This is a genomic window from Brenneria sp. g21c3 (genome assembly GCF_040240345.1).
Classification (GTDB): domain Bacteria; phylum Pseudomonadota; class Gammaproteobacteria; order Enterobacterales; family Enterobacteriaceae; genus Brenneria.
Genome location: NZ_JBEIAB010000013.1, coordinates 57672 through 112712, shown reverse-complemented (window position 1 = coordinate 112712; position 55041 = coordinate 57672). Strand labels below are relative to the sequence as shown.

Sequence of the window (55041 nt, the reverse complement as noted above, 5' to 3'; positions counted from 1 at the left end):
GATGAAAAACAGAACTGCTCTCATCAATCAAATACGAGGGTCAGGGCTGGAATACGGTATCGCCATACCGGAAGAGCCACACAAAGTGGCATCATGCCTGCCCGATTATCGGGAAGACGCAGAAAATGAACTGACGGCAATGAGCCGGCAGTTATTTCATGAGTTGTTGCAGGAGCTCAGGTAATATCAGCGGTGATTAAAAGAACTCGATAAACGCCCTGAGCATATCGGGTCACTGAATGAGGATACAACCCGCTTACAAAGTTTACCGGGCATTGGTGTCTTGAGCGCATTCGCACTGACGATTGCACCGGGGGACCGTTCCGATTTTTAAAACGGCCGGCATTTTGCCAGCTATTTGGGACTGGTCCCGAAGGAGTACAGCCGTGGTGGAAAAGTTAAATTGTTGGGCATAACAAAACAGGGTGATGCTTACCTGCGTGGTCTTCTTATCTATGGCGCTCGCTCAGTGGTGTACCGAATCGGTAACCTTCCCGATGAACGTTGTAACGGCCTGCAACACTGGCTCAGGGGGATAATAGCCCGAAGTTGCGTGAACAAAACCGTTGTCGCTCAGGCAAACAAGAATGCCCGAATGGCCTGGGCAGTGGTCAATCAGCAAACTATTTATGTACAGACGTGATATAAATTTTTAAGTAAAGTCAAAGAGCTGATGTGATGACAGGTAGAACCGACTCTCTGTGAACCTGACAAATAATCTGGTTATAACAGACCATTGCGATAATGAGGCCAGAGAATACGGATGTTCATCAGGGCTCGTTGACGCCGAATATAGGTTTGTGACTACATTGTCAGAGAAAAGGAACGCCCACGCTTGCATTGGGTCTGTGTCCATATGAGTTATTTAGGCGTTAAATATCATGCCGACATTTCCCGGATATTATCCACCGCAAGCGTATATCCAGAGAAACGAATTGATATCAAGCGTCATGGTGAAACCGCGACTGAGTCCAGCAATAACGTTTATCCGTTTGATGTGGTGTCCGCCGTTTTCCGTCAATCGACCAAGGCGACGACACGATCCCCTGCGCCCGGCTGACATTCTGCCGCAATAGGAGACCATCCGTGGCTCACGACGACTTGCTGGCCATCGAGGCAAACCTCCAGGCGTTCGCTGCCTGGAATTTTCTCCTGAATAAAGGTTTCGACAGTTTGCGGTAAACTGATTTTCAGGCGCATGGCCTCACGATCCTCCTTGGGGTGATCGTCCAGATGTACCAATGGCACAAAAGTCGATGCCAACATCATCCAACGCGAGGGGATCTCAATGGGGTCAGGCGTATAGGGTGCCTTACGAAGCCAATCTTGCGCTCGCCCGCGTAAGTCCGCACCATCGGCAAGGTTTCCCCACGCCACAGCAAGCAACTCCATGACCCATTGGTTACAATTCTGATAGTCTAGGCCAAAGGCATAGGCGTTGGCGCTGTAGTTCGCAGCCAGCAACCGTAAGGCCAGCCGCTTGTCGAGTGCCGCTGAACGCAACTTCCGTGCGGCTACCGGAGGGATCTTGATGATCGAGATATAACCGAGAGATGCATTTTCGGTTCCCATAACGAACCCAGCCAGCCCTTGATCATAGATTCGTGGGCGTCCTTCATCGCAGGCGTAATAGAGCTGGCGAGCGGTCCAGCGACCATCCTCGCCACGCAGCGCCACAGCAGCATGTGAATAGCGGATATTAAAGCGTGACAGGTCAAGACCGGAGCGACTAATCAATACCGTATCCCCGTCGGTTGCGGCGAGTTCTTCGTTCACGACCGCAGCGAATCGCAGCAAGCGATCCTGCTGAACCGCGGAAAACTGCTGTGTACGATCACAAAAGTCTGACCCCACTGAAGTCTGGGGAGACGATGTGACAGGACGTTTCGCGCACCCGGTGGCGAGCATGAGCACGGTTAGAATCCAAGCTACCTGGCAGCGCTTCCTCATCACTGGGTAACGGCGCGCGCGGCGAGATCGTCATGCCAGTTGTCAGCAAGTACCAGGTAAAAAGCTTCCTGCGTATCGCCACGAGCGAATTCGAGACCATAGACCCTCTGCTGCGCAAGTACGATGTCGCCGGCCTCCAGGTCTTGCGTGTCGAGAACCGCCTGGGGCAGATCTAGCACGAGATGCCGCTGAGCATTATTGCCTTGCATGGTGACACGGCGAAATCCGGTGCGGTCAGGCGCGTCAGCGACATCAATGATGCGGTAGTTGCCGCCCGCCGTCTTTTCATCATCCTTTGAGCTGTCGCTCGATCCACTTAACGAATCCGATACGCTCCCACTGGATGCCGAGCCGGCACTTGAGGCGGAGGATGCGGATGAAGCGAAGATTTCAGCCTGCGCGTGGAATGAAGCAGCGGTGATTGCCATGATACAGACAAGACGAAAAATCGTTAGAGACGCCATAGTGGCTCCTTAAGTAAAGCAAACATTGACTACGTTGCTCTTGCTAAGAAAAAGTGGCGGTTCAATGCCGACACCTTTCTTTATGCTTTATGACAACCCCGCAGCAACGACTATTCCGGCTTAAGATTTGTGTCGTGCGCCATGGGTTTGTGGTCGATACGGTCAGCCCCAGAGTCTGATGCTCGAGGACGATATTGACTGTATAACGATAGATTACTAATGACCGATCGTTCATTATCAATCTAATCTACTACCGAATGATCGGACAGTAAATACCCGAAGCGACAATATCAACACATCTATTGGCGACAGACTCGGGGCCAGAGACAAAGAGATCGTATGGCCACTCCGAGTGCGAAAGGAGCAGGCAGCCCGCCCCTAGCGAGCTGCACAAACCGGGGAAGGAGACAACGCGGAGAGTAACTATTCGCCAGGGCGTAATAATAAAGTCAACAGTTTGCGATGCGTTTCTTTGATTGCTTGCAGTTCGCTCTGTGCCTTCTCCTTACCCATTACCATCTGAGCCACGGCCGAATAGACAACGGGGGCCATCACAAGGTTGAAATTCTCGGTCAATGGACTGGACTTTACGACTCCGGCCGCCACGAACCCATCAATAAGCGCTTGACGCTCCCTGCGCCCCTGCATATTCCCCGCATCCCATTTTGCGAGCAGGTGCGGCACTCGATGCCCTTCGGTGATGAGAAGTCGGGCAATCGCAATTGTGTCGTCGGTTAACCCGCCGTAGGCAAAATCGACAAGGCGCTCGACCAGCTCGTCAGCGTTCTCCACATCCCGCAACAAGCTCCAGTTGCTTTCCGAGCGGCTCATCAATTGCTCAAGGAGCGTCTCGAATATATCGTCCTTGTTGGCGAAATGAACATAGACGTTGGCTTTGGATATGCCAGCCCGGCGAGCGATCCTGGCAATGCTGGCGGCGGTAAAGCCCAATGCACTGAACTCAATCAGCGCCGCTTCGAGGATCTGCTGGCGCCGAACCTCAAGGGGCAAACGTGTTCTTTTCTTTTTGGGAGCAACCTCGGCCAAGGAGGCTGATGGATTTTTTTTCTTCATGCTGCCGTGTCATGTAAGCGCCGGATCGCAAGATCTGTGCGAAGCACCTAAACATATCCGACGAAATTAACGGGGCCAGGAGGAAAGCATTTCCCTCGCTTTGGCGTCGTTCAAGGCTGTCAACATTGAAACGAATGCAACGTCGCGCGCCATTTATCGCAGACCACTGCATCACTGACGGCGAGAAATGCGACTAAACGGGTATTGGCTAGCCGCCTCGTGGCCAACAAGCTATGGGCGCAGCCCTGGTTCGTCAGAGTGTAAAGCACGGGGGCGTCCAACGCTCTCTTTTATTGACCGCTCTCGCATACCGGGCGTTTTAAACCATCAATGAATAGCTCCCCAGCCCGGGGCAACCTATGTTTCCTCTCATCACAAAAAATCAGCAACTGAAGTTGATGAAACTTGCTGAAAAAGTTCTACTGACCGATCGTTCATTATGGTATAAGGTTTCTCACCCCCTACAGCACCGCCTGTTGCGGGAAGAACATGGCAAGCAGATGTGTTTTCCCGCTCCCTGCTGCATAGCCGGGCCACGTTGCTGAATGGGGGCGCGTCAGGCGGCCAGACTGCTTGATGATAATTCCGGCTTGACCAACGCCTTCTTCACAACAGGAAAGGAATACACTTATGAATGCATGCCGCTTCATCCTGCTTACCCTGGTTGTGCTGGTTACCAGCGCTTGCGCCGGCGATAACGTGCAGCAGAAAGCCGTCGCTTCAAGTTCCCCTACGCCGATTGTCGTTGGTCGGGCCGATGAGTCTTCAACCCCCGACTTGAAAGCCACCCGCGCAATGGGGATAGCGGGTTCCGCTAGAACTGAGACGGCTGCGGCACCAGCCGCATCTCGGTCTGCGGGAGATGCGCCAGTCGCCCGGACGATGCCCCCCCTTATGTCGGCTAACGACACTATTCCGCCCGGCCCGAAAGGCTCCACGCGGGATCCGTGGGAGGGATTCAACCGTCGGATGCACAGTGTCAACAATGGCATCGACAGATACGTGACCCGTCCCCTAGCGATCACCTATGAGAAGATCACGCCAGAGTCGGTGCAATCAAGTGTGACGCGGTTCTTCAAGAACCTGAGCGAACCGACAACGGCGGTCAATCACACCTTGCAAGGCAGGCCGGGCCAGGGCGCCCAATCATTGGGGCGCTTTGTTGTCAACTCGACCATCGGGATCGGCGGCCTGTTCGATCCGGCGTCCCACATCGGCTTATCCAGGCAATCCAGTGAGGACTTTGGGCAAACGCTTGCCACATGGGGCTGGCGCGATTCCCGTTATCTCGTGATGCCTTTACTCGGCCCTCGTACCGTCCGCGACACCGTGAGCATGGTCGGCGACCAACCTCTGTCTCCCATCGGCTACGTGGAAAACAGCGGAGTGGTATACACGCTGCAAGTCATGAAACTGGTGGATGGGCGCGCGCGCGCGTTCCCCATGGACGAAGCCCGCAAGCAGGCGGAGGACGAATATGTGCTGGTGCGTGATGCCTGGATACAGCGACGCGATAGTCAGATAGCTCAGGATCCGTGATGAACGCCAGAGGGAGGGGTAAAAACAGCCACGGCGATCGGCATCTTTCGCCAGATTAATTAGTTACGAACATAACTCGCACCACATTTAACTGTTAGGCCTTATTCCAAAATATTGAGAGGGAGCCTGGGGTTATGGCTCCCCCCGACTTTTCTCCTGTTGCGCGGATAGGATATGAGTTAGGCTGTATCCCTTAGCTCAACAGCCTCCTCAAAAATAACTGGATCGTCCCCAGTTTGAGCATGCTCAGATAGTTTCTTGCTGTTTTTTCTGAACGTATAGCGATCCGACGATTTTCTTTTAATGTTGCAAAGCAGCGTTCCACTACATTGCGTTTTTCGTACAACCGGATATTGAGTTTTCTGCGCCAGAACACAGAACCCAAAATATGCCATTCATAACATGTCTGTGTGCAAGGTAAGGTCGCCCACCTCTGGAAGAGCCTCTCTCAGGAGGCAGCATGGGGGAAATTAGAAACCATGCATCATCAGGAAAATCGTAACGAGCCAAATTAAAGGACTTTTTGTGGTTGAACCATGCTCCGTTTTGTACAAAAAATAGTTATGGGACACAGCCTGGCAGCGACACAAGTATGATTATCAGTGCAAAAATGCCAAGCTAAGTGGATAGTCAGATTAGCTGCACAGAAAATCCGCTTAAGTTTCCTTTAGCGGCCTTTTTGCTACAGTAGGCGATTTGGCAGGTTAAAGCGAAAAGTATCGCTCGATATCCTGAAGCAATTCCGGATGGGCTGGGTGCCAGTCTAGGCGTTTCCGGGTCAGCGCACTTGATGCCCGCATATCCATCTGTGCAAACATCGCCAGCCAGCCAAAATGGGCGTTAGCGGCTTCCGAGGAGAGGCTGGCCAGCGGGACATCCAGGCCCACGCTAATCGCTTCCGCGATATCACGAAGAGGAATGCCTTCTTCTGCTACCGCATGGTAACGCAGCCCGGATTGCGGTTGTTCCACCACAAGCCTGTAAAGCGTAGCCACATCAAGAAGATGAGCGGCGGCCCACTGATTGGTACCCTCACCCACATAAGCGGATACCCCTTTCTCTCTGGCAAGCGAGATAAGTGAAGTGACGAACCCTTGTTTACACTCATTATGGACCTGCGGGAGCCGGACAATCGAAACGTTGACTCCATTGTCTGCTACGCGGGCCCCGGCCAGTTCGGTTGACTTACGCGGATTCCGCGTCGCGGGATCATAAAAATCTTCGGTAGCCAGTTGACCCGGCGCGGCACAGCCCATGGCTGCAACAGAAGTAATGATCAAGGGGCGTGTAGAGCCCTGTAGCCCTCTTCCCAGCGCTTTGATGGCCTGGGTTTCTTTTTTCACCATCTCTTCCGGATGGCTAAAAGTGTTGTCATAAGCACAATGAATCACCGCATCGGCCTTTTGTGCCCCGTCAACCAGACTTTGAATATTTTCCAGCGCTCCCCGATGAGTTTCTGCTCCGACACGAGCAAGAAGTTGTTCGCCTTTATCCGAACGAGCCAGGCCCGTTACCCGATGGCCAGCCCGAATAAGTTCTGTGGTGATCGCGAGTCCAATAAAACCGGTGGCTCCCGTTAAAAATATATTCATAATTTCCCCCGGTAAGCAGTTCAGATTAACTATTTCACCCTTAAGTGTCAGTGTAAAAGAGGATGATCGGTACGGTCTCTGCTATAAATTCGTTATTCTATGCAGATCGTACGGTATTTTATGGATCCTCTTTCAGAAGTTCTGTCATTGCTCAAACTGGAGGCTTATATCTCCGGCGGTTTTCCCCTAACTGCGGGAACCGGGCTTGAATTCAGGCGACACCAGGGCATCAAATGCTACGTTGTTATCGACGGAAACTGCTGGGTCGCTGTCACCGGGAGCCAGGAGGCAATCTTTCTAAAATCGGGCGACTGTGTGTTTCTGCCTTCCGGCGCCCCCTTTTGTCTGGCGACCGCTCCCGACAGTCTACCGCAGCCTTTTATCCCGCCGGACAAGGAGACGAGCTCAGCGCTAACAATGCAAGCGCCCCGGGATGGGGCGTTTATTCTTGGTGGACGTTTTACCTTCAGCAGCGCCCATGCCGATATCCTGCTGCATTCCCTGCCCCCACTGATACCGGTCACCGAAGGTATCGGGCAAAAGGTTATGCGTAATGCCATGGAATGTCTGCGAGAAGAGATGCGCGTGCCCCAACCGGGTGGTGATTTGATCGCGCAGCAACTGGTACAAATCATGCTGGTTCAGGCGCTAAGGGTATTCCTTCAGCAGAAAGGGAATGAACACGTTGGCTGGATGTTTGCCCTTTCCGATCCGCAGCTCAAAGCCGCGATTACTTATATGCACCAAGAGCCAGCTTTCCCCTGGACTTTGCAGGAATTGGCAAAGCGGGTTGGTATGTCCCGGACCGTTTTTACCGAACATTTTAAGCGCAAGGTCGGCATCACGCCGATGAAATATCTCTCCCAATGGCGAATGTTGCTTGCAGGAGAGCGCCTCAGAAATTCCCGCGATTCAATCACTCAGATCTCGCAGTCCGCCGGGTACAATAGTGATAGCGCGTTTGGTCGGGCGTTTAAAAAAGAGTGGGGATGTTCTCCGCGTGAGCATCGCCAACAACTTCTTCGCGCCTTTACCAGCCACGAACAATGACAGACCGTCGGTATCCGTTCAGGGTCTAGATTTTGCCGGTGGTGCTGGCCTGCCGGACGACGGCATTGGTTAATGCCATGGAATATGCCTCCTTTAGGGGGAAAAGAGGTGTACCGCGTACAGGGAAGTAACTCAGCAAACTTCTAATCCCGCTCATTATATTGTCATCAGCCCCCGCTTTTCATCCAGTATTTGGGCCACCAGAATAGCGGCGTCCAGTTCGCTGATCCCTTGCTCCCGCATCAGTTGAGCCCGTTGCGCTTTTTCGTGTTTTTCCGTCATCCCCAATGCCAGAAACAGGCTGGGCGGGACCACCCGAAACAGCGCTTCCACTTTGCTGGCTAACACTACGCCTTCGGTGTATTTACCGGGGGCTTTCTGCGCGGACAACAGCAACAGGCGCTGTTCTTCGGTCAGGATTTTGAAGCGCTCAAGTTGTTCTACTTCCTCGGGCGGCATAACCAGCAGTTCCCACCATTCAATCATGTTCAGCAGCTTTTTCGCGTCATCCGGAAAGTCAGCCAGGTTTTGCGTCGCCAGCCACAGCCAGATACCGAGTTTACGCCACATTTTTGAGCCTTTGGTCAGAAAGCGCGCCAGCAGCGGGTTGACGGTGATGATATGGCTTTCATCGGTAATATTGACGATAGCGCGGGACAGGTGCTGATCGCGTTCACCGATATTGTTGATGTGATTAATCAATGAAATATAGGCGATGGCAAGCTGGGCCTCGTAGCCTTCGCGGGCGAACGTGGCCAGATCGACCAGAGTGATATCGGCATCGGGCCAGGGCTGTCCTTCCCGGTTAAACAACTCACCCTCGAAGCCGGAGCAGAACATGTTCATGGATTCCGCCATTTCATAGGCCCGGTTGCGGCGGGGTTCCGGCAGCGTGGCGTCGCGGGAGAGGTCGAACAGCGCATCGCGCACATCCTGCGTCAGCGTCTGACGCCCGACCCGGTGGCACGTCGTGGCGGCATTGATGATCGCCTGGCGGATCATGGCGCGGTCAGGGCGAGTGAGACGCGCGTCTTCCCGCGCTTCGCCACCGGTAATCATCAGTCTGGCGGTGATCTCCATCTCACCCAGGATATCGCGCTGGTCGTCATCGTCCTGTTTTTCCTCCTCGTCGCTATCCGGCAGGTCGGCGCTGATATCCTGCTCCGCCAGCCGCCATGCGTCGGCGAAGACCGGCAGGGTGAGCCCGCTGCCGGGTCTGAGGCTAATTTTGTTGACCGTCAGTCCGTGCCGTTTCGCATAGTCAGCGATCAACCCAAAACTGTTTCCCGCCTCGACGATAAACAGGCGGGGGCGGTGCAGCGCCATCAACTGGGCGATTTTGCCATTCAGGGTGGCCGATTTCCCCGCCCCGGTCGGCCCCAGCAGCAACAGATGCGCGTTTTTGGCTCGATCGGCCGGATTCAGGGGATCAAAGTCGAACGGCGCGCCGCCCCGGTTGAAATAGCTGATGCCGGGATGCCCGGTGCCGGTTTCGCGTCCGAAGACCGGCAGCAGATTGGCGATATGCTGCACGAAATTAAACCGGGTATGCAGATGACGCTTGTCGCGGCCCGGATCGAAACACATCGGCAGCCAGCGCAGGTAGCTGCTTAACGGCGCCACTTCATCACCGTCCTGTACCGGCACCAGTCCGGCGTTGAGCAATACGCTGTTCAGTTCCCGGCTTTGCCGGTTCAGTGCCGCAACGTCCGGGCCCGACAAATAGAATGCCAGCGTACTGCGATACATTTTATGGCCTGCTTTCAGCCATTGTCTGACGTCCCGGCAGTCTTTCTTTGTGTATTCCGAATCGACATTTTCACCGATGGCGCGGTCTGCCAGGCGGTTCAGGTGCGCTTCCAGCCGGTCCTGCGGATAAACCACCATCGTCAGCGCCATGATGGCGGATTCTGGCAACAGGTCGAACAGGGCATTGATGCCGTCGCCCTTGCGGTTTTCCCCGGTCAGATGGCCGATACGCGGTGGTTTGCGTAAACGATCAACCGTCACAATCTTGTGAGGCAGCCGGTCAAAGCACCAAATCCCTTGACGCGCGTCGGAAACAGGTTCGCTGAACAGCAGTGACTCGGCAAAATCAGTCATGACCGGCGGCGTTGCTTCGTCGAGGGGATCTTGTTCCGGGGCCATGCCGTAAAATGCCTGGCGGTCGTCGCACGGCGGGGCAGGATTAAACCAGCGCGTCAGCCAGCGCTGAACGTCGGCGCCGGTCTGACGTCGTGCGTGAAGTCCGGCGCCCGCCAGCGCGGATACCAGCCTGTCGCCAGCATTATTCAGCGCCAGCTCCGGCGACAGGTCGCCGGGCGGCGTTCTGGCCGGCGAATAGCGGTAAATCACCAGCCGGGTGCGGCGAATTTGCCCCCGCCACGGCGTGCGAGTCACCACATCATCAAAAAACAGACCGCCGGTGCGAGTGATGCCGTTCAGGTGCTTTTCCATTTCGCTCAGCCAGGCTTCGCTGAATGCCGACCCTTGCGCTGCCGGCGTCACATAGTCGCGTAGCTGTTGCAGATAGCCGCTGAAATCGTCCTCGTTCTGACAGAAAAACTGCACTACCCACGGACAGCTATCCAACTCCTCAAAGGTATCCTGAAGCGCGTCTTTGACGATATCCCGGATCTCGGATAAATGCTGCTGCGAGCGGCCTTCGGTGCCGACAGGGGTGATATTGTAAACAGCGCCCACCGAGCGGCCGTCGTCAAGCAGTAACGTCTGGCTGTCGTGCTGGTATTCTACCCACGGCAGCAAATCGACAAAGGAGGGGCCTTTCTGATACGCGGCGTTCGCCGCCTGTTGCGTGAGTTTCCCGGTACGGGGTTGTGCGGTCTGCATAATTACAGCGCCTCCGTGCGTTCGCCGGGCATGGCGTACTGCACCCGCGTGTAGAAAGGAAATACGGTGGAATAGCCCGGCACCGGCGTGGGTTCGCCGTCCGTCAGGTGTGGGTAGACATACATCAACATATCGGGGTTGGGTAGGCGTCGGAACTGCGCCCGGATTTCGTTTCCGGCGGTGCGGGTATAGGACTGCTGCTCTTGCGTCAGGGGCTGTTCCAGCGGGCGGCGCAGCAGGCTGCGCTGGTCATACAGCGTGCGGTTGTCGCCGGTTTGACGTCCCCACAGGCTCAGCATGGTGGTGTTTTCATCCACCGGCAGCAGGGTTTCCTGCGAGGTGCTGCATCCTGTAGCTGCCAGCGTCAGCAGCAGAAGAGAAAGAAAGTGGCGTTTCATCAGTCCAGTCCTCCTTTATTGCCGGTGGCCGGCGCGTATTTCACTTTGCGGCCCTGTTTTTCGTAATCAATGGCGAGTTGTTGCGTGATATGTAAGGCGACCGGGTGGCCGGGTTGGACGTAAACGGCATCGAACATCTGACCGTAGCGCTGTTTGAACCAGTCGGCGGATTCTTTCAGGCCGCCGCCCAGCGCCTGCCCCAGGACATACTGTCCGCTGTTGCCGGTGACGGCGGAGGTGATCGAACCGTCTTCCACGGTGGAGGTGGTCTGTCCGTTGGCGAACGCGCTGGCGGCTGCGGACGATCCCGACAGTAAAAATTGCGACGACAGATACTCTGCGGCGTTGGATTTACGCTCACCGGGAATACAGGGCAGGCCGTGTGGATCGGACAGCCAGCCGATCCCGCTGCCGCTGTTTTGTGAACTGTTGCCGCCACGGCCTGATTGACCGGCGGCCTGCGGAACGGTACGCACGGTGCCGTCGCGAAAGACGAAGGTGATGCTGTGAAGCGTACCGCGCACACAGGAGAGCGTCCAGTCGCCGGATGCCGTACCGGAAACGATAGCGCCTTCGACGTCGGGCAGTTCGATGCCGTTGGCGGTCAGGTTATCGCGGCCGATCAATACCTTGAAGGGATACGGATCGCTGACCGTGCCGTTAATCGGGATCCGCCCCAGCAGCGCGGTCATGGCGACCGAACCCGTCAGGGTGCTGTTTTCTGGCAGCGTGTAAATCGGCACAACCTCTTTAGCTGCACGTTTGCCTGACGTGTCCTCACCCTGAGCCTCCTTCTGCCGACCGTTCGCGCTATCTCCGGCTAAGCCGAACGGCATCGGGAACTGCACGCCGGAAACGGCGGGTTGACCGCGTTTGTCCACGGGCATGGCATCGGCAGGCTCTATCCAGCGCAGGGCGCCAGCGGGAACCCCCTGATTTTCCAGCCCCAGTCCGAGAGGAATATCGTCCGCGGCGGCGGGCTTCTGCGTCAGTTGGCTGAGTTTCTCCTGAACGCTGTCCAGCAGGGTACTCTGCTGCTTTTGTAGCGCTGAACTGAACGTCTCGCGCTCCCGGCTGATGGCGTTATTGATGCGGCTTTCCACATTCTGGTCGCGTTCACGTAGCCGCCGGTTCTCCTGAACCAGCGCGGCGCTGTTCTCACGCATTTCCGCCATTTCCTGACGGTACTGTTTCATCTGGCCGACCAGCGTGGCGACGGTATCCCGGGGCGTATCGCCGTCGATGCCCAGCGCGGTGAGCTCGTCGCCGCTTAAATCGGCCGCGGCATGTTCGTCCTGCTCGCTTTTTTCGCTGCCGGCGGGCTGGCAGGATTTCAGTCCGATAAATCCTGCGCCCAGCAGCAGGCAGGGGAGAAGCAGTTTCAACAGGTTGTTGGCCTGTAATTTCATCGTTTTGCCCCCTTGTTCCCTTTTTCGACAGCGGGCGGCTCCGGCAGTATGGCGCGATCCGCGCCGCCGTCTGTGACCAGGTACGCCACGGTGGTGTCTTGCGGCGTACCCTGTGCGCCGATCCAGTCGTGCTGAAACGTGGCGGCGACAAAGGCGCCCTGTAACGCGCGTGGATCGAGGTGAATACGGCCCGGACTGCGGTTTTGCAGCCTGATGGCCGTGACCGCGTAGCCGTCGAGTTGCCAGGCCGCCAGGGGCGTGGCGGTTACCGGCTCAGTCGGCAGCAACGTGGTGACGGTAGCGGGCAGACGCGCGGGAGCCTGGCGAATTCCTACTACCGGCTCGACGGTGCGCAACGGCGCATAGAGCATTTGCGCCGCATAACGGGTGAGCGCGACCGGCACGGGGAAAGGCGTTTCCGCGACGCTATCGGCCGGGGCCTCGGTATCCGGCCTGTCGGGGATATCGTTACGGTAAACCGCTTCGTCGTAACGCAGTTCCAGCGGCTCCAGCGCATCGCCGTCAGCGGCGCGCACATCCAGTAAAATCAGCTCGCCGCTCTCCACGTCATGGAGCTGAAGACGGGTATCGGTAAACGGTTTACTGGCCCGCAGGTAGACCGTTCCGCCGCTGCTCTGGATCCGTAGTTTGTCGCCGAGCTCGGCGGGGTAGCCGACGCGGACGTTTTTGTTGATAAGCAGCACGCGTTCATGGCCGACATGCAGTTCAACCGGCAGAGGGATGCGTTGCCATTGCACCAGCTCTGTTGCGGTAGCGAAGAAAGGGCAGAACAAAAGCAGGAGAGGCAGGATGACCTTTTTCATTTTTCCTCCGTTGCGCTCGTCGCTTCCAGTTTTTGCGGGGGGCGGGCAAAACAGTCGAGTGCGAGTCCCCAGGGATTTTTTTCAGCGTCCACGTCATAGCGCACGACGCTTAACGGGTAGCGTGCCAGCGCACGCTTGACGGGCTCCGCGCGATAATATTCATCCACGGTAAGATCGAGCGTGACCGTCCAGCGATCGCGATCCAGCACCTCCACGCGTTTGTGGTTAAAGCCGCGTCCGGGGATTTCATAAACGCCGCGCACCCGGTCGCGCAATTCTCCGGCGTCCCGGCGCTGACGGTAGTCTTGCTCCAGTTGCGCCCGGCAGGCGGGCGTCAGATAGGCGCTCAGTGCGGAAAGATTGCGCGGATAATCCCGATCGCCATCAACGGGCCAGCGGTTAATTTGCTGAAAGATGTAAAATGCGAAGGCGTAGACATTGCCCGGCGGTACCTCCCACCACGGACGGGTGCTGCCGGCGCGCAGATCGGGCGGATTATGAATGGTCAGGTGTCGTGGCGCGCTTTGCCAGCCGTACCAGAGTGCGGCGATAATCACCAGCAGCAGGCCCAGCGCCAGACGCAGGGTGATAATATGCGCATCGCGGGCGGCCAGCGCGTGTTTGAACTGGCTCATGATTTCACGCTCCTGCGGGTAGACCAGACCGCATTGCTTTGCACCAGACGGGGATCGCCGAAACCCTGACGGGCCAGCCAGGCGTCCGCTGAGCGGTATAGCCAGGTATCCGGTCGCCCCCGTTTCAGGCGCGCCAGATAGCGTCCGCCGACCAGAATGGCGAGCGCGGCGCCTGCCAGTCCGCCGGTGGGGATCAGCGCCCAGACGCCGAGTAACAGCGCGGGTGGTATTCCGCCGGTTAGTCCCGACAGGAAGCCGGCAGCCAGCGAGATAAAAAGCTCGGAAGCCGTCATCCCGCGAAACACGACCGGTTCGCGATTGAGGCGGTCCGGCAGAAAATCGATCGTCAATGTCATCACAGCACCTCGCTGGCCTGCGTCAGCAGCCAGATGGTCACGACCAGCAGGATGGCGCCGACGCCCGCCATGGCGCCCAGATCCTTCCACTGTTTTTTACCGTTTTGGATCTCCGAATAGGTGGCGATGCAACTGTTGGCGACGACCAGAAAACCTACGGCGCAGACGCCCAGCGACAGCAGGATCACGATGTCGTAGCCGTAATTTTTAAGCGTATCCATGATGCCGCTGCCCTTGCCGCGAGAGGGATCTTCCATCGTGGGTAAATCGGCATAGGTGGAAAATGAACAGGCGGACAGCAAGACGGCGAAATAAAAACGACGGATCAGGTGTTTTGTAGACATGGCACTCTCCGGATGAACGGCATTAAAGAAGACGGGGTATTAGCTGAGAACCAGCCAGAAGCAGACCAGAAGCAATAGCGTGGTGCGGGCGGCGATCCCGCCGAACTGGCGTAGCGTCAGCGCGTTGCCGGAATAAGCCTGCCAAGAGCGCAGCAGCACCCAGGCGGCCCACACGAAGAGCGCGGCGCACAATAATCCCAGCACCACCACGTTGACCTCGGCGGGCTGTGCGGAACTTCCCGCCTGAAACGCGGTGATTTGTTCAGACGTCATTGCGCGGCATCCTCAAGCCGGTAACGGCCTGAAAGTGGGATGATGTGGCGAGGCTGCGCCCGGGCCGGCATCAGATAGTGCTCAATACCGGTACGGATAGTTCCGATATCCGCGTAGGCCTGCGTGTAATCGAAAAAGAAGCGTTCAGCCGGGGCCTGGGCGGCTTGTGTCTGCGCACATTGCAGGGTGGACTCGATATGATTGAGTTGCGTTAGCATCAGGGCAAGACTGGCCTGTTCCGTCGTCGGTGCGGCATAAACCGGACCGGCCAGCAGCATGGCGGATAAACACAGTCGCGAAAGAAAAGTCATTCTGGCCTCCAGAGACAATTGAGGGGAGGCTTGCAGCGTGCCAGAGCGGTTAAACGGTTTCCGCAATCAACTGATTAGCGGAAAAAAAGAAAATTCTTGGGGAAGGCGTTTGGAGCATCAGACTCTATTGTGCTGAACGAGTAGTTCAGAATCCTGTCTCTCCTGTAAGATAACGCTGATTGATAACCATCAGGATGACGATAAATGAGTGAAACTCTTAAGGTATTAAATAACATACGCTCCCTGCGCGCTTTGGCACGCGAAACCGATTTGGCAACGCTGGAAGAGATGCTGGAGAAACTGACGGCCATTGTTGAAGATCGCCGCGAGGAAGACTCCCGAAATCAGCAGGAACAGACTGAACGGCAGGCTAAAATAGAGGCTTTACGCGCCAGATTGCTGGAAGACGGTATTGATCCTGCTGAATTGCTTGGCGATGTAAAAAACCGGCCAGCCAAAGCCAAACGCACGCCTCGTCCCGCCAGATATCAATACACGGATGAAAACGGCAACGAGCGGACATGGACCGGGCAAGGCCGAACCCCTGCCGTCATCCGTGAAGCCATTGAAAAGGACGGCAAGACACTGGAAGATTTTGCCATCTGAAGTCTGGCTCAGATGTTCCCGGGCATGAGTGACATCGATTACTGCGCCAAATACATTGTCAAATCATTCACCCGGCTACGATAATCGTAGTATCGGTAATTCTTCATAACTACGATTATCGTAGTTATGAATGCTCATCGATCGCACAGTGATATTTTCAGTAAACGTTTAAAGGATGCCCGTCAGCTTCGTGGGCTGTCCCAGAAAGGGCTGGGTATCGCCGCCGGGATTGACGAGTTCGTTGCCAGTACGCGTATCAACCGGTATGAAAAAGGCGTACACGAAGCCAATATCGTGACAGCCGGCCATCTGGCGCTGGCTTTACAAGTCCCGCTGGCGTACTTCTATGCAGACGACGATAATCTGGCTAAGATGATCCTGAAATTTGCCGAACTATCGGCAGCTCAACAAAATGCGCTGCTTGCCTCGCTGGAAAATAAATGGATCAGGTAATGCGTTCGTGTTACTTAGCCCGCTTCCCTCTGATTTTTATCTTACGGTCGATTAATCTTCCCTCAGAATCATAGTAACGACTTGGCCAGATCTCGGCAGGGTAAATGCCCAACTTCTCGGCGATTAACCATTCTCCTTTCGGCCAGGGACGTGTCAGAACATTTGCCAGCGTCGATGAACTCAATCCGGCAGAACGAGAAAGCGCGGCCATGGTCGTACTCTGTTTGCGTAAGGCGGCGATGATATCCGCCTGATGCCAGTCGTTTTTCATGTAAATCCCCTAACTTTTCGTCGTAAAAGGAACATGTACCACCTGATGCTACATTATTCGTAGTATGACGTTCAAGCAAAAAAAACTACGATTATCGTAGCCATGAAGAGCAAACCCAATTACCACGCTATTTTCTATCAGCGGCTTAAGCAGGCGCGCCAGGGGAAGGGCTATCGCAAAAACAACTCGGCATTGAGGCCGGGATCGATGAGTTTGTCGCCAGTCCCCGTATCAATCGCTATGAAAAGGGCGTGCATGAGGCCGACTCCGAGACGATTCAACGGCAAGCGGATGTGCTGGACGTGTCGTTAGCCTATTTTTATACCGCTGATGATGAACTGGCTGGCCTGAGCCTAAATAGCTGCGCGGAATAGTAGATCAATTTGTGGGAACTCCGTCCGGATTATGCGATCTGATCAATCACCAAACATCACAAATCACCAACCGGACTGAGCGATGCCGAACATTGCACCAATACCCCGTACCGAACGGCGCCTGATGCAGAAAACTATCCATAAAACACGTGATAAAACCATGCCCGCAGACTGACCGCCATGTTGATGTTACATTGGGGCGAACGTGTCAGCGACGTCGCCAGAACGCTCTGCTGTGCCCGCTCATCAGTGGGACGCTGGATTAACTGGTTTACGCTGTCGGGTATTGAAGGTCTCGTCTCTTTACCTGCGGGGCGCGGGCGTCAGTGGCCGTATGAGCATATTTGTGCGTTGCTGCGTCGACTGGTAAAACACACGCCAGGCGATTTTGGTTATCAGCGTTCCCGCTGGAGCACAGAACTGATGGCAATAAAAATCAATGAGATAACCGGGTTTTCAGGTGCATGCCGGGACACTCCGCCGCTGGTTACCCGCTATCGGACTGGTGTGGCGAAAAGCTGCTCCCACACTGTGCATCCGCGACCCGCACAAAAAAGAAAGAATGGCGGAAATTCATCAGGCGCTGGAGAAATGCAGCACAGAAAACCCGGTGTTTTACGAAGATGAGGTGGATATCCATCTCAACCCCAAAATCGGCGCGGACTGGCAGGTACGCGGCCAGCAGAAACGCATAGTGACGCCCGGTCAGAATGAAAAGTACTATCTGGCAGGGCGTTACACAGCAGCACAGGTAAAGTCAGCTATGCTGGAGGCAGCAGCAAAAGTTCAGTCTTATTTATCAGCCTGTTAAAGCATTTGAAGACAACGTACCGGCGGGCAAAAACGATCACCCTCATTGTGGACAATTATATTATCCATAAAAGCCGGGAAACGCAGCGCTGGCTGAAACAGAATCCGAAGTTCAGGGTGATTTCCCAGCCGGTTTACTCGCCGTGGGTTAACCATGTTGAGCGTCTGTGGCAGGCACTGCACGACACAATCACCCGCAACCATCAGTGCCGTTCAATGTGGCAACTGTTGAATAAAGTTCGTTATTTTATGGAAACCGTCAGCCCATTCCCGGGAGGCAGGCATGGGCTGGCAAAAATGTAGCGATATTAGGCGCTAATGAAATGGACACCTCCCCACAAAGGCCTCAGTGAGCCATGCTGTAAGTGCAAACCAACAGCAACATGAAGAGGTGTCCCATGGAACAAATTATCGGAATTGATCTGGCAACGCGAGTTTTTCAGGTGAACATCGTGTCTGCGCAGAGCAGGAAGAAAGCGAACAAAATGATCAACCGTGAAAAACTGATGGCGTTCATTGCTCAGCAGCCTCCGTCCCGTATTGTAATGGAAGCGTGCGGCAGTGCGAATTACTGGTCTCGCCAGTTCAGGCAATACGGACATGACGTCAGGCAAATCAGTCCACAGTATGTCGCTCCCTTCAGGATGGGCAGTAAAAACGATAAAAATGATGCAGCGGCAATTGTAGAAGCTGACAGTCGCCCGAGTATGCGCTATGTGCCGGAGAAATCTCTTGAACAGCAGGATATTCAGTGTCTGCACAGGGTTCGCCAGCGGCTGATGAAAAACAAAACCGCGCTGATTAACCAGATACGGGGTCTGGGCCTGGAATACGGTATCGCCATACCGGAAGGGGCCCATAAAATCATGGCGTGCCTGCCAGATTACCTGGAGGATGCGGGAAATGAGCTCACCACGCTCAGCCGTCAACTGTTCCACGAAATGTTGCAGGAACTTCAGGGCAGTCAGCAGCGAATTAAAGAACCGGACCTGCGTCTTGCGCGTATCAGTCAGCAAAATGAGGATACTCTCCGGCTGGAAAGCATACCCGGTATCGGGCCACTGGGCGCTTCAGCCCTGACGGTGGCGCTGGGTGACAGCACAGATTTTCAGAATGGCCGGCACTTTGCCAGCTATCTGGGTCTGGTTCCGAAAGAGTACAGTAGTGGTGGTAAGGTCAGACTACCCGGGATAACAAAACGTGGAGATGGTTATCTGCGTGGGTTACTTATCCACGGCGCTCGCTCAGTGGTTTACCGGATTATTAACCTCCCGGAAGAACGGTGTGGTGGTTTTCAGCGATGGCTGAAGGGTGTTATTGCCCGAAGTGGCGTGAATAAGGCTGTAGTGGCGCTTGCCAACAAAAATGCCCGAATAGCCTGGGCGCTTATAAACCAGAAGACAGCGTACATGATCAAGTAACTAACTGATTTTAATAAGTCCCAAGAGTTGATGTGCTGACAGGTAGAACCGACTCTTTGTAAACCTGGCAAATAGCCGGGCTGTAACAAGCCATGGCACTAATGAGGGCAGAGAGTGCGGATGTTCATCAGGGCTCACGAAGCCGGATATATGTGTGTGGCTACTTTGTCAGAAAAAGATCTGCCCGTACTTGTATCGGGGAGGTGTCCATATAAGCTATTTAGCATTTCAGGTTCTATCGCCGGAGGACGAAACGGAAATTTTGGCGCTAGTAAAAAGTCGAATGGGTGGTGAACTATCAGTAATTTAGCATCCTGCCGATTGCCCAGTGCTGTATCAATGGTACAGGGTATGGCGGTATTTTTCAGTTTTACTACCTCAGCGAAGGCGATAGAAGTGATCTATTCGTGGGAAGATAGAAAAGCATTGTTGAGTGGCAATTTTGTGATGAAAAACCAGTCGCTTGTTCTGCCAGCTAGGGGCGTCAGTGTCAGTCTTGTTGAAGAGAATTTTGCCTAACTATAAACAGCTGAGAGTTATGGAGCGACGAGCACTTGATTTTGCGTGTTTGGTTGATAGATGGCGCAGGTAATGACGAACCAAAACATTCTCATAAATTTCTCCGTATCGGTTAATCAATCGGAGCACAACACTGTTTTTCCCACTGACCAGTACGTCGGACTTTGAGCTGTCTGATCCTACCCACGAATAGTGGACACGCTGTTAAGCGAGTAAAATCGTTAACAAGGTGAACCATGACGCAAGCAAAATCTGTGAAGAAGACATCCCGTAATCAATATACCCCGGAATTTCGCCAGCAGGCGCTGGCGCTGGCTGAGCGCATCGGTGTGGCCAAAGCTGCCCGGGAGCTCGGCCTGCACGACTCTCAACTCTACGTCTGGCGCAGTAAACAACGTCAGCAGGGCTCCACCTCTGAGCGTGAGCAGCAACAGGCAACAGAAATCGCCCGCCTCAAGCGCCAACTGGCCGAGCGGGATGAGGAACTGGCCATCCTCCAAAAGGCGGCCACCTACTTCGCCAGACGCCTGAAGTGAAGTACGCTTTTATACACCAACATCAGGCGGCGTTCTCAGTGAAAAGCCTGGCCCGGGTGTTGCGTGTCTCGCGCAGTGGCTGAAGCGCCGGCAATCCTCCTCGCTGCGGCAGATGCGCCGCCAGCAGTGTGATGAGCGGGTGGCGCAAGCTTTTATACAGGCAAAACAGCGCTATGGCGCGCCCCGTTTGACGCAGGCGTTGCGTGAAGCCGGCCATGGCTGTAACCGTAAAACGGTGGCGGCCAGTCTGTGACGTCAGGGATTACGGGCCAGCGCGGCGCGTAAGTTCAAAGCCACGACAAACAGCCGGCATAACCTGCCGGTGGCGCCGAACCAGAAGTACGTTGGGGATATCACCTATCTGTGGACAGAGGAAGGCTGGCTGTACCTGGCGGTGGTTATCGACCTGTATTCGCGTCGGGTGGTGTGTTGGTCAATGTCGGAACGAATGACGGCGGAACTGGCGTGCAATACGCTGAAAATGGCGCTGTGGCGGCGAAAGATGCCGCGAGGCGTGATAGTTCATTCTGACAGAGGTAGCCAGTATTGTTCCCATGATTATCAGGGTGTTATAAAAGACAATGGACTGATATGCAGTATGAGCGCAAAGGGCTGTTGTTTTGATAACGCCTGTGCGGAAAGCTTCTTCCACAGCCTGAAAGTGGAGCTAATCCACGGAGAGAGGTTCAACACGCGGGAGGAGATGAAATCGGCGGTATTCGAGTATATCGAGATAGACTACAATTGGCGCCGACGGCATAGTGCCAACGGCGGGCTAAGCCCGGTGCAATTTGAGGAAAGAAACCTCGCTTAAGGCTGTGTCCACCGTTGCTGGGCAAGATCAGTCAGGAGTAACGATACGCTTAAAGACGACAAACCAGATTACGTATAACCTTAATTCCTTGCAGTTGTTATCATGTTCGACTTAGCACCGGTTATCTTTACGAATCTGTTCGATATGAATGGCAAGAAACATCACTTCTTCTATTGTTAATTCATACTGATAGTGATTCAGCAGATGCGCTTTAATCTTTTCCGCACATTCCCACGCTTGACTATAATTGATTTTGATCGCAGAGTGTAAATTGGTATCGTCATCCTGAACCGTAGAGCGGTTCAGCATCCGTTGCGCAAAGAACTTTAGATGAGTAACAAAGCGATGGTAACTTAAGTTATCCTCTTTATACTCCAAATTGAGCTGATATTTCGTGATATCCAGAACTTCATTTACTATTTGAGTAATGTGGATTACTTCTGGCATTTCATGACCGAGTTGAGCAGTGACCAGATGTAATGCAATGAAGCCCGCTTCATCCTCAGTCATTCTGACGCCAAGACGATTGTCAATGATATCAATCGCTTCAAGACCCAGTTGATATTCTTTAGGATAAAGACGTTTTATTTCCCATAACAATACGTTGCGGATATTGATGCCTTTCTTATGGCGTTCAAGCGCGGAGTAGCAGTGATCGGTAAGTGAGATATAAATATTTTCCTGCAATTCCCCCAGTTTTTGCTTTGATACGTTGATAATACGATCGCATGTCGTCATCACTTCAATAGGAATCTGGCCGAGTAGCTCGCTTAATCTGAACGTGATTTCATCATTTTTTAAAGAAAATATTTTTTCAACTTTTCTGTCATCAAGCATATCGTTGGTTTTTTTTTTAAATCCTATGCCGAGCCCCATAACGACCTGCTCTCGATGGTTTTCGTCCAAGACCACAACGATGTTGTGGTTAATGACTTTGGCAATTTTCATCATAACCTCAGAAAAAATCTGAAAGATTCAGGTTTACCTGCCAATAAAGTAACAGATATGCATGCTAAAATAGCACTTTATTTTTTTAATTCAATATGAAGCAACATCCAGTATTTTCATTCAACTAAGCCGGGAGGTTAGAATAGTCGCATAACGGAAAAATAGGAAATGAAGTGTTGAAAATAACTTCATTCCCAAGATAACGATTATTTTAGGTGAGCCGTTCCTTCCTCCAGGACGGATATTTGCAATATCGTTTGTTCATCAGAAACAAATTTTTCTTTACCACTCACGATGGACTCATAAAGCATATCATAAATACGTCCATAATCGCCTACTTCGGAAGTGACTTTCTCTTCATGATAAGTACCTTCATCATCATAATAAATGATGGTTCCATAGTCGCTGGGATTATCTACGCCAAAGTCGTCGTGATCGGGTAAGTAAAAAAGTTTTAAATGTTCTTCCTGCCGATCTTTTTTCTCTTTGATGAACATTCCGTGTTTGCCATATACGACAAAACTGGGGCGTTCTTTTACTCTGAAGAAACTGGATTTTACCGATACTTTAACAATGCCGTAATATAAGTCAAGATCAAAGTAATCATTCATTCTGCCCTCGCCAAGCAACTGGCGAACATCATAATGAATACGATCGGGATTACCAAAATAAGATAATACTTGATCTAATGTATGACATCCATGACCGTATAGGTAGCTATCGATCTGTGCATAATTTTTACATTGTTCCGGGAAGTAGGGACGATAATAGTCATAGTGCATTTCTACTTCCAGCAGATCGCCTAATTTTCCTGATTCAATGACTTTCTGGGTAGTAAGAAAATCACTGTCCAATCTTCTGTTTTGATAACATTGAATTACTCGATTTTTGTTTTTCGCCAATTCGAATAATTCTTTTGCCTGGCTGGTGGTGTGAGTGAAGGGTTTTTCCACCAGACAATGCTTATTGGCATTAAGAACTTGTTTTGCCAGTTCGTAATGGGTGACGGCGGGCGTACAGATCACAATCAGATCAATATCGGCATCATTTAACAGAACATTGATTTCGTTTGTGTATGTGACATCGGGGATCTCCACCCAGTCTTTTTTCCCTTTATTGGGGGAGTAAATCGTTTTTACATGAAATTTGTCTTTTCTCTGTAATACAAAGGGTAAATGGTATCTATTGGTACTTTTACCATTTCCGATATAACCGACGGTAAGCATCTTATTGCTTTTCATTCTTAATATCCCCCTTTATTGATTCGTGCGGAATCAATAATATCCAAGGCTTGTAAACTGACGTCCAACATAGCATGAGCGCGCTCATAATCCAAATTATCTATGATATGAGAAAATGTTTCAAACTCATAATATAGTCGGTGTTTGTTATCGTTACTATCAATTAACTCCGATTCACCCGTGTTTTTATTCAGAGTGAATGATTTAAGAACGTTCATAGAGCTTTCTATAGTAATATTACCTTCAGTTCCTTGAATCGATATCATAATCGGCGCTTTACAATCTTTTGCGCCAATGCTGGACACTTTGAATTTACCATAGTCTAAATAGAGAATCCCGCTGGTGTCGACGCCTTTCTCTACATTTGAAAAGTATTGCGATGCTTTTGGCGAACCGAATAATCCAATAATGGAATGTATGTTATAAATGTTCAAATCCATTAATGCGCCGCCATGCTTTTGCGCATCGAATGCTGGATGAATTATACCTTTCTTGAAATCTGCGTATCTTGATGAGTACTGGCTGTAATTAAATTGAGCGATTTTTATTTCACCCAATATCTTGATTTTTTCTTTCAGTAACGTAAATGCAGGAAGGTAATGAATATTCATTGCCTCAAGAATTATCAGGTTGTTAGCCTGAGCGATCTGTTGCATTTCAATAAGCTCGGATTTATAAGGAACAATCGGCTTTTCAATAATGACGTGTTTTCCTTTTTCCAGCGCTTGTTTTGCAAAGACGAAATGTAAATGATTCGGGAGAGCGATATAGATAGTGTCGACATCGCTCTGTAGCAAGCTGTTATAGTCAATAAAAACATGCTCAATTCCATAGGCATCGCTTAATTTACGACCTTCTTCAATCGTGGCTTCTGTTGCCAAAATAGCGACTAATTTGATATCCAACTCGTTGACCGTGGTCAGTAAATCATTAACGATCATTCCGGTGCCGATAATTCCAATTTTCATAGATTATCTCTGCTCTTTATTTAAAAATCTAAATGGATTTTCATTAATCTTCAGGGTCATTCCATCCCAAAACTAATGTCATGGTAAAACATAGTATGAAAGACATTACCGCCGCAGTTACCGCGTAAATTAAATTGGCATACTCGCTGCTTTTCATAAACATTAATATCGCTACCAAAGAGGGCACGCTGAATGCATATGCTTTAAGTGACACCACACCGATAAAGATACCCGTTATCCCTGACCCAATCATCGTTGCAATGAAGGGCTTGCGAAGTTTTAACGCCACGCCATAAATAACGGGTTCGGTTATGCCGGATATCGCTGCGGTGATGAATCCGGAAATCGAAATGGCTTTCAGATTGGTATTTTTAGTTTTCCAGGCGACGGCCGCACTGGCGGCGGAAAATCCGATATTTACCGCCAACATGGCCGGTAATACAATGGACTCGTGTCCGCTTGTTCCCATTGAGCTAATCATATAGGGCACCATCGCCCAATGCATGCCGGTAACGATAAAAAACGGCAATACTGCTGAAAAGATACCCAACGTCAGCCAACTGAAACTTCCCTGGCTGGCCGAAATAATTACCGACGCGATCCCCGAGCCAATAATATTTCCCAATGGCGCCAGCAGAATCAATGAAACAGGGACGCAAACTAGCAGTATCAACATGGGTTTTAAAATTGTTTTAGCCCATCCTGAAATATACTTATCGGCAATAGGTTCTATGATAGATAAAAACCATACGATAAGAAAGGCGGGAATAACTGACGAAGCATAATGCGAAGCTACCACAGGAATGGTTAAAAATGACGAATTCCCTTGTGTAAACATCGAAATAAGATCAGGATGAATAAGAATACTCACGGTGGCGACTGATAACAACGGGCTGCATTTCATCCTCACCGCAGCCGAATAGGCCACCATGATAGGCATAAAGTAAAATGCCGTATCACTGATAATGCTGAGGATCTTGATCGTGGGATATTCTGTCGATATATTGAATAAGTCCAAAAGCAGGATAACTATCTTAATCATTCCGCAGCCAATAAGCACCGGCAGCAGGGAGCTCATGGTTCCGGTAATAACATCAAGGATTGCGTTGCCAATTTGTTTGATTGACAACGATTTGCCGCGTTCTGATAGGTTTTCTTTTGGCAGGACTAACTGGTCAGCATTATCATTTACTGATATTAATTTCATTAAATCGGCGTAAAACCGAGATACATCCGTCCCAACTATTATCTGATATTGTCCGCCTCGGCGGGATATCCCCATTACGCCTGCGATATTTTTAACGCGTACATCGTCAATTGTATCGTCATTTATTAATACAAATCTTAAACGTGTCATGCAATGGGATAGTGAAACAATGTTCTCGACTCCACCTATTTCACGCAGTATGGCTGATGTTGAGTCCACCGTTTTCATAATAAAAACCCGCCTTTATTTTTAGGAAAAAAAAACCTGATTTGGCGAAATTCCTATTGAAATAGAAACTTCGCCAAATCAGGTTTTGCCCGCTATGCAGCCACAATCCGCTTTGCAGTCACAATCCACATGTATAATTTAATAAAAAACTGGTATTGACAATGTAATCAACACAATATTGTGATCAAGGTCTCATCACTAACTGAATATATGTAGATATCTGACTTACATCGATGTGGCTTCCGTGAAGGGCGTATTAAATAACTTAGTATATTGTGGTGACGACGCTAATTAATTGAATTTTATTGAAAATGAAAGATTTTAGGTTGAATGTGGAGAAGCGTATCTTGGGTCACTGTAGAGAACACATCCTGATTTTTGCAATCTGTATCAGATGAAGCCTTATCGGAATTTCGGGGGATCATGACGTAATCACAGAAACAAATCTGTGGACTTCGATTTACTGTGTTGATGGATAACAGGAATACTCGCCTCCTTCGCTCGCCGGTCAGTCTCTATAGCTGGTCGTTCATAACGATTGGAGTGCCATTCATATCGAAGGAACGACATAAATATTGCGGCTTAGTTGAATAAATCGAACTTTTAGGCAATTGGCGGATCTTATCACGAAAGTCGTTTCAACAGTGGGCTGCCATGGCAAAGCAAAAGTTTAAAATTTCCAACTGGTCTGCCTACAACAATGCGCTCAGGCAGCGTGCCTCCCTGACTGGGTGGCTCGTGCATGGACTGATTGTGCTCACCCTGAAGGTCGTGGCCGACCGTTTCACTACACCGATATGGCCATCACAACGGTTCTGATGTGTTTAACCTTTCGCTCCGGGCATTACAGGGCTTCATTGACTCTATTTTTAAATTAATGACCTGTATTATGTTGCCCGGATTACTCTCTGGTCAGCAAACGAGCAAACGAGCAAACGAGCAAACGAGCAAACGAGCAAACGAGCAAACGAGCAAAGGGCGTCAATATCAGTATAAAAATGCCTACCCGTGGCGAAATCTCCCACCTCGACATTGACGCCACCGGACTGAAAGTCTTCGGCGAAGGCGAATGGAAAGTCAGGCAGCATGGGGCTGACAGGCACAGAGTATAGTGCAAGCGTCATCTGGCCGCGGACAGTACAACGCATGATATTATCTGTGCCGATTTATCGCTCAGCGGTACGACAGATGCGCAGGCACTGCCGGGACTGATTAACCAGACCTACCGGAAAATCAGGGAAGCATTAGCTGACGGTGCTTATGACACCCGTTACTGTCATGATGGGTTGCTGAGGAAAAAAATCAGGCCACTTATTCCGCCACGAAGCGGTGCGCACTACCGGCAGACAAGTACCAAGAGTGTAACCGCGCCGTGGCGAATCAGTATCTGAGCGGCAGTAATGATACCTGGAAAAATAAAGCTGGTTATCACCGGCATTCAGTGGCAGAAACGACGATGATTCCGAATCAAAACCCTCTGGGCGGTCATCTGAGCCTGCGGGATTATGACGCGCAGGCAGGCGAAGCGATGGCAATGGTTAAAGCGCTTAACCGGATGACGTTGTTGGGGATGCAGGACAGCGTCAGGATCGCATAACGAGTGCATCGGTGGGAACCCTGCTGTTGGCTGGCTCTGAATTATTCAACAAAGCCAGATATTGCATCAATTTTCTCGGAACAGCCATCAGGTAAATCAGAGCGTTGTTTGTTACGCAGAGACATAATTGCAATACGTTTCATGAATATGTGATGTATCCAACCATAGGATAATATCTGCGGTCGGAAAACGTAGATCGAATGTTCTGCGATGATAACTACTTTCACATTTCCAGCGAGAATCTCTTATCACTCTGCTACTGAACTTACTTGCCATTAGTTTAGGCCAATTTTGCCCTCATGTCGCGATGGATCTCTGGGGACCGGCCTGTTTTCCCCTATTTGGTGCCTAATGAAGATCTTCCAATTTATGCATTTTATAAAATAACAATACGTTTTTTTGGGGGGAGCAACGTTATGAGTAGGTTAGTTGAAGAGAAAAGTCCAGAAAGGAACTTGTGTTTTCATGATGTAGTCATTCGTTGTCGCCAAATAAAAAAGGTGTATTACAAGGAGAACAATACCTGAATAATAATTTTCCTTTGGTTTTTCTTGTTGTTATTAAATTGATGATATATGGAGACATCTTTAATGTCAAATGTATTCGATGTATTTTTGTATATAACATTGTCCTTTATGAGTTTCATTACCTCATTAATTTTATCTTGTATTGAGTTGTTCTCAGTTACGTGAATTCAATGCTTAAGGTGAAAATGAGGAAAATCAATATCAGGCCTCTCTTTCCAAAACGAAGGTGGAACACTCTAGTCAGATAAAAAACCATAATGAATGAATTGCCCTCCACGTTTTAGTGCATAAGATGTGCACATAGCATCATATCCACCCACACAATCAAGTACGGCGTCAACACCATCTGATTTTTTATTTAATTAAGTTCATTATAGTAGTTCCTATTGCCAAGTATTATGATGCTGTAGACTGTGTAATTATTAATAAAACCTTTTTCAGGCCTATGTCTTATGATGGTTATTTGGTTTTTTTTCATGCAGTTGGCGATGCGAATAAGCATTCTTCCAATCGATGAATTAGCCGCATTAATTATAAGATTTACGTTATCTCTAAGTGGTAATCTTTCTGACGTGATTAATAATGCTGTCATGGAATTAATATGACCGATAGCTGCTTGTTGTTCTGATATATCATTGGGGATAGAAAAAAAACATTTCGCCTAAATATTTCTACTGGTTTGCCAGGCCCCCATGCTGCCAATAGGTAATATGAGCTATTTTATATTTAGATCCGTTGCCGATGAACCAATATTACTGATTCTACCTACCCCCTCAAAGCTAGGAGATAAGTGGGTTTATTCTCGATTTATATGCTCAGAAAATAGTGATTAAATCTGGTGAATTAATGGTGAAGAATCATTCTCACTCGTTCCATATTCGGTAATATATCTTCACAGTTACACGTTGATTCTATTTCCCGGGGTCTCTTACAATCGATCTTGTATACTCTTCTCTATACATATTAGTATCCTCCCTCATATGTTTGTTGATTTTATCATTTGCTATAGTATGGCGGAATAGTCTTTTTATAAAAATCTGGTTGTTATGAATAGTAGGATACTCATTATTATATAATTCAATCTATTGGTGGTGATTATTTCTTATAATCATGTTCTCTGATGTTGAATATTTTGTTATAACTGGTATTGTCAGTGTTTTTATATGAAATATCCACTTCTATATATAAGGTGTGTTGGATTTTTTTTCGCCAGAAAATAATGGCTCATCGCCTAATCCGGTTAATAACCAATTCAAATGTTATCATCTTTCCAGTTTCATCTGTAGGCTATGTTTATTTGTTTCGGGAAATTGTTGCCTGGAGCGGATTTCTGTTGGTGTGTGGCATTTTAATAGAAATAGATTGTAAGTTAGATGTTTCTCATGTTTGGTGCTCGCATTATATTAAATAGCTTCGCATAATAGCGCTACACATGTAGATCATAACAGGTCTCGCACGATTAGACGTGAAGCATCAAGGTGAAAGTTATTTTATTTAGATGTTCACATGTATTTCTTAAACGCCCCCACTGTAATTGAAACCGTCACCCCCAGCAGAAATGCCGCCGGCAATAAAATCACGCAGGGATTGATGGAGGACGGCAATGAAAGATAAATCATCCACGCCAGAAAAAACGTCGGGATAATGGTTCTTTTGGCGTGATGATAGATAAAGCCGGACTCGTATCCACAGCCGAAACGGCGAATATCACGACGCACCAGTCCGTCAACGATCCCAGTCAGCGCCGCGAGGATAAAGAGTAGAGAGGTTAATAGCAGAATAAATACTCTCAGTACAAAGGTCAGCGTGATATAAATCGTTGCTTTGACATAACTGTCTAACCAGTAAAACCAGTCGCTGTCTTGTTTATGGCGTAGCTGTTCCAGCCAGGGAACGAATCCGGTATCCATAAATACCCACTGCCATGTTTTACCCAGAATAATATCCAGTTGGTTCACCGGATCCGACATTAGCAAACTCCGGGTGACATTTTCCGCAAACCAGTTTAATTCCGTCTCCATCATTATACGGCTGTGTTCCGCGCCTTGTTCGGACCAAAGAAAAGCGATCCCCAGCCATTCAACAATCAGGCTGAAAAACAACGAACCGATAAGCGCTGCGCAGATCTTTCCCAGACTCGACAACAGCGTGGAAAGTACTCCTTTTGGGTGGGCAACAGGCTGGTTCGGGGTCTCACTCATCCATTCCTTCCTGTAGTGTGGACAGCAAATCTGCATGATGGGGGACGGTATCGGGGAGTGTTGCGCTATTCCACCATTGCTCCCCGGTACGATAACTAGCTTTCATATATTCCGTCAGTTGCAGGACACTGTCTGGCATAAAGGTGTCGTCAATTGCTGCGGGTAGCGGCATCCTGATTTTCCATAATTGCCCGCCTTCCAACAGAGCGAAAGCTTGTCCTTTCGGAAGCTGGATCAATGCAGCCGGGTCGATAAGCGGCACGCTGACGGCACTGACGCGATCCTGAGTATTGCTGATAAAATCCGATTCATGATCGGGATTGGAGGAATCAGTGACGCCCGAGATGACCGTATTGGTCAGCACGTCCACATTGTGTAACTGCGCGGTCATCAGCTCTGCAGTGGCGGTTTCGCGCACGCGCAGCATGATCAGATTGTTGAAGTTGCCGATAACCTGCCGGGCTTTTGCCGCATTGCCGAGACGAGCTTCAATATCACTCAGCGTTTGGGTGTAAGCGGTGACCTGGATATTTGCGCCGCCGCCTTTGTTAATCAACGGAATAAATTCATCGCCCATCAGTTCGCTGAATTCGTCGCAATGGAGATTAATCGGGACTTTTGTCTGGCTTTCATCCTCAGGCAGGCCATCATTGACGCCGAATTTATAAATATATCCGGCAACGCTGACCAGATCGGCGAACATACTGTTACCCACGGCGGCGGCTACGTCGGTATCGGATAATGCGTCCAGCCCCACGTACACAATACCGCGCTTACGGATGATCTGCTGCCAGTCGAATATCGGGCGGGGATCGTCCAGATCGCTGTACGAAGGGGCCAGTAATTGCGCCGTTTTCCCGGTAGTCAACTTTTCTAATAACGGCAGTAATGAGGCCACGATTTTATCAAAATACGTCTTATCATAACGCACCGCTGAGCGCAGACCGTCCAGAATGGGATCATAGAGCCGTGTTGCGGCCAGATACTGCTCCAGCGCCACGACATAGTTATCCCGACCCTGTAGATTACGCGGCGTATTTTTGTCGGTCACTTTCCCGGCTATCTGCGCAATAACATCCCAGGCTTTGGGTTCATGTTTTGGCAGGTAATACTGCGCATAGCGGATAAACAGATCGTCGATATTGATAACGTGCCGGGAGATTTGCAGGTAGTCCGGTCGATGACCCAGTTCAATCAGGGCGCGAGCGATAATATTTACAAATCGCCACGCAAACTCTTTAAATGCGGCGCTATCCCCCTCGCTGGAAAGCTGTCCGGCGATACGCCCGGCCACTTCAGAGATACGGCCAAATCGCCCGATGGCGTTATAGCGCGCGCTGATATCCGGCCAGCCGAGATGGAAGACGTAAAATTCATCTTCGCGACCGGCGCGTTTCGCTTCAGCGTAAGTCCGGCGCAGTAAATCCGCGTCACCTTTCGGATCAAAAATGATCACGACCTCGCCACGGCGGATATCTTGCGTAATAAACAGTTCTGCCAGCCGGGTTTTGCCCACGCGGGTGGTGCCCATGACCAGAGTATGACCGACACGCTCGCCCAGCGGCAGGGTGACGTCGGTTTCATGCAGTTCGATGCCGTGCAGCAGGGGGCTGCCGCCAACCGGGGGCAGCGGGCGTACCGGGTTCAGCCAGTGGTTGTGGGAGAGACAGCGTCGGACAATAGGAAATGGCGCATCGCAGACTTTTTCCAGTTTCCGGGCCTGTTGATACAACCAGTGAGGATGCACGTATTTGGAGACTTCCGGTCGTCGGCAGGTATGCAGGCGCTGGGTGTGTTTTTGCTCCCAGCGAAATCCGCGTCCGATAAACAGCAGGTGGCGGCTGACCGGCACCCGATCGCTGGACATTACATAACACGGCAGCCGGCGAATATTGCGTCGATAGCGCAAAATGGTCAGCCCTTGCCGTCCTCTGAATCCGGCAAACAGCAGAAAGCCCCCGGCCAGCGGATAGCTGACGGAAGGCGAGAGCATCAGTGACCACGGCGCGACCAGACAGATGGCGCCTGCCGCCAGACCCGCTGCGGCGCTGTAGAGTTCCACTGCCGGACGCAACAGGGTTTCGATGACGTGACGGTCGCTCATTGCGACAGCCCGGACGCCGTGATGAGCACCGGATACGCAGCCAGTTGCAGACGCTGCGCCAAATCGTCGCCGTTGACGGGGAGCAGCGTAAGATCGCCCGCTTTTTCACGCAGTGCGCGTAAACGTTCTGCGGACGCCACGCTGACGACCAGCCCGGTGGCGTTCAGTGATGTCAGCTTCGTTTTGTTTTTACCCAGCCATTGCACAGAAAGGGGGTCGTCGCCGATTAAAAACAGCGGTGTCATGCCCGGCAGCGACAATCGGCGCGGTGTGACGGGGCCGGGATGCAGACGTGAGGAAAGAACGGGGAAAACGGCTTCCGGTAAAGGAACAGGAAGTGCGGAAGAAGAGGCGGGTGCGTCCGGTTCAGGCGCAATGGCGCTGAATAGCGGGGCGGTGGATTCGCCGCCAAGATCGGCGATGACGATCGGTGACGCGCCAGCCTGAAATGTGGTAGCAAGCAGAACGATGGTTGGGGAAAAGGCTTTCAGCATGGCATGAATTCCTTATTTTCTGATTTCATGAGTTCATGGCGGAGATTACAGGTGACGGAAAACCTGCTGGCGATAGCGTTGCGCCGGTTTTCCGCCTGCCGGGCGGTGGTAGCGTCCGACGGCTTCGGGCCAGCTCTGCCATTTGTCGTAGTGGCGGCGCAGCAACGTAGCGGTGAGGTGCAGATTGGGATACGGCGCAAGCGCCTCACAGGGATGGGAAAAATGGTGGCCGTTCCAGCCGAGATTGATTTGTCCCAGTCCGGCATCAATGCGCTTTGGGCTGGTGGTGCGCAGGAACCGGTGCAGGGCGGCGCAGGCTTGCTGTCGGGTGGCATAGCGGTAACCTTTTCCAGCTACGTTGAGCGTCCATGGCCATGGTCTGACGTCCTGCGCCAGGCGGGCGCCGCTTTCCGTCAGCGCGACGGCGTAGAGAAGATCAGCCGGAACCTTGTTCAGCCAGGCGACCTGCCGGTAGCCATAGGGAATATCCGGCGCCGCATGGACGGACAGCGCGAACGGCAGCAAAAACAGGGATATCAGGGTGTGGTAACGGGCAGCCATGCGTCCCCCCGGCGTTCGAGTACCGCAGGCATTTTCCCCTGGCCATTTTGCATCCAGCGCCCGCCGTCATGGTTGAGGGTAATTTCCCTGCGCTTCACCCGCGTAATATCAATACGTTTGCTGATGGCCCAGCGCCGCAGGCGGGCATCATCGTTGTTGCTGTCGACCAGATAGAGGTCGAGCGGATGGTCGGATTGAAGCAGGACGCTGAGCCGGGTATCGCAGGCCGGACAGTTTTCCGACACAAAAACCGCCAGACGGCTGTCTTCATGCGCAGTCGGGAGCGAGGCTGCGGCTACCGGCAGCACATCCGGGAAGCGGCGTTTCCACGCAGCGTCGTAGGCGCGTTGAAACGCCAGCTCTTTTTCCACCCGCTGAAACTCTTTTTCGACCAGCAGGTCGGCGTATTTACGGCGCTCGGCATCGGTGGCGGCCTCCACGCCGAGTGTGGTGAGCGGATCGAGATCCGGCGACCAGATGCCGCGTTCGCCGCGTTTGAGTTGTTCGTAGCGCGTCCATTCTTCCGGCGTCAGTCCCCAGCGTTGTGCGCCTGAGAGCGTGGACAACGGTTTTTCAGCGCTGCGGGTGGTGTCCGTGGCGGTTTCGGTGGCGGCCTGCGCCAGTGGTATGGCGCAGGCGAACAACAAGGGCAGGATTTTCATGTCGCCTCCCGTCAGCTCATCAACCGGTCGGTGGGCGCGCGTTGAAAACAGACGGTGCGGGTCACTTCATCCGTGTTCATAACCCATGCCTCTCCGGCAATCACCCGGAGCGCATCGTCTATTCGCATTGGTCCCATTGAACGCTGGATATCGGGCAGGGGGCTGGCAAATAGCTGCCGCGTGTCACGGGTCACGGGCAGACACAGTCCGTAGCCGGTGCCGGAAAGCCAGGCGCGCAGCGCATCGCCTCGGGTGGCGGTCGGCCGGTTTTTCTTTGGCGCGGGAAGGGCATGGCTTGTCACCTGACGCAGTGGAAATGTCAGTGTTTCATCCGGCGTCAGACTGACCAGCGTGTATCGTGCGGTATGCACGACTTCAATGGGCGCGGGAGTGGCGGAGATGCTCTGGGTGTGGGTTTCGGAGGGCGTAACGGTGGCCGTCTTTGCTGTACAGGCTGACAGGATAAGGATTACGGTGATGGGCCATAAACGGGATTTCTTCATGATATGCTCCGGTAGTGGGAAAGGCCGGGACAGAATGAAAAAAAACGCGGGGAAAAGCGGCAAGAAACTAAAATCCTGACGTTGGACATTTTATCCTTTGAACTAAACTAATATGACTTAGTCCGTTAGTTCGTCTGGAGGTATTATGCAAACAGTGAACATTCATGAGGCGAAAACCCATTTGTCCCGGCTGGTTGATATGGCCGCGAAGGGGGAGTCCTTTATCATAGCCAAAGCCGGTAAGCCGTTGGTCAAAGTAACGGCATTGAGCGCGCCGGAGCCTCAGCAGGAAAGGCGGTTAGGGTTTATGGCGGGCAACATCAACGTGCCCGATGACTTTGACCGGATGGGCGAAGGGGAGATTGAGCAGCTTTTCGGCGGTGACAAATGAAATTTTTACTCGACACCCATGTGTTGCTGTGGGCATGCCGGAAAAACTGTCTTCATCAACAGCGAAGTTGCTGGGTTCGCCGGAAAATGAGCTTTTTTCAGCGTAGTCAGTCTTTGGGAAGTCGTCATTAAGCGCGGGCTGGGACGTGACGATTTTCAGGTCGATGTGCGATTGCTGCGCAGGGGGCTGCTGGATAATGGTTACAGCGAATTACCTATCGCCAGCGAACATGTTGTTTCGGTCGAGAGTCTGCCTGCCGTTTACAAAGATCCTTTTGATCGTCTGTTGGTGGCGCAGGCGACAATGGAGGGCATTACGCTGTTGACCACCGATGCGCTGGTTGCACGGTATCCCGGCCCAATACAGCAAATTTAGGCGACGTCTTTCACCTGTAATGGCTATGGAAACCTTTACTGAATCATTATTTTTTCATGTCATGACGCATCATAAGAATGACGTCCGTTAAGACGTAATGGGGTTACATTACGGGATATACGAATTCAGGATTGATTTTGCGCAGCGAAGTATTCAACGCATAATGGATGCGCCGGTTGCTGTTTTAAGAGAACGGGGAATTAGCTTTCCAATAATATCGTCAGGCATCCAGCTTTCAATAATCACTATGCCGGCGCAGCTGCGCAGCTGCGCAGTTGAGCATGACGTACAGCAACTTCCTCTATGCTATTGATGTTGATCGTGGTATCGCTGCCACATGATTTTTCCATCGTTGCTCCTCAGGTGTTTATGTTGTCGAAGTCATGACGGCTATTTCACTTATACCACCATGTATCAAATTGTTCGGCGAAATTTGCCGCCTGCTGGAGATCTGCACCGAAATGTTGTGTGAAATAACCTTCGGGCGTGGCGTAATTTACCCTGCAGCCATTGTTATGGCACTCCATTACGGCTGCGTTGGTCTGGTATTTTTGGGCCAAACGAATGAGATCATCAAGCTGGAAGCCATGTTGCAGCGCGGTGACCAGCATGGTCTGTACCGCCTGCATTTCAATATTGTACAGGCACTGGGTCAGGTTCTGGATGTTGGTGTCGGTCATGGGGGCTCCCGCAGGGATAATGAAAAGAGGATTTCCGGTTTGCGCTCTCTGCTTGGAGGAAATAGCAGAGATAGGGACGCTGTCAGCGACAGCAGACTGCCGGCGTAGTGAATCTATTCCGGGAACAACGCTGAATAAAAAACTCACATTCGGTTAAATAAGAAAACTGCCTGCTTTCGGCAGGCGGCTTATTATTAAAGAGATGCTGACAGATAATTACTGATCCGTGCTCCCAGCCATTTTATAACCGGAACCGGCATTGAATTGCCCAGCGCTTTATAACGCGGAGAATCTGGACAGTCCTGCGTCGTTTTCCCCCTCCAGGGAATACGCGTGTACTGATCGGGAAAGCCCTGCAAACGTTCATACTCCACAGGCATCAGGCGGCGAACCGCATATTCACTGATGACGGCATGCAGGGTATGCGACGTATTATACAGGGGGTAGCACAATTCAGCCGAGAGGCCCGTATGATGCCCGCTATTTTTTGGGGTACGATGAATAATATTGCTGGCAATACAGGTCGCCGGAAAGACAACCAGATCATGCGCATCTTTATAATCGCAGGCATTACAGGTGCTGCTGATAGGGCTGGCTTTGTATTCACCTAATCGCTGTTTGTTATAGACGATCGCGGACATGCATTTCTCGTCAGTACCTGCCGCAGAGGTTGGGGTAATCGTCGTCCGGACGCATCTGCCCGGCGCAGGATCCCTGCGCACGCTCGGTAACTCAAACAATATTTCGGCGGGATCGACGTGTTCTCCAGCACTTGCGATAACAAACAAACGCTTGCGGCGCTGGGCGAGTCCGAAATGTTGGGCATCGAGCACTCGCCATGCAATGGCCCTGTGGGCGCCATACACACAACCTGCGCGGGGCCATTTGGGAATATGCCGACGGTATTTTTTCGACCAGCGCCAGAATGCCGAAGATTTTTGCGGCGTGGGTGGGAGACCGGGTCTGAATGGTATATCCGTGCCAGCCAGTCCGGCAAGGAAATGCCCAAAGGCGTTGGTGGCGTCACTGAGGACTCCGGGAACATTTTCCCACAGGATGAGTGCGGCATGTTTATTGTTCTCCTCTCGTTTAACATCAATGGCGTCAGCCAGCCGGATATACGCCAGAGTAAGTTGTCCACGCGGATCGGCCAGACCCCGTCTCATGCCGGCCACGCTGAAAGACTGGCAGGGTGTGCCTCCAACCAGAATATCCGGGGCGGGAATATCACCACTCGCGATCCTGTCGGCGAGCAGCGTCATGTCGCCGTGATTAAGGATGCCGGGCCAGCGATAAGCTAATACTGCAGAAGGAAAAGGCGCTATTTCACTAAACCAGAGTGGTCTGAAGTGCAGGTTCTGCCATGCAACACTGACAGCTTCAATGCCACTACAGACAGATCCGTACGTTAATGTATTGTTTAATGTCACTGTTCCCCTCCGTATGGCTGGGATGCTCATGGCATTCGGTTAGGCAGCTCAGTGGCTGTGGGTGAAGTGATTGATGGTTTTACAACGCGGACACTTGATATGAAGGCTGGAGAATGGACCTGCAAAGGCCAGCAGGCGCTGACATTGCCCACACCGCAGGGGGTGTTCAGTTTTCTTTTCCGTCATGACTCCTCTCTTCGATAAGGATATGAAGTTGCATGATGAGACCATGCAGAGAAAAGAGGTACTAGAAATTCAGACTGCCGGCGCGATAAATATGGAAAGCGCCCGTTAAGGGCGCTGACAGGTGTTTGCCTGGAAATATAAGTGTAATAAATTCCCGGATATGATCTTACCAATCATACCGATCCGCATATGAGGAAGCTCACATGGAAATGATGCTGTGGTGGTCGGATTATCTGGACATCAGCCGCGAAGGATATGTCGCGCCGTATATTTTTGCGCGACAGCATAAGGCCGCGGGTACAGCCTGGCGGTTAATTCTCTGACAGGAGCAGATCCTGACGAACGGGATCTGCTTCTTTGCTTTCTGAAAGGTTTTACCTTCGTATTTTCAACGATTAATCGGGAAACGTCTAAAATTATTCCGGCAGAATATTTTTAGGTCGTTACCTATCAATACGGGAAGTTTTTTAAAGGAAAACTTATCGTCATAGCGACGATAAAAAATCTGCACCATAGGATGGTTTTCTGCCGACACGACACTGCGCCAGAACCCGATATTCCGGCTAACTGCACCAGTTGCCATCCGTCGGGAAAACGCAAGGTTGCACCAGAGACAAGAATCATCCATCGTTTCAACACCCATAAACCTGCGCCACATAACGCCCGCGCCCGTCGCCGTGGCCCAAATCCATCGCCGTCAGCGCCAGCGCCTCTTTTTCACTGAATCCCTGCGCCAGATAATGACGAATGGCATCCTGCGCCCAGGCGTAGCGCAATGAATGCGGGGAATATGCGCCGGTCAAGCCGATACGCGACGCCTGACCGTGCCAGTATTTCATCGCAGTTTTCAGGTCGGGCCTGTCAATCAGCTTGCCGTTGCGGCTCTCTGCCACAGCCAGCGCATTTTCCAGCGCTTTTCTGACTGCGCCAGCATCCAGAATTACCGTTTCGCGAGGCCGTCCGCCTTTAGTGCCGAACACCACGGTAAGCCGGGTTTCGCCGCGCTCCAGCGCCTGTTTCCACGTCCTGAGCGATTGCGCACACTGCACTGCTTCCTGAGAGCGCAATCCCATCAACCTTGAAAGCTCCAGCGCCGCTGCCATCCCGGTGTTTTTTTCACGAGCGGTTTCCAGCGCCTGCCGGTAATGCTCCGCAGTAATGGCCTGCCGGGTGCCGTTACGGGATGCGCCGGATAAGCCGAGAGATTTATTGGACAGCCGTTCACTGGTGGCTAATCGATCACGCCCGGCTTGCTTCAGCAGACAGCGGAGCGCCGCCATTTCGTTTTGCAGGCTGCGTTTCTTTATGCCCTGCTCCAGTCGTTCCCGAACGTAATTCTCAATATGTCGGGCTTTCAGTTGCTCCACCCGGCGGATCTGCACATTTTGCGCCAGTAAGCGCTCACAAAATCGCTGCGCCAGCGCCATACGGTCATGAACGGTTTTATGACTGCCACCCGCCTGCCGCGCCAGCGTTTTCATTTGCTGCTCCAGAAAACTCATGTTCTCTTCCCCCCTTTCATGATTGCCGCAACTCCAAAATCTGATACAACTTTTCCCCGGCGCGTAGGCCGATAGCCCTGAATGATGGGTCGGGCTGCGAACGATACCTGAGCGCCGGGGCGGCAGCCGTTGAGGTATTGCGGGGCTTCGGTTGTGCTCTCTGAGCAGCCGCCAGCGTTAGCTGGTTATCCCCCGGATCGTCCTGATCCCCCTCCGGTATCGGTTCAAGTTCTCCTGTGAGTGAAAGTTGGTTGAATCACGGTGTCAGAATCCCGCCGTGCGTTGGCGCAGTTGAATTGTCTGGTGCAGTAACATGGCGCTGGTGCGTCACTTTCCCGCTCGGCGCGGTTAAAGTGACGCACTGGACTGGCGCAGTGAGTGAAAATTGAAATTTTGGTGCAGGATTGCGGTCACGCGACAGCAAAGCCTACGTCAATGCAGGCCGCAGCCCGTTATAAGGGAGCTGACGCTCCGGTTCAGGGAGCGTCAGTATTTACAGTACAAATCCGTAGTGAGAACCATCCGGCAGTTCAACATCAAGGCGCAGTTTGCCGCCGGTCGCCTCAACGTAACGTTTAAGCGTGGACAGTTTCAGGTCGCGGCCCGGTTTTTCCATACCGGCAACGGTAGGCTGCCTGATGCCCAGAGCCTGCGCCATTTCAACCTGTGTTTTTTGCACTATCTCACGCAGTTCGGCAAGGTGGATGTTGAGCAGGATGTCCGCCGCCATCGCCTGAGCGTCGGCCACGACTTCCGGTTTTTCATCCGCAAGAAGCTGTTCGAGCGTTCTGCCCATCGCGTTACTCCTTATCATCTAATGTCTTCAGATAATTCGTGAATTCCCGGTCAGCAACCGGGATCATCTGGTCATAAAAACGTTTTTCATTGCCGACCTTGTTACCGCCGCAAAGCAGAATGCCGGTTCGGTAAGGATCGAAGGCGAAAAACACCCGTATCGGATCGCCCCGGCTCTGAACGCGTAGTTCTTTCATGTTGCTGTAGCGAGAGCCTTTAATCGTATCGGCATAAGGTCTGGGCAAACCCGGCCCTTTTTGCCGCAGAACGATAAGCGACGCCAGCACGTTGGTTCGATCGATGGTACTGAGTGAACTGAACCAGCCGTCAAATATGTCCGTTGTTTTAATCGTCCACACAGGACCTCCTTATTAATATAGCGTAAAGCCTATATAGGTACAAAGCGATAATGAAGAGACTGAAGTCGCCCAAGGCGAAATGCATTCCTCTTTACCGGGAAACTAAAGGCGTATTCCAGTCATCATTACATGTTGTGTAAATGCGTCGTCGCTTTGCGGCGCAGGCCTCAAAAACAGCGGGAAGGTGAAGCAGAGTAGAGAATGACCTTAACCGCAATGCGGTCCGGCATTTTCAAAGGTTGATGCCGGTAAAAAGGCGACCATCCTGATACATCAGGCGCTTCTCTCAGGTCATGAAGCATTTTGTGCCGGTGGGATATTACTGCTCAGCACAAGGTGCAGATAAGAGAAAACTGTTTTTCCCTTTTAAAGGATTATTGGTCGATTTTTGGCAATCTGATAAACAGGAAACGGCGCAGAACCCGTATCGGATCTGCGCCGGTGGAACATCAATGGTAGCGAGAAGGCCAGATTTGCTCAGGCGCGACGCCCAGCGCTTCAGCAATCAGCCTTTCCCCTTTGGGCCAGTGTTTTGTCAACGCATTCGCCAGCGTGGAAGAGGCCAACCCTGCGTTACGCGAAACCGCTGCCATCGACGTTCCGCGCTTTTTCAGCGCCGCAATAATATCGGCGGGATGCCAGTCCTGTTGGTTCATGCGGTCACCTCATCAATGCATTTCACGCCGTCAGCAGTGCGTATCCAGCGCGGAGCTTTCAATTCAGCGGCAAAGTAATCAACCAGTTCTGCCAGGAGCCAACACAATTGTTCTTCCGCTTGTGGCGGAAACATCCGGCAAAGCAGAAGCTGAGTCAGGGTAAAACAGTAATCGCAAAGCGTATCCGCATCAGGGGCAAAACGAGGAGAGTTTGTGGGCAAGGTATCAACGGTCAGACTGTCTATCAGGTGAGGCGGAATAGGATCGCGCAGGCCCGGTTTTAACAGCGCAAGCGCGGCGGCGAGCCTTCCGCACAGTGCCATTTTTAGCGCCGGATCGTAGCTTTCTGCCTGAGTCTCTGCGAGCTTTTCGCAGCGGTCTGCCAGTACGGTGAAATCCGTGGCGGCGCTGAAAGGAACGGTAAGTAACGGGTGAGTCTGGGTGAGGATTGTAGCCATATTGGCAGCCTCCTGTAACGGGTAATAAACCCACCACCGAAGAGACCAATCTTGTGGGTGGTGGACTGGACGGAGTTGGTCTTACCGGCGTTACAGGAACCGGCGCATCTTTCGATGCCCCCGCCCAGCCCACCATAATTCAATAGTTGTGCTGGATTTACGGTATAAAAAAAGACGCAAGGCGCGTCATATACCGCCTGTAACAATTCGGGAGACCAATCCCGGCACCTGATTTTGCAGATGCGCTTAAAAGATACTGCTTTCTGTTAGCAGTAGCAAGCGGGGTTTTTAGAGATAGATCGCAGAAAATAAAAACGTTATTGATGAGTCTATAACCAGCTAATAAATAACGGTTTGAGTGACGATGTAGCCTATCAAAAATATAAAAAAACGCTCATAATACCTGACGTCAGGTTCTCTGTGTTTTCTTGTTACTATGTTTTTTTTGATTGCTGCTCATGTTCATAAATGTCGATGGCTCTATATGCAAATATTCCTTACAAGAAATTAATAGTGACATTTTGAGTTTTTTTGAGGATCTCTGTGTAGCCAGAAAGACAGATTGGTGACATTATCATTCATTCAAATAAAAAGATACTTATGATTATAATAAAAATATGAAATATTAGTTCTGCAAGAGCAAATGATTAAGATTATGGTGTCCGGATTTGCGGAACAGATTGAAACATATCCCGAACTGAACGATTTCATCTCAATACAGAGCTATACAGCTTTATCTTATGCGGCACACTTAATTGTGTGCGATGGTTTTCCGCAATTTCCAGCGTTGAATAATATACTGCGCGATTATTTAAAATGATTATCCAGCGCTATTTCCGAGGAGACAATAACGCTTGTCCGTACATTAAAACATGCCGTTCTGGTTGGCACTGGTTTGCGGCACGGGCTGCACTACGTCCCAATGTTCTACAATCTTCCCGTTGTCAACGCGCAGGATATCGACAACAGCATTTCCAGTATCTTGCGGATCGTTTTTAGCGAAAACATGCAGATAGACCAGATCGCCGTCGGTCGAGGTGCGAATGATGTGGCTTTCAGCATTCGGATAACTTGCAAAATAGTCCCGGAGCGTGGTTATAAGCGCTTCCCGGCCTGTCGCGATGAACGGATTATGCTGGATGTAATCTTCGCTCAGATATTGATACGCCAGATCCACATTGTGGTTGATTAAAACGGCGGTATAAAACTCAATCACCAGCGCCCGGTTTTGTTCTTCCTGAGCCAGGTTTCTTTGACTGCTTTGCGTTAACTCCGTCGGGGCAGGTGACTGAGCTTGCCTCTGGGTACAGGCAGACAGCGACATCGTCAGGCAGAACACGCAAGCAATAACAATAAATCGTGGTTTCATCTTGTTCGCTCTCCAGTTCGACAAAAATATCGGCTTTCCTACCGGAATCATACCAGCATCGTGGCCAATTCCGTCGTATATATTTGGCGGCGTCTTCCTGTCAGGATAGAAAGCCAAGCCTGGTCAGATGGTTGACGGGGGAATGTACGTTTTCTTCATGGTGCGAAATTCGCCATGACCAGGTGTCCGAGGCCTACTTCGGTATAGATACGCCGTGGGGGCCCATAACCGGGAGGCTGGGCGGGACTCATCAATTCATCGATGGCGGCGTTGCGGCGCACACCTCGGTGTGATCTATCCTTGATTTAGCACCCATCTTGTTTTCAAATCAATTAACGAAAGCGAGGTCACTATGGCAAGACAACAATATACCCCGGATTTCAAGTGCAGCGTCGTGGCATTACTGTTCGAAAGCGGTAAATCCGTTGCGCGCATGGCACAGGAGTTCGATATCAAAGAGAACACATTCTACATCTATGGACTATCTCCGTTTTGCAAGTACTGAATCTAGTTTTGGGTTGTTGCTTACATCTATCCGGCATAAGGAAAGCCTGTGCCCAAATGGGTAATCCGCACACAATCTCCTCAACAACTGGACGGCCTCTAAGGCCAGTGTAAAAATCAGGTTCCGATTGTGCAGGTGCAACCTGTCACCATTTATCAGTACGCAGCAACTTTTCTGGCTGGGTATTAACTTCCGGCTGCTTGATATTCGGTATCATTTCTCAGCATCGACCAGATTATTCTCGCGTTCTTGTTAGCTAGTGCCACTGTCGTTTTATTAAACCCTCGCCGTTCCTTTACCCACTGATGCTGATAGCCATCATTGTTATTCTTGGCAACCCATGGCGCCATGAATAAAAAGTGTCCGTAAATGCTTGTCGTCTTTTTTAGTCATATTCATTAGCACTTGCCTGTCGCCACTTGAGTGCTGTCGAGGAACCAGACAAAGCCATGCGGCAAAGTGACGACCATTTTTAAATTCAGTTCCTTTGCCAATCGCGGCAACAACAGCCTTGGCCGTTTTAGGACCAATACCTTTAACTTTGGCAATGCGCTGACAGGCATCTGATTGCCTGAATACAGCATCGATTTCTTTATTAAAAAAGTTTATATGACGCCCAATATAGTTAAAGAGATCATAGAGTTCTGCAATTGTTCTGCGTATTCTTGTACTGAGTCCATTTTCTGCATCGTTGGATGCATCAGAGACACTGCTATGGCCCGTGTTTCATTACCGTCATTTTTTGCCCACGGATAAAGGGTTTTACATATGAAGGGTTGATGACCTTTACTTTATGCCCCAGTTTTTCAAACTCTCGCTGCCAGTAAAATGCCCCTGTGGATGCTTCAATGGCAATCAAACAGACCGGAATATTAGCCACCGTCTGGAGTAATTCTTTTCGGCCGATACGGTTTGAATAAACCGGCTTACCGACCTGGTTTAACCCGCAGAGCTGAAAGACATTTTTAGCCAGATCAATACCCGGAAATATGATATTCATGGTAACTCTCCTGCTGAACGTATTTCGTACAGTTAACCGCAATGGGGGAGGAGGTAGTCCATCCCATTGACTGGAAAAAAACGTTATCAGGATCAGAAGGATGTTGCTTTTTCTAATTCGCCCCACCTATCCGAACAGAAACGAGGAATTCGCCGTCTTATAAGCCAAAATTTCCGAACTGGAAGAGGATAAACCTATCCTGAAAAAAGTGGCGGTGTTCCTGGCGCGGGAAAGCTGCTGAGATACGCTATGGTCGCTCAGTTACCAGCTTTCCATGCCGCAACCTGTGGACGGCGGAAGGCTGGCTGTATCTGGCGGTGGTTATCGACCTGTATTCACAGCGGGTGATTGGGGAGCGATGTCGGAACTGATGAAAGCGGAACTGGTGTGTTATGTGCTGAAAATGGCGCTGTGGCTGTGGGAGATGCTGCGCGGAGTGATAGTGTACCCAGTACTGTTCCCATGACTATCAGGAAGTTATGAATGATAATGGTCTGACATGCAGCATGAGTGCTAAGGGGGGCGGCTATGACAACGCCTGTGCGGAAAGTTTTTTCCATAGTCTGAAAGTGGACGCTATCCACGGGGGAACAGTTCAACACGCGGGAGAAGATGAAATCGACGGTATTCGACTATATTAAGATTGATGACAACCGGCATCGGCGATATAGCCGCCAACGGCGTGCTAAGCCCGGTGCAATTTGAAAAGAAACCTCGCTTAAGGCGATGTCCACCGTTACTGGGCAAGATCACTGACTTGCATCCAGTATCTCGCGGGCGATCATTTCCCCTTCTCGGTCGGCGTCGGTGGCGATAACCACGGATGAGGATTTCTTCAGGAGTTTCTGGATGACGGTAAACTGTTTTTTTGCATCTGCTTTCACCGCCAGTTTCCACTGAGCCGGAATGACTGGTAAATCTTCAAGCGCCCGTTTTTTATATTTGCATCATAACGTTCGGGTGGCTCCATCTCCAGCAGATGACCAAATCCTCAGGTGACGGCAATATTTTTGCCGGTGAGGCAGCCATTACCTTTTTGCGTCGCGCCGAGGATACGGGCGATATCACGGCCCTGGGACGGTTTTTCACATAAAAACAATTTCATCGTCGCTCCTGAAAAAAAGCGGGCATCAGGGGATGATGCCCGAACGGGCGGGGAACCCATGTATTACGGGAAGGAAAGTCGTGTCAGAGTAATAACGACAGGATGTGCGCTACAGGGGAAACTCAGTTTGGGATAGAGATGAAAAATGCCGGGAACGGTCTGCGCGAGTTTAGCGTCATCAACAGGCAATGGTTCCCGGCTCTGGCAGACAAATAGATAGGGTGTTATCAATCATGTTGGAGAGATTTCTCGACAGCAGAAGGTCATAATAAGCTCAGCAAACTTCCAGCAAAGGGGGACACCCTATGAGCAATAATTTCAATCTCGGGGGATTTATCTGCTGAGGCGCGCGACAAAATTAATGTCGATCTTGCTGCGAGCGGCGTCGCATACAAAGAGCGGTTGAATTTGCCTGTCATCCCGGCACTGGTCGAAGCGGAACAACCCGAGCAATACAGAGCCAATTTGCGCGAGCGATTACTGCACTACAGGGAGATCAGCAAAACGTTGCCTAAAGGTACAGATCTCGCCTATCAGAAAATGGCGGAGACCAACAATAAAACGTAATCACTGATTTCGACGCATGTATAAAAGAGAAAAAAAGAACCCTGCCGGAATGGCAGGGTTAGTGTGAGTATCAGGCAACCAGTTGTTTAGCTAAAGCAATTTCAACCGAATCACCGTCAGCGTTGAGAATATCCAGGCCGGACTCCGGCACATCGCCCGCGGTGCTTTGCGCTACGGCGATTTTTCGTGCCATCAGGTCGAGACAGGCGATTTGCGACGTCGCGGCATAGCCGAGATAAATCACTTTTACCGCCCGTTTCTGCCCGATGCGCCATGAGCGGCGCGCCGCCTGAAGCAGGGTATAGACGTTAAATCCGGTCTGCATAAACACGATGGTGGGAAACTCCAACAGGTCGAGCCCGGTTTTTACCAGCTCCGGGTTCGATACCAGCACGTCGATGCCCTTGTCTACCTGTTCAGCGACCCAGTCCTCCCGTTGCTCCGGGCTGACGGTGGCGCGCAACACGGCGACTTTTAGCCCGGCTTGCGTCAGCAGGGCTTTCAGCCGCGAGGTGGTATCGCGGGTGCCGCTGTAGGTGGAGTACGCCAGTACCTTACGGCCTGCGGCTTTCTCCGCCAGACAAAGAGCAATCAGTGCCTGCTCTTTGGGCGTCGCCTCCGTGGCATCGAACAGCGCGGGTACGAATGCCAGCGTGTCGCGGGTACGCGGATGTTTCACTACTTCCGGGCGGAAGCAACACTCCGGCCAGGCCAGCAGCACATTGAGCACCACGCCCAGCAGGGTGGTATCCCGCTTTGCCAGCGCCTGACGCAGCATCGTCGTCAGCGAGACGGACAGTTTCGTGTAAGCATCGCTTTGCGTCTCCGTCATCGCCACTTCCCGGAATTCTTCATGATAAGGCGGCAGCACGTCGCGGCCCAAATCACTCAGTTTCAGAAAAACGGTATAGGGCAGCAGGCAACGCAGCACGCCTTTTGGGCCGAATCCCGGCGCCTTGGATACCCGGACAGCGGTTTTTTTCCCTCTGGCGGTTTTATGCGCCTCACGGTTGTTTTCGGAGAGAACCTCCTTTAACACGCCGTGATCGTGCATAAACCGCATGCCGGCGGCGGTCAGGCTGCCGTTGCGGCCGGGGCGATAGCCTTCTTCCAGCATCCTCCGGGTCAATATGCGAAACAACAGATAAAAAATGTCGTCCGCATATCCCCCCATCAGCGTGCCGGTCAGCAGCAGGATTTTTCTGACGTGACTGGCCAGAACGCCCATCGCCTGTCCCTGTGCCGAACTTGCGCCCTTGTACTCATGCCCTTCGTCCACCACCATCAGGTCGAACGTGTTTTTCGGTAAATGGCGCTTGATGTATTCACTGGCCTGGTAATTTCCTTCGCCGAAGCCGAATTCAACATTGGCCATCGCACGCTCCATACGCTGAGCCTGCCGGTCGGAAAACACCAGTTCGCCGCTGTTGTCCATCAGGTTGATGAACTCGTAGAGGTTATCGCCGAGCATGGACGCCAGAAACGCGTCGCCAAAGGCATTTTTCAGTTTTCTGGCCGTCGCATCGCCAATGGTCGGGATGCGTTTCAACGCCTTATTCACCATCTGAGACTGTAAATCATCAGGCAGGGCATTCGGGCGCATCAGCGTCCACAGCGGCGTCTGGCAGTGCGAGCATTTGCGGGGTTTTTCTTCCTGTTGCAGGTGGTTTACTGCAAGCCAGTTGCCGTCCGTATCGGTAATGCGCTGACCGCAGTCGGGGCAAACGCCTAAGGGGATGCCCTGCCGGCGCCGTACCGCGCAGGCGGGTTTCCAGTGGTAGCCCATGCGCATCCGTACCCGTCCCAGAATGAAAAACTCCGGGCCGGTAGCGGGAACGTGAAGCTGTTCGCGCAGCAACATCAGCTTGATGAGCGTATCCGGGCCGTTGAGCACCCAGATACGGGCATTTTCAATGGTCTCCAGTATTTCACGCCGCCACTTGTAAACCAGATGCGGCGGCGAGAGCACCAGTGAGCGACGGTAACCTTCGCGGTACAGCACCGCCGCCGTGGCGATAGCCAGCAGCGTCTTGCCGCAACCCATTTCGCCATTGATGATGGCGGCATGTTCGTTGCGATCGACCAGCAGTTTTACCACCGCCTGTACGGTATCGGCCTGCGCCGGAAACGGGCGGCGTTTCAGCGCGTCCATGACGGCCTGCCTTTTCAGATCGGGCGTGCCGTCATAAACGGGGGGAAGGGACTGGTTCAGCGACGCCAGCAGGCTGTCGCCGAATTCGTCGATAAACTGGTTCAGTGGAAAAACAACGGGCGAAGTCGTTGAGGGAGAGGTCTCGGTCATGGTCATGTTCCTTGAAATAAAAAACATCGGGAATGTTTTTAACGCCGCTTGCGGCGGCCCGCAGGGTGGCCTACAGGGAGGTAGGCCATAAAAAACGGGACAGACCATTCCCCGTCGGGAACGCTGTCCCGTCAGAGTGAGTGAAGTGATAAAACTCAGGGGTGAACGGAAATCACGGTCTCGCTGCGATCGGCGCAGGTATTGATGACCACCATGCGGATGCCATTAAACGGGTGGAAATAACAGGACAGCAGGCTGTTGTCATATTCCAGCGCATAGTGATTGGTCAGGCGTAATTTTCGGGGAACGTCGCCCCAGTCGCCTGACGTATGACGGCGAAGCAGCCTTTGCAGGTTTTCCGTACTCAGTGCGTTTTTATCGTCATTGAGCAGAGCGTTGCCGCAGGGAAAGACGGTTTTGTGCGTGAAAGCCGGAAGGCTCAGTAATCGATGTGTCATGATGAAGTTCCTTAAACGTATTAATGGTGGCGGGTTAACGAATGGCGATCAGTTGTCCGAACGTTTCTGATCCCGGCGTCATATCCCAGGCGGAAATAGCCGGAATGAAACGATCCGTCATCGTGATGGTCTCGGTAATCTCACCCTCGTCGTTTTCAGTGAATTCGGTTTTACGGTCTTTCACTTTGTAGGTGTCGCCGCGAACAACCAGGGTGCGGCCCGATGGCGAGGTGATCACGCCGGTGATCGCGCCCGCGGCCAGCGCCAGTGCGAGATGCCAGCGGGAAAGTTGTTTTGCCGGTGGTCGTAGTGGCTGTGGCTGGAGGCAAAGCTCGGTGGAGAACGCAGGCCATAGCCCTTTCAGTTGGCTCATTTCCTCTTCGAGTTGAACGGGTTCGAGCGTGACGCGGTAAAAATGTTTCAGTGTCTGTCGGACGGCGGGGACGCGGTAGGGTACTGACCAGGCATCGGGCAGCGCCGGTGCGGTCTCCTCACCTTGCCCGACACGCAGCAGACGTCGCTGGCGTTGCTTTACGGCATCGGTATGTTGCTGATGCTGGCGGCTCCGGCGGCCAAAAATCACCACCTGCTTAAACTGATCCGTGGCGGCGGAAAATAGCCGCACATCCGTAAAGCTGTTTGCCAGCCAGCCCGCGAATTCGCGATCGAGCGTGTAGTACGGGATTATCAGCACCAGAATGCCGCCATATTGCAGATTGCCCAGGGTGCGCTGATAAAACAGCTTTTCCAGCCGGGCGCGGCCTTTGTGGTCGGTTTCCTGTTTCCCATTGACCAGATCGCCGTAGGGTGGGTTAAGAAACAACAGCGAAAAGGCCTGTTGAGAGATAACCGTGTCCATCAGATCGCCGTGCAGTGACAGATCGGCCAGGGTGGCGCAGTGCGCGGCACGCTCTGCATCGTATTCCACGGTACAGGCCTGGACACGCTCTTCGTCCAGATGGCAGGCGATCTCCGTAATGGCGACGCCTTCGCCGGCGCAGGGATCCAGCAACCGGAGAGTACCGGTGGGACTATCCGGCGTCAGCGCGGTGAGAATACGCTCCAGCGTGGCCTCGTCGGTGGGGAAGTAGCCGTTGCGCACAAAATTGCGCGCCAGGCGGGGGAACATAAGCGCCATAGAGGGTTTCCTTGTGATAAGTGACATGTTGATAAGGAGCGTACCCGGCAGGGAAGGTACGCTCGTGGCGTCATCAGGCCGCGAGAGGCGGGGCGGATGATAAAGGCGAGTCGGATGAAGTCCGCAGTTCCCCTCGTGAAATGGCCTGACTCATCAGTTCAGTCAACAGGGGGATATCGACGGACAACCGCCAGCCGGACAGGCCGCCATAGCCGCCGGGCAGCGGGGCGAGCATCTGTGAGGTTTGCAGGATGTCCAGCACGATAGTCTGCCAGTGGTCCAGGAGCGGCACTGAGCAGGTTTCCCGAAGCAGCGCCCAGGCGCGCTGGCGCCACAGAGGATCGTCTTTGGCGGTCAATAAAATGGCCTGATGGTTAGCTCTGTCGGGGATCCGGCAGCGTTTATCGAATAACCAGAGATGCACCAGCGTGCCGAAGCGTGTCTGGCCGTGTCGTGACGTCCGCTTGTCCAGATTATCGGTATTGCCGGGAAACAGCGTATGTTCATGAAGGGCGACATCGGTCAGCGTCAACTGCGTCAACGCCTCTTCATTTTTGAGCGTCATCCGCGCCAGCAGTTCCTGAATCGCGGTATCGCGTCCCCAGACGGACAGGAACGCCAGTGAACGCCGTTCGTCGCAGACGTAAGCGTCAGCCATGATGTGGGGACATTCGTTAAGTCGTAGCAGAGATGCCATGGGAAAACCCTCCTTTCGGTTGTTAACAGGGTTTTCCCCAGTCGGGAAAACCCGACAGTGGGTGAGATAATGCGGAAATTACGACGTGGTTTCTTCTGCGGGAACAGCCGTTTTAATAAAATGCTGCTCCTGAGCCCTGAAATCGTAGCCGAGCCGGGACAGCCGAGCCTTCTGCTGGCGCAGCACCTGCCGGGGGGCGGTGGCATCGAGTTTAACGATGTCGCCCAGCGGCCAGAGCGGGCCAAACAGTTTCTGGTCATCGTCTTCCTGCTCCGCCGACGTCGGCACCACGAATTGCGGGCGTCTGGCGGCGGTGTTTTCTGCTGGCGTCGGTTCGATTGCTTTTCCCGCGGGCGTTTCCGGTTGCGGCGACTGCGCAGGCTCTTCTTCATCCAGCGGATCGTTAACTGGCGGAGTGAGTTTCTGTTCGTCGCCGGGCGTCAGCGCCTCATCGGTGGCAATATTCATGGCATCAAGGCGAACGCGCATTTCAAAACCGGAGTTTGCGCCGTAGCTCCATGAATGCAGGTAAATTTTGCCGATCACAAACTGGCCTTCATAAATACCGGCGGTATATTGCTCCAGTTCGCGGTTTTTAACGGAAAAGCTGCCGATGGCGGTTTCCAGCAGGCCAACGTTAAAATCGCCGTTTCGCCCGTGAATGGTTCTGACCACCAGTTTCCCGGCAACCATCACCGGGGCGGTTGAGGTGTTGTTCATAGTCAGTCCTGATAGTGGTTAATGGGGAGAATAAAACGTTATTCTCCCGATAGGGTTGGTGAAGGGATCAGGCGGCGGCGGGTTGGCTTTCTTCAGCGTTTTCCCGGTAGACTTCAAAGCCGTCAATCTTGATGGTGGTGATTTTGATCAGACGGCCTTTAATCGAGCAGCCTGACTGGCCGCTTTTCGCGCCTGACTGGTAGGTGAAAACTTCAGGGTAGATATCGCCGACAGTAAAAGCGATAAGCACCTTCTGTTTTTTACTCAGCGCATCCTGGCAACTTCCCAGCAGGGAGGCGGCTTTTTCGTTATAGACTCGAACGTCAATATAACTGTATTCAGGGGAGTCCTTCGTACCGCGCAGGGCGGCAATGGTGCATGCCATAAACGGATCGCCGCGTTTGGGCGTCACGGTGCGCAGACGGTTGACATAGCCAATGCCTCGGGTATGCAGATCAAAATATTTGTTTTCGGTGGTCATGGTCTGTCTCCATAAATATAGATATGGGAGACAGCCCCGCTGGGGAGTTGTCTCCCGGCGGGGGTAAGGATATGAGTGAAGGATGACGACGATATGCTTGCAGGCATATTGCTCATTTTCAGTCGTATTGAGCATCAGGCGAGCATCACCAGAGGTGGACAGCTTGCAGCTCTGCTGTACGGGCCATCGCAGGGATGGGTAAAGCAGGCACAGTAAACAACGGCAGAGATTATTCGGGAAGAAAAAACTGTTTTTCGAAATGAGAAATTAAATGCCGCATAAAAAAGCCTCGCTGAATAATAGCGAGGCAATGAACTTTTAATTATTTTAATGCGGTGATGGCGATTTCTTTATCAGAAAAAGAGACTGCAATATCGCTGCGGTCATTAATGGCGGACTGTAATGCGCTGTGCTGTGCGGATATCTCTTCGACGCGATCATTTTCGCCGCATAGCGTATTTAAGCGCTCACGCCATTCATCGGACTCCTGCCTGTCAGGGCTGAATCCTTCGGCATAACACAGTGTAATCCCGCGTATTGGCATCATATAAAGTCCCTGATCTTTTACCAGAAGGACTGAACAGTTATATTTTATTGCATCCTGAATGACGGGAATAAGCGTTTCAGATTTGAAGATGATGTTTTCTTTCATGAAGAATTCCTTATGAATAAGATGGAATGTGTTTGTGACGGTAAGCCAAATAAGGGGAGCGCCTGTTTAAACCGCATCAGGCGTACAGGGGAGAATTAAACAGTATGAAGTTCCCTCTGCCGTTGTGTTGACAGAGGGATGTCGTATATCATTTTTTACGTGCTTTTAACTCAAATTGCGTGTCGGTGAACGTCACGACAAGATGACTTCGGTTATCTGTCACGGCTGAGAATACGGAGCTGTTTATATCAATAAATTCTCCGAAGTCATCTCCGCCGCAGATAGCGTTTAATTCATCGTACCATTGGTCAAATTCCTGTATGTCGGGATTAAATCCCTCTGCATAGCACAATGTTTTTTGTCTTCCTGTGCCTGTGTCTCTCTCGCCTTTTTCAGCCATCATATAAAGACCATGATCTTTTACCAGAATAATACGGCATTTGTTTTTTCTGGCCTCCTGAATAACCGGGCTGAGTGTTTCTGATTTAAAAATGACGCTTCTTTTCATGGTGATTTCCTTCATAAATTAAATGGAGTGTGTTTACGGCAACGATGCAAATTAATTGCACCGCCTGTTTTCAGTTGCATCAGGCGTAGGGGATGAACATCGTATTGCTACGGGTAACTTCCAGTTCGCGTTACCGGGCGCCATAAGGCGATGTTGCCGGGAAATTAAACCGGCGAAGCAGAAAAATCGACAGAAGAAACCCTATTCAGGCAGGCGTAAATTATTCACTTATTCGCAGATCCCGGTGTAAATACTGTGGCAGGGTTTACCATCATTTAATGCGGCAATATCATCAAACAGCTTTCCGCCGTGTTTTGAAAACGCCCAGCCGCGGTATGTCTGGATACCGTGGCTGTCGAGGCTGATTTTATAGGTATCTTTTTCCGCTTTTCCCGGATCGCGGGTGGAAGGGAAAAAGGTCGAGTTGCCGCGCGTGGAGCAGGCTGCGACAATCCGCTCCCACTGCGCTACGCGTTCGATCTGTTCCGGAAAACGGCGGAAAATCACGCCCAATTCTTTTTTTCGAGCATGGATACAGGGCATGCAGCCCACTCGTGCGCACCCCAGTTGGTAGAGCGGATTCGGCGGAATGCCGTGACGTCTTGCCAACGAAAATACGTCCTCATGCGTCCAGTGCAGTAAAGGACGATAGACGTGCAAGCCCATTTTATTGCCCACATCCTGTTCCAGTTCTGGCAGTCTGGCGCGGAATGCGGATTCCTGGGCGCGCACGCCTTGCCAGCTAATCACATCGTCATACCGGGCCAGCAATGGGGTGATTATTTGCTCGTCAATGGGGCGATGCTTCAGTTCAAATGTGCAAAACCGGGCGCAGGTGCTGGGAAAGCGGCCTTTCAGAATACATAAATCAAGGAAGGGAATATGACGCGGATACATTTCTGCCAGGGCATAGTGAATACGTTGTTCCGCTTCCTGCGGCGTAAAATGATATTTTTCAACCAGCTTTTGCGGCCAGATTTGCTGAATATAATGGCGCTTGTTGATGATACGTTGCCGAAAATCAGCCCTGACGCGCATCACGACGCCCAATTTTTGCTCCAGCACAGAGAGATAGTCATAAGTATAAGGATGTTCATGACCCGTATCGGCAAAAACGACGGTCGCGTTTATGCCCTGTTCGCGAGCCAATAACCACAATGCCAGCGAATCTTTGCCGCCCGATAAGCTGATAACATGCCGGACTGAATCTGTTGGAAAATTTTTATGTGATTGCATGTAGGTGACCTCATGGAGACGAATGAGATCGGTTAATTAACCGCTGCGAACCGGCACGGTCTCGTATCAATTCAATACGGTAAAAAAAGAATGACGCCCGTCAGGGCGTCACCAGAGCGAGTTACTCGTTATTTTCCGTTTCAGGAGAGGATCCCGGTTCTTTGTCTGTATCAGGTTTACTGCTCAGCATGTGCAGCGTGCCGTTAATATCGATAACCACCTCGGTGGACAGCCGCTCCGCGCCCAGGTTGTCCTGCCATTTTCTGACTTGTAACCGTCCTTCCAGATACACCTGCGTTCCTTTTTTCAGGTGTTTTGCCGCGATTTCCGCCAGTTTGTTGTACACTACAATCCGGTGCCATTGGGTGCGTTCTTTGGTTTCCCCGGTTTCCTTGTCTTTCCAGATATCCCCGGTGGCGATCGAAAAAACGGTGACTGGCTGCTTATCCGCTGTATAACGCACCTCCGGATCCTGTCCCAGAAAACCGATCAGGCAGACTTTATTCAATCCACGTTGGGCCATATTGATTATCCTCGTATTGATATGTTGCAGGGGAGGCTGACGCCGATAGCGCGGCTGAACGGGCGTCAGCCATTTTGAGGGAGCATTCACGGATCTGGCACAGCAGAAGGTGGTTATCGACATCTGCATGTTGAAGAGGATCCGAGCCTGTTCGATCGCCAGCAGCGCGTCCCTGATTTGCGGCGGTTGTGAGGCGTCCTGTAGCAGCGCGCGCCATGCCGGTGTGCCGGAGCGATTGTTCTGCTGATTGCGCCAGCGCAGAAAATTTGCACCAGAGCGGGCTGGCCCACGGCATAACAGCAAGGGTAAGTTTCGTAACGGCCAGCGCCAGGCACGGTGAATGATCCGCGTCTGTAGCTGGTGCAGGGTCGCCGCCGCGTCTGCCGCAGATTGCGCTGATAATTGCGGCTCCCTTACCCTTAAAAGGCCTTTTAGACAGCTTTCGTAAGCAAACCAGTCCTCGCGGGTCAGCGCCTGGTATATGGAGGCTGGATCAGTCATCGTCGTCTCCGGGCTCTGTCGCAGTAACCGTCGATACGTCAAGGTCTGGCCCATCGGCGGAAGGTTCATCTGGCGCAGAGGCCGGAATATCAGCCACAGGTTCAGGTCTATCCTCTGAGGCAAACCGGAGCGGTGGCGCATAGGCCGAGCGTCGGGAGCCCTTAAAGATATCGTCCGGCACGGGACCGGCTAATTCTTCCGCCGCCTGTGCGCGGGCATTGCCGTCACGGATATCCTGCCGGGTAACGGGAATACGCCGGTATTTCTGGGCCAGCACAAAAATACTGCGGATCAGGTTGCCGCCGCGCTGACGAATGTCGTTGAGCTCCACGC

General features: G+C 51.8%; 58 protein-coding genes and 8 pseudogenes (1 of these 66 cut by a window edge). 18 read left to right on the top strand and 48 right to left on the bottom strand.

Features of this window, described 5'->3' with window-relative positions; translation table 11 throughout:
* The first annotated feature begins 1 nt into the window (after position 1).
* Entirely contained in the window at positions 2–184 is a 183-nt protein-coding gene (locus ABRZ28_RS17700; RefSeq protein ID WP_223881709.1) for a hypothetical protein, read from the top strand.
* A 174-nt stretch (positions 185–358) separates the two neighbouring features.
* Positions 359–643, top strand: coding sequence for a transposase (locus ABRZ28_RS17695; protein ID WP_223881710.1), 285 nt, complete (start codon positions 359–361; stop codon positions 641–643).
* A gap of 374 nt (positions 644–1017) precedes the next feature.
* Here ABRZ28_RS17695 and ABRZ28_RS17690 read toward each other — a convergent pair whose 3' ends face one another.
* From ABRZ28_RS17690 to ABRZ28_RS17680, 3 genes are all read right to left on the bottom strand, one after another.
* Entirely contained in the window at positions 1018–1797 is a 780-nt protein-coding gene (locus ABRZ28_RS17690) for a DUF2145 domain-containing protein (protein ID WP_220087931.1), read from the bottom strand.
* A gap of 152 nt (positions 1798–1949) precedes the next feature.
* On the bottom strand, positions 1950–2414 hold the full coding sequence (locus ABRZ28_RS17685; RefSeq protein ID WP_112092784.1) for a hypothetical protein: 465 nt from the start codon (positions 2412–2414) through the stop codon (positions 1950–1952).
* Between the two features lie 423 nt (positions 2415–2837).
* Complete coding sequence (locus ABRZ28_RS17680; RefSeq protein ID WP_112092783.1) at positions 2838–3488, bottom strand: TetR/AcrR family transcriptional regulator; 651 nt, start codon at positions 3486–3488, stop codon at positions 2838–2840.
* 630 nt (positions 3489–4118) lie between these two features.
* Here ABRZ28_RS17680 and ABRZ28_RS17675 point away from each other — a divergent pair.
* Complete coding sequence (locus ABRZ28_RS17675) at positions 4119–5027, top strand: MlaA family lipoprotein (RefSeq protein WP_112103634.1); 909 nt, start codon at positions 4119–4121, stop codon at positions 5025–5027.
* A gap of 363 nt (positions 5028–5390) precedes the next feature.
* Here the strand turns inward: ABRZ28_RS17675 and ABRZ28_RS17670 are convergent.
* Together ABRZ28_RS17670 and ABRZ28_RS17665 are read right to left on the bottom strand one after the other, a co-directional pair.
* Positions 5391–5537: pseudogene (locus ABRZ28_RS17670) on the bottom strand (transposase); the annotation flags it as partial.
* Between the two features lie 194 nt (positions 5538–5731).
* Positions 5732–6619: an SDR family oxidoreductase gene (locus ABRZ28_RS17665; RefSeq protein ID WP_112092723.1), complete on the bottom strand. Its 888-nt coding sequence runs from the start codon at positions 6617–6619 to the stop codon at positions 5732–5734.
* A 120-nt stretch (positions 6620–6739) separates the two neighbouring features.
* On the opposite strand from ABRZ28_RS17665, the gene ABRZ28_RS17660 reads away from it, so the two are divergent.
* A complete protein-coding gene (locus tag ABRZ28_RS17660) occupies positions 6740–7669 on the top strand; it encodes an AraC family transcriptional regulator (RefSeq protein ID WP_330521013.1) in 930 nt (309 codons plus the stop codon).
* A gap of 156 nt (positions 7670–7825) precedes the next feature.
* On the opposite strand, the gene ABRZ28_RS17655 is transcribed toward ABRZ28_RS17660, so the two are convergent.
* From ABRZ28_RS17655 to ABRZ28_RS17615, 9 genes are read right to left on the bottom strand one after another with little or no spacing between them, the layout of a single operon-like run.
* Complete coding sequence (locus ABRZ28_RS17655) at positions 7826–10519, bottom strand: conjugative transfer ATPase (RefSeq protein ID WP_330521012.1); 2694 nt, start codon at positions 10517–10519, stop codon at positions 7826–7828.
* Positions 10520–10521: 2 nt separating this feature from the next.
* Positions 10522–10917 (bottom strand): TIGR03751 family conjugal transfer lipoprotein, encoded by a 396-nt coding sequence (locus ABRZ28_RS17650; RefSeq protein WP_112092720.1) that lies wholly within the window; start codon positions 10915–10917, stop codon positions 10522–10524.
* Positions 10917–12326, bottom strand: coding sequence for a TIGR03752 family integrating conjugative element protein (locus tag ABRZ28_RS17645; RefSeq protein ID WP_112092719.1), 1410 nt, complete (start codon positions 12324–12326; stop codon positions 10917–10919). The genes ABRZ28_RS17650 and ABRZ28_RS17645 overlap by 1 nt, the downstream gene beginning before the upstream one ends.
* The gene (locus ABRZ28_RS17640; protein WP_330521011.1) at positions 12323–13150 is read right to left on the bottom strand and encodes a TIGR03749 family integrating conjugative element protein; all 828 of its coding nucleotides are present in this window, start codon (positions 13148–13150) and stop codon (positions 12323–12325) included. Before ABRZ28_RS17640 ends, ABRZ28_RS17645 begins: the two co-directional genes overlap by 4 nt.
* Positions 13147–13785, bottom strand: a complete 639-nt coding sequence (locus ABRZ28_RS17635; protein ID WP_112092717.1) for a PFL_4703 family integrating conjugative element protein — start codon at positions 13783–13785, stop codon at positions 13147–13149. The genes ABRZ28_RS17640 and ABRZ28_RS17635 overlap by 4 nt, the downstream gene beginning before the upstream one ends.
* Positions 13782–14141, bottom strand: coding sequence for a TIGR03750 family conjugal transfer protein (locus tag ABRZ28_RS17630; RefSeq protein ID WP_150437847.1), 360 nt, complete (start codon positions 14139–14141; stop codon positions 13782–13784). Before ABRZ28_RS17630 ends, ABRZ28_RS17635 begins: the two co-directional genes overlap by 4 nt.
* The gene (locus tag ABRZ28_RS17625; protein ID WP_150437848.1) at positions 14141–14485 is read right to left on the bottom strand and encodes a TIGR03745 family integrating conjugative element membrane protein; all 345 of its coding nucleotides are present in this window, start codon (positions 14483–14485) and stop codon (positions 14141–14143) included. Before ABRZ28_RS17625 ends, ABRZ28_RS17630 begins: the two co-directional genes overlap by 1 nt.
* A 39-nt stretch (positions 14486–14524) precedes the next feature.
* On the bottom strand, positions 14525–14758 hold the full coding sequence (locus ABRZ28_RS17620) for a TIGR03758 family integrating conjugative element protein (RefSeq protein WP_172290865.1): 234 nt from the start codon (positions 14756–14758) through the stop codon (positions 14525–14527).
* On the bottom strand, positions 14755–15069 hold the full coding sequence (locus ABRZ28_RS17615) for an integrative conjugative element protein, RAQPRD family (protein ID WP_172290866.1): 315 nt from the start codon (positions 15067–15069) through the stop codon (positions 14755–14757). The genes ABRZ28_RS17620 and ABRZ28_RS17615 overlap by 4 nt, the downstream gene beginning before the upstream one ends.
* 204 nt (positions 15070–15273) lie before the next feature.
* On the opposite strand from ABRZ28_RS17615, the gene ABRZ28_RS17610 reads away from it, so the two are divergent.
* Together ABRZ28_RS17610 and ABRZ28_RS17605 are read left to right on the top strand one after the other, a co-directional pair.
* Positions 15274–15675: an H-NS family histone-like protein gene (locus ABRZ28_RS17610; RefSeq protein ID WP_172290867.1), complete on the top strand. Its 402-nt coding sequence runs from the start codon at positions 15274–15276 to the stop codon at positions 15673–15675.
* Positions 15676–15801: 126 nt separating this feature from the next.
* Positions 15802–16128: a helix-turn-helix domain-containing protein gene (locus ABRZ28_RS17605; protein ID WP_172290868.1), complete on the top strand. Its 327-nt coding sequence runs from the start codon at positions 15802–15804 to the stop codon at positions 16126–16128.
* Positions 16129–16138: 10 nt separating this feature from the next.
* Here the strand turns inward: ABRZ28_RS17605 and ABRZ28_RS17600 are convergent, their stop codons facing one another.
* Positions 16139–16399, bottom strand: a complete 261-nt coding sequence (locus ABRZ28_RS17600; RefSeq protein WP_172290869.1) for a helix-turn-helix domain-containing protein — start codon at positions 16397–16399, stop codon at positions 16139–16141.
* 102 nt (positions 16400–16501) lie between these two features.
* On the opposite strand from ABRZ28_RS17600, the pseudogene ABRZ28_RS17595 reads away from it, so the two are divergent.
* The 5 genes and pseudogenes from ABRZ28_RS17595 (at position 16502) to ABRZ28_RS17575 (ending at position 20873) form a co-directional block, all read left to right on the top strand.
* Positions 16502–16773 (top strand): annotated as a pseudogene (locus tag ABRZ28_RS17595) (helix-turn-helix domain-containing protein).
* 82 nt (positions 16774–16855) lie between these two features.
* Positions 16856–17886: pseudogene (locus tag ABRZ28_RS17590) on the top strand (IS630 family transposase).
* A gap of 95 nt (positions 17887–17981) precedes the next feature.
* Positions 17982–19004 (top strand): IS110 family RNA-guided transposase, encoded by a 1023-nt coding sequence (locus ABRZ28_RS17585; protein ID WP_150435047.1) that lies wholly within the window; start codon positions 17982–17984, stop codon positions 19002–19004.
* A 351-nt stretch (positions 19005–19355) separates the two neighbouring features.
* Positions 19356–19523, top strand: a complete 168-nt coding sequence (locus ABRZ28_RS17580; RefSeq protein WP_172290870.1) for a hypothetical protein — start codon at positions 19356–19358, stop codon at positions 19521–19523.
* 236 nt (positions 19524–19759) lie between these two features.
* Positions 19760–20873, top strand: a pseudogene (locus ABRZ28_RS17575) (IS3 family transposase).
* A gap of 111 nt (positions 20874–20984) precedes the next feature.
* Here ABRZ28_RS17575 and licT read toward each other — a convergent pair.
* The 4 genes from licT to ABRZ28_RS17555 form a co-directional block, all read right to left on the bottom strand.
* A complete protein-coding gene (gene licT / locus ABRZ28_RS17570) occupies positions 20985–21821 on the bottom strand; it encodes a BglG family transcription antiterminator LicT (RefSeq protein ID WP_150437372.1) in 837 nt (278 codons plus the stop codon).
* Between the two features lie 206 nt (positions 21822–22027).
* Positions 22028–23062, bottom strand: a complete 1035-nt coding sequence (locus ABRZ28_RS17565) for a Gfo/Idh/MocA family oxidoreductase (protein WP_223881672.1) — start codon at positions 23060–23062, stop codon at positions 22028–22030.
* A gap of 2 nt (positions 23063–23064) precedes the next feature.
* Positions 23065–24030 (bottom strand): Gfo/Idh/MocA family protein, encoded by a 966-nt coding sequence (locus tag ABRZ28_RS17560; RefSeq protein ID WP_150437295.1) that lies wholly within the window; start codon positions 24028–24030, stop codon positions 23065–23067.
* A gap of 43 nt (positions 24031–24073) precedes the next feature.
* On the bottom strand, positions 24074–25465 hold the full coding sequence (locus ABRZ28_RS17555; protein ID WP_150437296.1) for a PTS transporter subunit EIIC: 1392 nt from the start codon (positions 25463–25465) through the stop codon (positions 24074–24076).
* A 654-nt stretch (positions 25466–26119) separates the two neighbouring features.
* Between ABRZ28_RS17555 and ABRZ28_RS17550 the strand changes: the two are divergent.
* A pseudogene (locus tag ABRZ28_RS17550) lies at positions 26120–27062 on the top strand (IS5 family transposase).
* Between the two features lie 2029 nt (positions 27063–29091).
* On the opposite strand, the gene ABRZ28_RS17545 reads toward ABRZ28_RS17550, so the two are convergent.
* The 6 genes from ABRZ28_RS17545 to pilL2 are packed head-to-tail and all read right to left on the bottom strand — an operon-like array spanning position 29092 to position 34114.
* A complete protein-coding gene (locus ABRZ28_RS17545) occupies positions 29092–29790 on the bottom strand; it encodes a TIGR03747 family integrating conjugative element membrane protein (protein ID WP_150437297.1) in 699 nt (232 codons plus the stop codon).
* The gene (traD, locus tag ABRZ28_RS17540) at positions 29783–31894 is read right to left on the bottom strand and encodes a type IV conjugative transfer system coupling protein TraD (protein ID WP_150437298.1); all 2112 of its coding nucleotides are present in this window, start codon (positions 31892–31894) and stop codon (positions 29783–29785) included. Before traD ends, ABRZ28_RS17545 begins: the two co-directional genes overlap by 8 nt.
* Positions 31891–32388, bottom strand: coding sequence for an integrating conjugative element protein (locus ABRZ28_RS17535; RefSeq protein ID WP_150437299.1), 498 nt, complete (start codon positions 32386–32388; stop codon positions 31891–31893). The genes traD and ABRZ28_RS17535 overlap by 4 nt, the downstream gene beginning before the upstream one ends.
* A 45-nt stretch (positions 32389–32433) precedes the next feature.
* A complete protein-coding gene (locus ABRZ28_RS17530) occupies positions 32434–32949 on the bottom strand; it encodes a lysozyme family protein (protein WP_150437300.1) in 516 nt (171 codons plus the stop codon).
* Positions 32925–33611, bottom strand: a complete 687-nt coding sequence (locus ABRZ28_RS17525) for a TIGR03759 family integrating conjugative element protein (protein WP_150437301.1) — start codon at positions 33609–33611, stop codon at positions 32925–32927. Before ABRZ28_RS17525 ends, ABRZ28_RS17530 begins: the two co-directional genes overlap by 25 nt.
* A gap of 11 nt (positions 33612–33622) precedes the next feature.
* On the bottom strand, positions 33623–34114 hold the full coding sequence (pilL2, locus tag ABRZ28_RS17520; RefSeq protein ID WP_150437302.1) for a PFGI-1 class ICE element type IV pilus protein PilL2: 492 nt from the start codon (positions 34112–34114) through the stop codon (positions 33623–33625).
* A gap of 145 nt (positions 34115–34259) precedes the next feature.
* On the opposite strand from pilL2, the gene ABRZ28_RS17515 reads away from it, so the two are divergent.
* Both ABRZ28_RS17515 and ABRZ28_RS17510 read left to right on the top strand, forming a co-directional pair.
* Positions 34260–34505 (top strand): type II toxin-antitoxin system Phd/YefM family antitoxin, encoded by a 246-nt coding sequence (locus ABRZ28_RS17515; RefSeq protein ID WP_150437303.1) that lies wholly within the window; start codon positions 34260–34262, stop codon positions 34503–34505.
* 126 nt (positions 34506–34631) lie between these two features.
* Positions 34632–34880 (top strand): type II toxin-antitoxin system VapC family toxin, encoded by a 249-nt coding sequence (locus ABRZ28_RS17510; protein ID WP_223881679.1) that lies wholly within the window; start codon positions 34632–34634, stop codon positions 34878–34880.
* Positions 34881–35275: 395 nt separating this feature from the next.
* Here the strand turns inward: ABRZ28_RS17510 and ABRZ28_RS17505 are convergent, their stop codons facing one another.
* From ABRZ28_RS17505 to ABRZ28_RS17460, 10 genes and pseudogenes are all read right to left on the bottom strand, one after another.
* Positions 35276–35560 (bottom strand): hypothetical protein, encoded by a 285-nt coding sequence (locus ABRZ28_RS17505; protein WP_150437305.1) that lies wholly within the window; start codon positions 35558–35560, stop codon positions 35276–35278.
* Between the two features lie 221 nt (positions 35561–35781).
* A pseudogene (locus tag ABRZ28_RS17500) lies at positions 35782–37020 on the bottom strand (DNA cytosine methyltransferase); the annotation flags it as partial.
* A gap of 18 nt (positions 37021–37038) precedes the next feature.
* Positions 37039–37176, bottom strand: a complete 138-nt coding sequence (locus ABRZ28_RS17495; RefSeq protein ID WP_150437307.1) for a zinc finger domain-containing protein — start codon at positions 37174–37176, stop codon at positions 37039–37041.
* Between the two features lie 388 nt (positions 37177–37564).
* On the bottom strand, positions 37565–37819 hold the full coding sequence (locus tag ABRZ28_RS17490; protein ID WP_150437308.1) for a hypothetical protein: 255 nt from the start codon (positions 37817–37819) through the stop codon (positions 37565–37567).
* A complete protein-coding gene (locus ABRZ28_RS17485) occupies positions 37809–38678 on the bottom strand; it encodes an integrase domain-containing protein (protein WP_330521008.1) in 870 nt (289 codons plus the stop codon). The genes ABRZ28_RS17490 and ABRZ28_RS17485 overlap by 11 nt, the downstream gene beginning before the upstream one ends.
* A gap of 493 nt (positions 38679–39171) precedes the next feature.
* The gene (gene proR / locus ABRZ28_RS17480; RefSeq protein ID WP_094107105.1) at positions 39172–39474 is read right to left on the bottom strand and encodes a transcriptional regulator ProR; all 303 of its coding nucleotides are present in this window, start codon (positions 39472–39474) and stop codon (positions 39172–39174) included.
* Between the two features lie 4 nt (positions 39475–39478).
* Entirely contained in the window at positions 39479–39832 is a 354-nt protein-coding gene (locus ABRZ28_RS17475) for a type II toxin-antitoxin system RelE/ParE family toxin (protein WP_009114532.1), read from the bottom strand.
* Between the two features lie 449 nt (positions 39833–40281).
* Complete coding sequence (locus ABRZ28_RS17470) at positions 40282–40488, bottom strand: helix-turn-helix domain-containing protein (RefSeq protein ID WP_094107104.1); 207 nt, start codon at positions 40486–40488, stop codon at positions 40282–40284.
* Positions 40485–40946: a hypothetical protein gene (locus tag ABRZ28_RS17465; RefSeq protein WP_150437312.1), complete on the bottom strand. Its 462-nt coding sequence runs from the start codon at positions 40944–40946 to the stop codon at positions 40485–40487. The genes ABRZ28_RS17470 and ABRZ28_RS17465 overlap by 4 nt, the downstream gene beginning before the upstream one ends.
* An 865-nt stretch (positions 40947–41811) precedes the next feature.
* A complete protein-coding gene (locus ABRZ28_RS17460) occupies positions 41812–42315 on the bottom strand; it encodes a nuclear transport factor 2 family protein (protein WP_150437313.1) in 504 nt (167 codons plus the stop codon).
* Positions 42316–42667: 352 nt separating this feature from the next.
* Between ABRZ28_RS17460 and ABRZ28_RS17455 the strand changes: the two genes are divergently transcribed.
* Positions 42668–42820, top strand: coding sequence for a transposase (locus ABRZ28_RS17455; protein ID WP_150437314.1), 153 nt, complete (start codon positions 42668–42670; stop codon positions 42818–42820).
* Between the two features lie 185 nt (positions 42821–43005).
* Here the strand turns inward: ABRZ28_RS17455 and ABRZ28_RS17450 are convergent.
* Positions 43006–43820 (bottom strand): annotated as a pseudogene (locus ABRZ28_RS17450) (IS110 family RNA-guided transposase).
* 284 nt (positions 43821–44104) lie between these two features.
* Between ABRZ28_RS17450 and ABRZ28_RS17445 the strand changes: the two are divergent.
* Positions 44105–44532 (top strand): annotated as a pseudogene (locus tag ABRZ28_RS17445) (IS3 family transposase); the annotation flags it as partial.
* 37 nt (positions 44533–44569) lie between these two features.
* Here the strand turns inward: ABRZ28_RS17445 and ABRZ28_RS17440 are convergent.
* Positions 44570–44704 (bottom strand): toprim domain-containing protein, encoded by a 135-nt coding sequence (locus tag ABRZ28_RS17440; RefSeq protein WP_330521007.1) that lies wholly within the window; start codon positions 44702–44704, stop codon positions 44570–44572.
* 533 nt (positions 44705–45237) lie between these two features.
* On the opposite strand from ABRZ28_RS17440, the gene ABRZ28_RS17435 reads away from it, so the two are divergent.
* Positions 45238–45492: a DNA polymerase III subunit theta gene (locus ABRZ28_RS17435; RefSeq protein WP_370541769.1), complete on the top strand. Its 255-nt coding sequence runs from the start codon at positions 45238–45240 to the stop codon at positions 45490–45492.
* A 70-nt stretch (positions 45493–45562) separates the two neighbouring features.
* Here the strand turns inward: ABRZ28_RS17435 and ABRZ28_RS17430 are convergent, their stop codons facing one another.
* From ABRZ28_RS17430 to ABRZ28_RS17405, 6 genes are all read right to left on the bottom strand, one after another.
* Positions 45563–47794 (bottom strand): helicase-related protein, encoded by a 2232-nt coding sequence (locus ABRZ28_RS17430; protein WP_442878717.1) that lies wholly within the window; start codon positions 47792–47794, stop codon positions 45563–45565.
* Positions 47795–47949: 155 nt separating this feature from the next.
* The gene (locus tag ABRZ28_RS17425; protein WP_172290875.1) at positions 47950–48252 is read right to left on the bottom strand and encodes a hypothetical protein; all 303 of its coding nucleotides are present in this window, start codon (positions 48250–48252) and stop codon (positions 47950–47952) included.
* 34 nt (positions 48253–48286) lie between these two features.
* Positions 48287–49390: a DUF6094 domain-containing protein gene (locus tag ABRZ28_RS17420; RefSeq protein WP_330521005.1), complete on the bottom strand. Its 1104-nt coding sequence runs from the start codon at positions 49388–49390 to the stop codon at positions 48287–48289.
* A 73-nt stretch (positions 49391–49463) separates the two neighbouring features.
* Positions 49464–50087, bottom strand: coding sequence for a hypothetical protein (locus tag ABRZ28_RS17415; protein ID WP_150437318.1), 624 nt, complete (start codon positions 50085–50087; stop codon positions 49464–49466).
* 78 nt (positions 50088–50165) lie between these two features.
* Positions 50166–50807 carry a DUF3275 family protein gene (locus tag ABRZ28_RS17410; RefSeq protein ID WP_150437319.1) on the bottom strand — a complete coding sequence of 214 codons (642 nt, stop codon included), beginning with the start codon at positions 50805–50807 and terminating at the stop codon, positions 50166–50168.
* 67 nt (positions 50808–50874) lie between these two features.
* Positions 50875–51288 (bottom strand): DUF3577 domain-containing protein, encoded by a 414-nt coding sequence (locus ABRZ28_RS17405; RefSeq protein ID WP_172290877.1) that lies wholly within the window; start codon positions 51286–51288, stop codon positions 50875–50877.
* A gap of 93 nt (positions 51289–51381) precedes the next feature.
* Between ABRZ28_RS17405 and ABRZ28_RS17400 the strand changes: the two genes are divergently transcribed.
* The gene (locus ABRZ28_RS17400; protein WP_255556162.1) at positions 51382–51504 is read left to right on the top strand and encodes a hypothetical protein; all 123 of its coding nucleotides are present in this window, start codon (positions 51382–51384) and stop codon (positions 51502–51504) included.
* A gap of 106 nt (positions 51505–51610) precedes the next feature.
* On the opposite strand, the gene ABRZ28_RS17395 is transcribed toward ABRZ28_RS17400, so the two are convergent.
* From ABRZ28_RS17395 to ABRZ28_RS17375, 5 genes are all read right to left on the bottom strand, one after another.
* The gene (locus tag ABRZ28_RS17395) at positions 51611–51940 is read right to left on the bottom strand and encodes a DUF3085 domain-containing protein (protein ID WP_150437321.1); all 330 of its coding nucleotides are present in this window, start codon (positions 51938–51940) and stop codon (positions 51611–51613) included.
* Positions 51941–52088: 148 nt separating this feature from the next.
* The gene (locus tag ABRZ28_RS17390) at positions 52089–52448 is read right to left on the bottom strand and encodes a DUF3085 domain-containing protein (RefSeq protein ID WP_172290878.1); all 360 of its coding nucleotides are present in this window, start codon (positions 52446–52448) and stop codon (positions 52089–52091) included.
* A gap of 228 nt (positions 52449–52676) precedes the next feature.
* Positions 52677–53684: a phosphoadenosine phosphosulfate reductase domain-containing protein gene (locus ABRZ28_RS17385; protein ID WP_172290879.1), complete on the bottom strand. Its 1008-nt coding sequence runs from the start codon at positions 53682–53684 to the stop codon at positions 52677–52679.
* A gap of 121 nt (positions 53685–53805) precedes the next feature.
* Complete coding sequence (ssb, locus tag ABRZ28_RS17380; RefSeq protein WP_191091674.1) at positions 53806–54708, bottom strand: single-stranded DNA-binding protein; 903 nt, start codon at positions 54706–54708, stop codon at positions 53806–53808.
* A protein-coding gene (locus tag ABRZ28_RS17375; RefSeq protein ID WP_150437325.1) for a PFL_4669 family integrating conjugative element protein crosses the window boundary here: on the bottom strand, positions 54701–55041 show its end. The gene runs 481 nt beyond the window's last position; only the last 341 of its 822 coding nucleotides appear in the window; its start codon lies off the right edge, out of view; its stop codon occupies positions 54701–54703. Before ABRZ28_RS17375 ends, ssb begins: the two co-directional genes overlap by 8 nt.

Excerpts from the sequence above, each read along its gene's own strand:
- ABRZ28_RS17700 (WP_223881709.1), top strand. The coding sequence starts at position 2 with ATGAAAAACAGAACTGCTCTCATCAATCAAATACGAGGGTCAGGGCTG.
- ABRZ28_RS17685 (WP_112092784.1), bottom strand. The coding sequence starts at position 2,414 with ATGGCGTCTCTAACGATTTTTCGTCTTGTCTGTATCATGGCAATCACC.
- ABRZ28_RS17680 (WP_112092783.1), bottom strand. The coding sequence starts at position 3,488 with ATGAAGAAAAAAAATCCATCAGCCTCCTTGGCCGAGGTTGCTCCCAAA.
- ABRZ28_RS17675 (WP_112103634.1), top strand. The coding sequence starts at position 4,119 with ATGAATGCATGCCGCTTCATCCTGCTTACCCTGGTTGTGCTGGTTACC.
- ABRZ28_RS17665 (WP_112092723.1), bottom strand. The coding sequence starts at position 6,619 with ATGAATATATTTTTAACGGGAGCCACCGGTTTTATTGGACTCGCGATC.
- ABRZ28_RS17660 (WP_330521013.1), top strand. The coding sequence starts at position 6,740 with ATGGATCCTCTTTCAGAAGTTCTGTCATTGCTCAAACTGGAGGCTTAT.
- ABRZ28_RS17655 (WP_330521012.1), bottom strand. The coding sequence starts at position 10,519 with ATGCAGACCGCACAACCCCGTACCGGGAAACTCACGCAACAGGCGGCG.
- ABRZ28_RS17650 (WP_112092720.1), bottom strand. The coding sequence starts at position 10,917 with ATGAAACGCCACTTTCTTTCTCTTCTGCTGCTGACGCTGGCAGCTACA.
- ABRZ28_RS17645 (WP_112092719.1), bottom strand. The coding sequence starts at position 12,326 with ATGAAATTACAGGCCAACAACCTGTTGAAACTGCTTCTCCCCTGCCTG.
- ABRZ28_RS17640 (WP_330521011.1), bottom strand. The coding sequence starts at position 13,150 with ATGAAAAAGGTCATCCTGCCTCTCCTGCTTTTGTTCTGCCCTTTCTTC.
- ABRZ28_RS17635 (WP_112092717.1), bottom strand. The coding sequence starts at position 13,785 with ATGAGCCAGTTCAAACACGCGCTGGCCGCCCGCGATGCGCATATTATC.
- ABRZ28_RS17630 (WP_150437847.1), bottom strand. The coding sequence starts at position 14,141 with ATGACATTGACGATCGATTTTCTGCCGGACCGCCTCAATCGCGAACCG.
- ABRZ28_RS17625 (WP_150437848.1), bottom strand. The coding sequence starts at position 14,485 with ATGTCTACAAAACACCTGATCCGTCGTTTTTATTTCGCCGTCTTGCTG.
- ABRZ28_RS17620 (WP_172290865.1), bottom strand. The coding sequence starts at position 14,758 with ATGACGTCTGAACAAATCACCGCGTTTCAGGCGGGAAGTTCCGCACAG.
- ABRZ28_RS17615 (WP_172290866.1), bottom strand. The coding sequence starts at position 15,069 with ATGACTTTTCTTTCGCGACTGTGTTTATCCGCCATGCTGCTGGCCGGT.
- ABRZ28_RS17610 (WP_172290867.1), top strand. The coding sequence starts at position 15,274 with ATGAGTGAAACTCTTAAGGTATTAAATAACATACGCTCCCTGCGCGCT.
- ABRZ28_RS17605 (WP_172290868.1), top strand. The coding sequence starts at position 15,802 with ATGAATGCTCATCGATCGCACAGTGATATTTTCAGTAAACGTTTAAAG.
- ABRZ28_RS17600 (WP_172290869.1), bottom strand. The coding sequence starts at position 16,399 with ATGAAAAACGACTGGCATCAGGCGGATATCATCGCCGCCTTACGCAAA.
- ABRZ28_RS17585 (WP_150435047.1), top strand. The coding sequence starts at position 17,982 with ATGGAACAAATTATCGGAATTGATCTGGCAACGCGAGTTTTTCAGGTG.
- ABRZ28_RS17580 (WP_172290870.1), top strand. The coding sequence starts at position 19,356 with ATGGCGGTATTTTTCAGTTTTACTACCTCAGCGAAGGCGATAGAAGTG.
- licT (WP_150437372.1), bottom strand. The coding sequence starts at position 21,821 with ATGAAAATTGCCAAAGTCATTAACCACAACATCGTTGTGGTCTTGGAC.
- ABRZ28_RS17565 (WP_223881672.1), bottom strand. The coding sequence starts at position 23,062 with ATGAAAAGCAATAAGATGCTTACCGTCGGTTATATCGGAAATGGTAAA.
- ABRZ28_RS17560 (WP_150437295.1), bottom strand. The coding sequence starts at position 24,030 with ATGAAAATTGGAATTATCGGCACCGGAATGATCGTTAATGATTTACTG.
- ABRZ28_RS17555 (WP_150437296.1), bottom strand. The coding sequence starts at position 25,465 with ATGAAAACGGTGGACTCAACATCAGCCATACTGCGTGAAATAGGTGGA.
- ABRZ28_RS17545 (WP_150437297.1), bottom strand. The coding sequence starts at position 29,790 with ATGAGTGAGACCCCGAACCAGCCTGTTGCCCACCCAAAAGGAGTACTT.
- traD (WP_150437298.1), bottom strand. The coding sequence starts at position 31,894 with ATGAGCGACCGTCACGTCATCGAAACCCTGTTGCGTCCGGCAGTGGAA.
- ABRZ28_RS17535 (WP_150437299.1), bottom strand. The coding sequence starts at position 32,388 with ATGCTGAAAGCCTTTTCCCCAACCATCGTTCTGCTTGCTACCACATTT.
- ABRZ28_RS17530 (WP_150437300.1), bottom strand. The coding sequence starts at position 32,949 with ATGGCTGCCCGTTACCACACCCTGATATCCCTGTTTTTGCTGCCGTTC.
- ABRZ28_RS17525 (WP_150437301.1), bottom strand. The coding sequence starts at position 33,611 with ATGAAAATCCTGCCCTTGTTGTTCGCCTGCGCCATACCACTGGCGCAG.
- pilL2 (WP_150437302.1), bottom strand. The coding sequence starts at position 34,114 with ATGAAGAAATCCCGTTTATGGCCCATCACCGTAATCCTTATCCTGTCA.
- ABRZ28_RS17515 (WP_150437303.1), top strand. The coding sequence starts at position 34,260 with ATGCAAACAGTGAACATTCATGAGGCGAAAACCCATTTGTCCCGGCTG.
- ABRZ28_RS17505 (WP_150437305.1), bottom strand. The coding sequence starts at position 35,560 with ATGACCGACACCAACATCCAGAACCTGACCCAGTGCCTGTACAATATT.
- ABRZ28_RS17495 (WP_150437307.1), bottom strand. The coding sequence starts at position 37,176 with ATGACGGAAAAGAAAACTGAACACCCCCTGCGGTGTGGGCAATGTCAG.
- ABRZ28_RS17490 (WP_150437308.1), bottom strand. The coding sequence starts at position 37,819 with ATGGGTGTTGAAACGATGGATGATTCTTGTCTCTGGTGCAACCTTGCG.
- ABRZ28_RS17485 (WP_330521008.1), bottom strand. The coding sequence starts at position 38,678 with ATGAGTTTTCTGGAGCAGCAAATGAAAACGCTGGCGCGGCAGGCGGGT.
- proR (WP_094107105.1), bottom strand. The coding sequence starts at position 39,474 with ATGGGCAGAACGCTCGAACAGCTTCTTGCGGATGAAAAACCGGAAGTC.
- ABRZ28_RS17470 (WP_094107104.1), bottom strand. The coding sequence starts at position 40,488 with ATGAACCAACAGGACTGGCATCCCGCCGATATTATTGCGGCGCTGAAA.
- ABRZ28_RS17465 (WP_150437312.1), bottom strand. The coding sequence starts at position 40,946 with ATGGCTACAATCCTCACCCAGACTCACCCGTTACTTACCGTTCCTTTC.
- ABRZ28_RS17460 (WP_150437313.1), bottom strand. The coding sequence starts at position 42,315 with ATGAAACCACGATTTATTGTTATTGCTTGCGTGTTCTGCCTGACGATG.
- ABRZ28_RS17455 (WP_150437314.1), top strand. The coding sequence starts at position 42,668 with ATGGCAAGACAACAATATACCCCGGATTTCAAGTGCAGCGTCGTGGCA.
- ABRZ28_RS17430 (WP_442878717.1), bottom strand. The coding sequence starts at position 47,794 with ATGACCGAGACCTCTCCCTCAACGACTTCGCCCGTTGTTTTTCCACTG.
- ABRZ28_RS17425 (WP_172290875.1), bottom strand. The coding sequence starts at position 48,252 with ATGACACATCGATTACTGAGCCTTCCGGCTTTCACGCACAAAACCGTC.
- ABRZ28_RS17420 (WP_330521005.1), bottom strand. The coding sequence starts at position 49,390 with ATGGCGCTTATGTTCCCCCGCCTGGCGCGCAATTTTGTGCGCAACGGC.
- ABRZ28_RS17415 (WP_150437318.1), bottom strand. The coding sequence starts at position 50,087 with ATGGCATCTCTGCTACGACTTAACGAATGTCCCCACATCATGGCTGAC.
- ABRZ28_RS17410 (WP_150437319.1), bottom strand. The coding sequence starts at position 50,807 with ATGAACAACACCTCAACCGCCCCGGTGATGGTTGCCGGGAAACTGGTG.
- ABRZ28_RS17405 (WP_172290877.1), bottom strand. The coding sequence starts at position 51,288 with ATGACCACCGAAAACAAATATTTTGATCTGCATACCCGAGGCATTGGC.
- ABRZ28_RS17400 (WP_255556162.1), top strand. The coding sequence starts at position 51,382 with ATGCTTGCAGGCATATTGCTCATTTTCAGTCGTATTGAGCATCAGGCG.
- ABRZ28_RS17395 (WP_150437321.1), bottom strand. The coding sequence starts at position 51,940 with ATGAAAGAAAACATCATCTTCAAATCTGAAACGCTTATTCCCGTCATT.
- ABRZ28_RS17390 (WP_172290878.1), bottom strand. The coding sequence starts at position 52,448 with ATGAAAAGAAGCGTCATTTTTAAATCAGAAACACTCAGCCCGGTTATT.
- ABRZ28_RS17385 (WP_172290879.1), bottom strand. The coding sequence starts at position 53,684 with ATGCAATCACATAAAAATTTTCCAACAGATTCAGTCCGGCATGTTATC.
- ssb (WP_191091674.1), bottom strand. The coding sequence starts at position 54,708 with ATGACTGATCCAGCCTCCATATACCAGGCGCTGACCCGCGAGGACTGG.